Source organism: Acidovorax sp. sif0632 (genome assembly GCF_019218805.1).
In the GTDB taxonomy this organism is placed as follows: Bacteria; Pseudomonadota; Gammaproteobacteria; order Burkholderiales; family Burkholderiaceae_C; genus Acidovorax; species Acidovorax facilis.
The window spans coordinates 1-56,538 of the sequence record NZ_JAHUWW010000003.1; the positions used below are offsets into that span (position 1 = coordinate 1).

Sequence of the window (56,538 nt, forward strand, 5' to 3'; positions counted from 1 at the left end):
TTGTACAACCACCAGCTACCGCTGTCAGCGCTCAAGAGCAGTACGCCGATGCAGGCGATGAAAGAGTGGTACCAGACCCACCCGCACCTGTTTCTCAAGCGACCATATGATCGTCCGGGATGCGACACGTAGCTTGTATAAATTTCTTGTAATTGCCGCATTGAAATCTTCCGCCTCTTTGCTGCTCTTTGTTAGCCCTTTTCTTAGGTATCTCGCAGCCATTAACGCACTCGGCTCATCTACAGCGCTTAGCCTGCCAACTAGTTGTGAAATGGCTTCGTCTGAAGCGGATTTATCATCGTTGAACTCCTTCGTGAGATAGGTGACGAAAAGAGAATTCAGTAGCGTATTCCAGTCTGGCATTCCAGCGCTGCTGGATACTCCCGCACCCAGAAATAGGGTGAATTGACCTTTTTGGTAACAATCTTTCAACTGACTCTTAATGCGGTCGCGTTCTTCTCGCCAATCAATTGCCGTTTTCTCTGCTGCCGATGCGAGCCTTAGGGAAAATAGATTTTTACTTATCTCGTTGGCTTTGGCTTTGTGTTTGTTTGCGATTTTATTTAGATCATCGACTCCCCATATAAATACATTAAAGGGAAAGTTTTCGACTGCCGCTTCCGCAAGCAGCAGCTTTTTTACCTCAGTTGGTATCGCTCTACCGCAAACAACCACCAAATTCTTTATTGCGGCTGGATTTGGTGTTGTCGCCAAATATCGATGAGTTCTTTCTAGAATAGATCGCCACGATTGGCGGGAAATTGACAGCTTTACTTCTATGGCTGTTATCCCGATAAAATCATCAAATCCCTCCCTTGCGAGTCCGTCCGCCAGCGCAAATCTCTCATCCGAGGTAGCCTCAAATGTTTTACCTTGAAGCTCAATGTGGTGCTTCAACAGATTGAGTACAAATGCCTCAAAGGCGTAATAGCTGGATGGGCCATTTGCGCGTGCGTCGTCAATAATTTGGTTAATCATTTATTGGCTCTAATATTAAGCTGAATCGTGCGGGATATTTTTGGCACTAATTCCACCTCAAGCGGTTTTTTACTTGCTTTTACGGTCGTGGAACTAAATAAAAATTCAGATAAAATTCCCCTGAAATCCGGCAACTCCAACCGAACTAACTATAGCTTGCGAAAGTGCGGAGCCGAAGCGTCGACGCCCCTTTGCGCCAGCAGCGCACCAAACCACCGCCCGCACTTGAGTATGATTCGCATCCCCTCATGCTGCGCCGCACCATCCCCGCTCTGCCTTTCCACATCGTGCTTCTGCTGGTGGCGTTGTTCAACGCGCTGGCGGGTGCGCCCTTGCATGAGGCGCGGCACATTCAGGAGCTGGTGCGCAGCGCCACAGCCTCGGCAACCGCAGGCGATGTGGATGCATTGGCAACCAGCTCCACAGCCAGCGACGAACACAGCGAAGAGACACACACCACCTGCGCCTGGTGCCTGACCCACGCGCTGGAGGCGGGGCTGGCGCATGCACCGGCGCGCCCACCGCAAGTCCCCGCAGAACCCAGCGCCGTCGCGCCGCACAGCGCAGACCCCCTCACGGCCCAGCAAGTGCGCTGGCCGTTTGCTGCACGCGATCCTCCGCCAGCCCAGCGGGCCTGACACGCTTCGGCCCCAGCCAGCCTGCGCTCCCCAGCGCATCCCCTTTTCGTTTTTGCCCTTGCATTCACCCCCGTGGGGTGAGTGCGGGCACGCGGCTATGTGCGCTTCCTCTCCAGGCGCGCCGGGCCCCGTTTTTGCGTTCATCTGCTTTTTTGGACTGGTTTGCCATGCGTTCTTCGTCTTCTCCTGATTCTTCTTCACGCCGTGCGCCCCTGCCGCGCCCCACTTTGACGGCCATGGCGGCTGCCGCCCTGCTGGCTTCTCTCCACCCCGCCTGGGCCGCAGACGGCGATGTGGTCACCCCACCCACCTTGTCTGCCGTGGACGTGGTGGGCCGCAGTGCCTCGGGCACCTATTACGCCGACGAGGCCGAGGGCGCCAAGACCAGCCTGCCGCTGCGCGAGCTGCCGCAATCCGTGCGCGTGATGTCGCGCCAGACGCTGGACGACCTGGGCGCCACGCGGCTGGATGATGTGCTGGACTATGTGGGCGGGGTCTCGCGCCAGAACAACTTTGGCGGGCTGTGGGACAACATCGCCATCCGGGGCCTGCCGGGCAACGAGAACACGGGCATGGCGACGCTGCTCAACGGGTTTTCGTCCAACCGGGGCTTCAATGCGCCGCGCGACCTGGCGGGGGTGGAGCGGGTGGAATTTCTCAAAGGCCCGGCCGCCGCGCTGTATGGCAGCAGCGAGCCCGGAGGCACGCTCAACATCGTGAGCAAGAAGCCGCTGTGGAAGGCCGCCCATTCGGTGGAGGCCTACGCGGGCAGCTACGGCCTGGGCCGGGCGGCGCTGGACACCACGGGCCCCATCAACGACCGGCTGGCCTACCGCCTGAATGTGGCGGTGGAGGACAAGGGCAGTTTTCGCGACCATGTGCGCGCGCAGCGGCAGGTGGTGGCCCCGGCGTTGACCTGGAAGCTCTCGCCCGACACGGTGCTGGAGTACACGGCCGAATTTCTGCGCCACGCCACACCGCTGGACCGGGGCGTGGTGGCGGTCAACAACCGACTGGGCGCGGTGCCCGCCAGCCGCTTTCTGGGCGAGCCCGCCGATGGCGATGTGACGGTGACCAACCAGACGCACCAACTGGTGCTGTCGCACGAGTGGAATCCCGACTGGCGCAGCCGCGTGGGGCTGTCGTACCGCGAGACGGGGATGGAGGGCTTCTCGACCGAGGCCACGGCGCTGCAGGCCAATGGCCGCACGCTAACGCGCCAGCGGCGGTATCGCGACTTTCAGTCGGACGATGTGGCCGTGCAGGCCGAGCTGCAGGGCAACCTGCGCACGGGCGGGCTGGAGCATGAGCTGCTGGTGGGGGTGGAAAGCTACCGGTTCAGCATGGATTCGGTGATGCTGCGGGTGAACCCCAGCACTGCCGCGCCGTATGCCATTGACATCTTCAACCCCGTGTACGGCCAGGCCCAGCCCACGCCGGGGCGCAACACCGATACGCTGGAGAAGCAGCGCAACACCGCGCTCTATGTGCAAGACACCCTCAAGCTGGGCGAGCAGTGGCGCGTGATGGCCGGGCTGCGGGCCGATAACTACGACCAGAGCCTGCAAAACCGCATCACCAACCGCACCACGGCGCAAAGCCCTTCGGCCGTGTCGCCACGCCTGGGCGTGAGCTGGCTGCCCACGCCGGGGTGGACGGTGTATGCCAATGCGGGCAGTTCCTTCCGCCCCAACACAGGCAGCAATGTGGCGGGCAATGGCTTTGACCCCGAAAAATCCCGCGCGCTGGAGCTGGGCGCCAAGTGGGAGAGCGCCGACCAGCGCCTGGGCGCCACGGCTGCGCTGTTCGACATCACCAAGCGCAATGTGCTGACCAGCGATCCGCTGAACGCGGGCTTCTCCGCCGCTGCAGGCGAAGTGCGCAGCCGGGGCCTGGAACTGGACCTGGCCGGCCGCCTGAGCCCCCACTGGCGCGTGAATGCAAGTCTGGTCTTCAACGACGTGGAGGTGACCCGCGACAACACGCTGGAGGTGGGCGGCCGCCTGCTGAACGTGCCGCGCGTGAACGGCAGCGTGCTGGCGGTGTACGAAAACCAGTTGGCCAACGGCCAGCGCTACGGCGTGGGTGGCGGCGTGACCCACATGGGCAAGCGCCTGGGCCAGGCCCGCACGCAGGCCGAGGCCAATGCGGGCACGCCTGCGTTTGAGCTGCCCAGCTACACCACGGCCAAGCTGATGGCGTATTGGCGCCTGAGCCCCACGCTGAACCTGTCGCTGGACGTGGACAACGTGTTTGACAAGGTGCACTACACCAGCTCGTACAGCCGCGTGTGGGTGGCGCCGGGGGCGGCGCGCACCGTTACGGTGGGCCTGCAAGCCAAGTTCTGAGTGGTGCCGGTGACCTGCATGACAACACTTTCAACCGTCCCAAAACCCTTGACGCGACGCCGCGCCTTGCAGGCCCCCGTGGCCGCGCTGGCGGCAGGCGCCCTGCCCGCTGCCTGGGCGCAGGGCACACCACCTACCTCCGCCCCCGCGCCGCTGCAAATCGTCGGCCCGTGGGAGATCAGCGGCCTGGCGCCCGCCAGCAGCGGCTATGTGTTCACACGCCTGCAGGTCACCGAAACCCTGCTGGACGCTGCAGACGATGGCCAGCCACGGCCCGCGCTGGCGCGGCTCTGGCGCCGATCGGCGGATGGGCTGGTGTGGCACTTTGAGCTGCGGCCCGGGGCGCGTTTTCATGACGGCACACCGGTCACGGCCGCCGCCGTGGTGCGCAGCCTGCAGGCCGCGCAGGTGGCGCCCGCGCTGCTGAGCCAGGCGCCCATCGAGTCCATCACCGCGCCCGACGAGGGCACGGTGCTCATCCGCCTGCAACGCCCCCACACTGCCCTGCCCGCGCTGCTGGCGCATTCCAGCACCATGGTGCTGGCGCCAGCCAGCTATGGGGCAGACGGCAAGGTGCGCAGCATCATTGGCAGCGGCCCCTACCGCATTGCGCTGCTGGTGCCGCCGCAGCAGGTCGAGACCGTGGTGTTTGACGCCTACGACGGCCCGCGCCCCGCCATTGCCGCCGTGCGCTACCTGGCCGCCAGCCGTGCCGAAACCCGCGCGCTGATGGCCGAGAGCGGACAGGCCGATCTGGCCTATGGGCTGGACCCGGCCAGCCTGCGACGGCTGCAGCGCCACGCGCAAAACCCCACACTGGCGCGCCGCACCGCAGTGCGGATTGCCTCGGTCACGCTGCCGCGCACCGTCATCGTCAAGCTCAATGCGGGCATGCCTGCGCTGCGCGATATGCGCGTGCGCCAGGCGCTGAGCCTGGCCATCGACCGTGCGGGCATTGCCCTGGCGCTGATGGGCGACGAGGCGCTGGCCGCCACGCAGCTGCTGCCGCCCACGCTGGGTGCGTGGCACAACCCGCACCTGCCCCCGCTGCAGCATGACCCCGAAGCTGCCGCACGCCTGCTGCGCGCCGCAGGCTGGCAGCGCCACGGCGACGGCCTGCGCGATGCCGGGGGCCAGCCGCTGCACCTGGTGATCCGCACCTTTGTGGACCGGCCCGAGCTGCCGCTGATTGCCACCGCCTTGCAGGAGCAGTGGCGGCTGGCGGGTATGGCGGTGAAGGTGAGCATTGGCAACTCGGGCGACGTGCCCCGGGGCCACCGCGACGGCAGCCTGCAACTGGCGCTGGCGGCACGCAACTACGCCAATGTGCCCGACCCCACAGGCACGCTGGCGGGCGACTTTGCCGCCCAGGGCGGCGACTGGGGCGCCATGGGCTGGCACAGCGATACCGTGGTGCAGGCCCTGCACGAGCTGACGCGCACCCAGACGCCGCCCGAGCGCACGCGCGCGCTGCGGCAATCCATCACGCACACCCTGCAAACGGAGCTGCCCGTGATCCCCGTGGCTTGGTACCGCCAGCATGTGGCCGTGGCCCCCCGGCTGGCGGGCGTCACGCTGGACCCGCTGGAGCGTTCTTACCGCCTGACCGGCATGGAGTGGACCAACCCATGAACCCCTTGATGTCAAAACCCTGGGCCGCCCTGCTCGGCCGCAGGCTGGTGCAGGTGCTCGCCGTGTCCCTGCTGATCGGCACGCTGTGCTTTTTGATGGTGCGCGCCCTGCCGGGCGACCTGGCCATGCGCGTGGCGGCGGGCCGCTATGGCTATGACCTGGTGAGCAACGCTGCCGCCGACGCGGTGCGCGCAGAGCTGGGGCTGGACCGCCCCGGCTGGCTGGCGCTGCTGCACTGGTGGCGCGACATGGCCACGTTCAACCTGGGGCAGTCGCTGGTGTCGCAGCGATCGGTGTGGCACGAGGTCACGCACCACCTGGGCGCCACGCTGCGCCTGTCTGCCGCCGCGCTGGCCATTGCCTTTGCAGTGGGTGTGCCGCTGGGCGTGTGGGCTGGGCTGCGCCCCCAGGGCTGGGTGGACAAAGCCAGCTGGCTGATGGCCGTGGTGCTGCGCGCGCTGCCGCCGTTTTTGCTGTCGGTGCTGCTCATCCTGCTGGTGGCGGTGCAGTGGGGCTTTTTGCCTGCGGGCGGTGACGAGAGCCAGGCCAGCCTGGTGCTGCCTGCGCTCACGCTGGGGCTGGGCCTGGCCGCCGGGCTGGCGCGTGTGACCCGCGCTGCAATGCTGGAGGTGGTGGTGTCGCCCTTCTTTGAATTTGCGCGCACCAAGGGCCTGAGCGACTGGCAGGCGCTGGTGCGCCATGGCCTGCGCAATGCCGCCGTTCCGGTGACGGCCTACCTGGGCGTGCAGGCGCTGTTTCTGGTGGAGGGCGCGCTGGTGGTGGAGACGCTGTTTGCCTGGCCCGGCATTGGCCACGCGCTGGTGCACGCCGTGTTTGGGCGCGACATCCCTGTGGTGCAAGGCACGGCGTTGTGCATGGGCGTGCTGTTTGTGGTCTTCAACCTGCTGGTGGATGCGGCGTGCCTCGCGCTGGACCCTCGGCATACCCAGAAGGTAGCTGCATGAGTGCTGTGCCTTCCACTCTTTCCTCACCAGTTGGCGGCTTGGTGGCCCAGCCTCGCTGGCCGCTGCGCACCATGCTGGGCCTGACCATGCTCGGCCTGCTTGCGCTGTTTGCCCTGCTCGGCCCCTGGCTAGTGGGTGCCAGCCCGGTGGTGCAGGACCTGCGCAACACCCTGGCGCCGCCCAGCGCCCAGCACTGGCTGGGCACGGATGTGCTGGGCCGCTCCGCCCTGGCGCGGCTGGCGCATGCGGCGCAGCTGTCGCTGGGCATGGCGCTGCTGGCGGCAGTGAGCGCCGCCGTGCCCGGCACCTTGCTGGGCATTGCCGCCGCGTGGCGTGGAGGGCGCACAGAGCGAGCGCTGCTCATGCTGTCGGACTCGGTGCTCGCCATCCCCGGCCTGCTGCTGGTGCTGCTGATTGCGGCCCTGGCGCCCGGCGCGCTGTGGGCGCTGTATGCGGGCCTGTCGGCGGCGCTGTGGGTGGAATACTTCCGCGTGAGCCGTGCGGTGGCCCGGCCCGTGCTGGCGGGCGACGCGGTGCAGGCATCGCGCCTGCTGGGTTTTGGGCGCGGCTATGTGCTGCGCCGCCACCTGCTGCCCGCGCTGGCACCCACGCTGGGCACGCTGCTGGCCTTCACCACATCGCAAGCCGTGCTGGCGCTGGCCGCACTGGGTTTTGTGGGCGTGGGCATGCAGCCGCCCACGCCCGAGCTGGGCCTGATGATGACCGAGGCCATGCCCTACTACGAAGAAGCCCCGTGGCTCATTGCCGCCCCCACCGCCCTGCTGGTGTGGCTGGTGGCCGCGATGATGCTGCTCAACCCCGACCGGGAGACCGCATGACCACGCCTTTGAAATCCGACGCCCTTCTGGTCGTGGAGGGCCTGGGCATCCAGGTCGGCGGCAAGCGGCTGCTGCGCGACATCGGCTTCAGCCTGCGGCCGGGCGAGGCGCTCACGCTGGTGGGTGAAAGCGGCGCCGGCAAGTCGCTGCTGGCCCAGGCCATCATGGGCAACCTGCCGCCTGGCCTGCAGGCCACGGGCCGCATCACGCTGGACGGCACCACCACCCGCGCCGAAGACACCGCGGCGCGCCGCGCCCTGTGGGGCCGCAAGCTGGCCCTGCTGCCGCAGGAGCCTACGCTGGCGCTCAACCCGCTGGCGCGGGTGGCGCCGCAGCTGGCCGAGGTCCACCGCCTCTTGCACCGGCGCACGGCCAGCGCCGCCGCCGCGCAGGCCCACCAGGAGCTCGGCGACGCGGGCCTGGGCGGCGCAGCCCACCACTACCCCTGGCAGCTCTCGGGCGGCATGGCCCAGCGCGCCGTGGCCGCCATCACCCTGGCCGGGGGCGCGCCGGTGCTGATGGTGGACGAGCCCACCAAGGGTCTGGACGCACATTGGCGCGGCCGCATGGTGGAGTTGTTCCAGGGCGTGCTGCAGGCAGGCGGCTGCCTGCTCACCATCACCCACGACATGCAGGTGGCGCAGGCGCTGGGCGGCCAGGTCATCGTGCTGCGCCACGGGCAGGCGGTGGAGCAAGGCGACATCCACGCCGTGGCCGCCGCGCCGCAGCACGCCTTTACCCGCCAGTTGCTGCAGGCCGACCCGGCCCGCTGGCTGCCGTTTGCCGAGTCTTCGCTGGGGGAACCCGTCGTACAGGCGCATGGCATCTCCAAAGCCTATGGTGCGCAGAAGCTGTTTGCGCCGCTGGACCTGGAACTGCACAGCGGTGAACGCATCGCCGTGCAAGGCCCGAGCGGTACCGGCAAAAGCACACTGGGCAATGTGCTGCTGGGCCTGGTGGCGCCCGACACGGGCCGTGTGGAGCGCAGCGCCCGGCTGCGCCCGCATGCTTTCCAAAAGCTGTACCAGGACCCGGTCAGTTCGTTTGCTCCGCACATCAGCCTGGCCCAGTCGCTGCGCGATGCCGCCCGCCTGCACCGCTGCGACTGGAAGGCGGTGCAGCAGCGCCTGGCGCAGCTGCGTGTGCCCGAGGACCTGCTGGCGCGCAAACCCGACCAGGTGTCGGGCGGCGAGTTGCAGCGCCTTGCGCTGGCGCGCGTGCTGATGGCGCAACCGGCGCTGCTGTTTGCGGATGAGCCCACCTCGCGCCTGGACCCGATCACGCAGCAGGAGGCCATCCAGGTGCTGCTGCACGCGGTGCAAGACACCGGCGCCGCGCTGATGCTGGTGACCCACGACCCGCACCTGGCCGCCGCCGTGGGCACGCGCACGCTGGACTTTGCAAGCAGCGATCAGCCCACCGCCGCTATGCTCGCCGCATGACAGCGACACCCTCCCGCACCCTCTGGATCATCAAGACCGGCGACACCCTGCCCGCCCAACGGGCCCGGCATGGCGACTTTGAAGACTGGATTGCGGGCGGCCTGAACCAAGCCCCCGCCAGCACGCAGCTGGCGCTGCAGACACTGGACGCCCGCACCGCCATCGCATGGCCACAGCCCGGCCAGATAGCGGGCGTGGTGGTGACCGGCTCCCCCGCCATGGTGACCGACCGCGAACCCTGGAGCGAGCGCACCGCCGCATGGCTGGCCAGCGTGGTGGCGGCCCGGGTGCCCGTGCTGGGCATCTGCTACGGCCATCAGCTGCTGGCCCACGCGCTGGGCGGCGAGGTGGCGCGCCACCCCGCCGGGCTGGAGATAGGCACCGTGGCCGTACAGCGCCTGGCCGGTGCCGAGGGCGACGCCCTGCTGGGCCACCTGCCTGCCCGCTTTGGCGCCCAGGTGGTGCACGAGCAAACGGTGCGGCGCCTGCCCCCTGGTGCCGTGGCGCTGGCCGCCAACGCCCACGAGCCGCACCACGCGTTCCGCGTCGGCCCCTGTGCCTGGGGCGTGCAGTTTCACCCCGAGTTCAGCGATGCGGTGATGCGCGACTACGTGGCGTGTTTTGCGCCTGCTCTGCAACGCACGGGCATGGATGTGGCAGCGCTGGAGCAAGGTGTGCAGGCCACGCCAGAATCGGCCAGCCTGCTGGCGCGTTTTGCGCAGCTGGCGGCAGCGGCCACCGCTTGAAATCTCAATGAAATTGGCTCTAGCGCTTATCTATCAAGCGCTAACAGCTATCAATACAATAGCTCCGTCTCCGCTGCGATTGCTCTGTATTGGGCGTAGCGCCTCACCAGCGCATCACCCGCCGCTGCCCCGGCGCACCGCCAATTTCTCGGACTCAGTGGACTAGGAAGCTAGGAAGCGGGCTTCAAACACCTCGGCGGCCACCGGCCTGCTGAGCAGGTAGCCCTGGATTTCGTCACAGCCCAGCAGCGCGAGCCGGCCGCATTGTTCGTCCGTTTCTACACCTTCGGCAACCACCTTGAGCCCCAGCGAGTGCCCCATGTTGATGATCGCGGAGACCAGCGCCTGCCCTTGTGGTCCGGTGTCCATCCCCATGATGAAAGAGCGGTCGATCTTGAGGGTGTCAGCGGGCAGCGTGGCCAGGTAGCTCAGTGATGAGAACCCGGTGCCGAAGTCATCAATGGCAATCGTGATGCCCATCTCGCGCAGGGCGTGCAGGCTGCTACGGCTGTGCTCCACATCCTCCATGACCATGCTCTCGGTGATCTCCAGCTCCAGCCCGGCCCCTGCGGCCGGGTCAAAGGCCAGCGCCTCGCGCACTTCGGCCACAAAGCTGCGGTGGCGCAGCTGCAGGAACGACACGTTGACCGCCACCCGCAGCGGCGCATGGCCGGCCTGCCGCCAGCGCTGGTTGTCTGCCAGTGCCTGCCCAAGCGCCCAGCGCCCCACGTCGTAGATAAGGCCGGTTTCCTCCAGGATGGGGATGAAAAGCCCCGGTGGCACCAAGCCACGCTCAGGGTCGTTCCAGCGGATGAGGGCCTCTGCGCCTGCCAGGGCGCCAGTGGACAGGCACCGCTTGGGCTGGTAGTGCAGAACAAACTGCCCGCGCTCCAGGGCATCGCGCAGGCGGCCTTCCATGCCCAGTGCCTCGGCCACGCGGGTATTCATCTCCGACATGTAGAACAGCAGGCTGTCTGCCGATGCTTTGGCCTTGTTGACGGCGGCCTCCGCATTGCGCAGCAGCGTTTCGGCATCAGCGCCATCCATGGGGTACAAGGCCACGCCAGCCTTGGCGGCCATGCGCAGCTCGGTGCCGCCCAGCGCAAAGGGTGTATCAAAACAGGCGCGCAGGAGGTAGTCCACCGCCATGGCCACCGCGCCCGCATCGCGTGCGTCGGTCACGGCGATGCCGAAACTGTTGATGCCGATGCGTGCCACGTCGTACACATCGCGGCTGGCGTGCTGCAACCGCTGCGCGACCTGCTTGAGGAGTTCGTCGCCCATCTGCCGCCCCAGCGTGTCATTGACAAAGCGAAAGCGGCTGATGTCCATCAGCGCAATACCCATCAGAGGCCGTGTGCCCTCACGCGGGCGCAGGTGCTGGCCGGTGCGCTCCAGAAAAAGGGTGCGGTTGGGCAGCCCGGTGATTTCGTCGTAATAGGCGAGGTAACTCAGCCGGTCTTCCTTGTCGAGGTGGTCCAGGGCAAAACCGATGTCGCCGGACAGCTCTGTCAGCAGCTTCATCTCGGCCTCGTCGAAGAAACCCACCTCGTCTGCCAGCAGGGCCAGTGTGGCGGCTACCTCCTGGCCCACCAGGATGGGCAGTACCGCAATGCTGGCCACACCCCGCTGGCGCAGTTGATCGCGCAGCATCACACGCGGGTCGCCGCTGATGTCGTCGCACAGCACGGCCTTGCGAGTGCGAACCACTGCGGCGGCAAGGCTTTCACCCGGTGTGGGAACGTCAAACAAACCCAGTCGGTCGCGGATGTTGTGCACAAAATCGGCCTCAACGCCCGACAGCCCCACCGGCACCACCTGCTGCGCCGCGCGGTCCACGCGGCCGATCCAGGCGATGCGGAAATGGCCGTGCTCCACCGCAATGCGGCAGGCCTCGCGGAACAGTTCCTCGCGGTCGCGCACCCGCACGATCAGGGTGTTGATGCCGCTGAGCATCGCGTACACGCGGTTCAGGCGCTTGATCTTGCGCTCGGCCTCACGGCGCTCGGTAATGTCTTCACCGAGCGCGGCCACGCCCGTCACCTGTCCGCCCACAGAGCGCAGCACGGTGTTGTTCCAGTGCACCAGGCGCCGCTCGCCCGAGCGGGTGAGGATCTCGTTGTCGTAGTGCCAGGCCGAAGGCCGGTCCGCCAGCACATCGGCAAACACGCTGCGCACATTGCCCATCTCAGGGGGCACAAACATGTCAAACCAGTTGCGGCCAGCGATCTCTTCACGCTCCCAGCCTGTCAGGCGCAGCAGGTAGTCGTTGCAATAGGTGATGCGCCCTTCGCAGTCGAGCATCAGCGAGATCATCTCGACCTTGTCGAGCATGTCATTGAAACGGCGGTCGCTTTCGTGCAGCTCTTCCTCGGCGCGTTTCTCCCGGGTGACATCCTGGATGGTGTTGAACCAGCGGCCCTGCTCGCCCCGGCCCGCCTCATCCTCCAAGGGCTCCATCACCTGGCGCAAATGCAGCAGTTCGCCATCTGCGCGCAACAGGCGGTAGGTGAAATCCAGGCGGGCGCCTTGCTGTGCGGCCTGCAGCGCATGCTGGCGGAACATGTCGCGGTCTTGCGGGTGTACCAGCGCCAGCCACTCGCGCGCGGACTTGGGCATGGCATCGGCCCCCAGCCCCAGCATATCGGGCAGCGTGTCGAGCCAGCTCTCGAAAGCACCATCAGCACCGCTGATCACATGGGTGATTTTTGCCAGTGCCTGCGCCCTTCGCAGGCTGGCTTTGCTGGCGCGCAGCGCGTCCATGGCCCGCTGGCGTTCGAACACTTCCACCTGCAGTTGCTCGGCATGCTTCTGGATCTCGATATAAAGGCTGCCGTTTTCGTAGATACGACCCACCTGCGCGCCCAGGACGGCCAGGACTTTTTCATCGTCGGCCGTGAACGCATCTTCCCCCTGCTTGTTGGCCAGGCAGATCCAGCCATAGGAGAACGAGAGCGAAGTGATCGGCGCAATCAAGCCGGTGTGCAGTGGCGGGTAGCCTGCAGGCAGGCCGATATCGCTGGGTGCACCGCTTTCATTGACCAGCCGCTCAGAGCGGCGCGCAGCACGCAACTGCCCCAATAGGCCGTGCGATACCACGGGCAGGTCCAGCAGCCCGGTCAGCGCCGGCTCAATGCCGCTGGTGCACACGATGGAGGCATCGCTTTGCTTGCGCACCACACACAGCACCGCATACTGCGCCCCCACCAGCTCGCGTGCGCCACGGCATACATTGGCCAGCAGCACCTGCGGGTCGCGCTCGGAGGCCAGTTGCAGGTTCAGGTCGGTCAGGGCCGCCAGACGCCGGTTCATGGCCTCCAGCTCGGCGACGTTGCCCGTGAGCTTGTCCGTCATGAGCTGCAGGTGCCGGGTCTGAAAACTGTGCTCCATCGGGTGGAAGGGCTGCGGCGGCACCTGCGACAAGGCCTGCTCAATGGCCGAGGTGATGTCCTGTGGCTCGCAGGGCTTCACCAGCACCTGCGTCACCCCACAGGCCAGGGCCAGGTTGCGGGCCTCTTGCTCGCGGTAGTGCGCGCTGTAGAAGATCACCTGGGTTGCGGCGAGCTGGTGGTCTGTGCGCAGCTGGCGCACAAACTCGTACCCGTCCATGGTCGGCATCAGGATGTCGGAGATCACCAGATCGGGACGCTCGGCACGCACCAGGGCGAGGGCCTCGGCACCGTCTGCGGCCTCCAGGGCCTGGTGGCCACTGTGCCCGATGAGCGTGACCACCAGCGCACGGTTGGCCGGCAGGTCATCGACAACAAGGATCTTGGCCATGCTACCCGGGGTCCAACGTCAGGCTGCGCCCGGCGGCGCGTGGAATGAAGAACCCAGAAACGCCTCGACCTGGCTCACGAAGGTTTCGGGCGTGATGGGCTTGGACAGGTGCTCGTCAAAACCCACCTCAAGGGCCTTTTCGCGGTCACCTGGCATCGAAAAAGCGGTCACAGCCACCAGCGGCACCACACGCCACCCATGGTGCGAGCGCAGGCTTTGTGCCACCTCATAGCCATTCATCACCGGCATTTGCAGGTCGCACAGGATCAGGTCGGGCCCCTCGGCCAGCGCCAGCCCCAGGCCCAGGGCGCCGTTTTCGGCGGCCAGCACACGGTGGCCCGCGGCTTCCAGCAGGTAGGTGACGAGTTGCCGGCTGGCATCATCGTCTTCGATGACCAGGATGGTGGCTTTCATGCGCTGGTCTCCTGAAACTCCACAATGAACGTGCTGCCCTGCCCTTCGGCGCTCTCCAGCCCCACACTGCCCCCCAGCGCTTCGGCAAGCTTGCGGCTCAGGTGCAGGCCCAGGCCGGTGCCTTCGTGGTGGCGCCGGTCGGCGCTTTCGACCCGGGAGAAGGCCTCGAAAAGCCGCGACTGCTCCTGCAGCGGAATGCCAGGCCCGGTGTCGCGCACCTGAACCTGCACAGTGCGCCCCTGGGCCGACGAGGTCTCCTCCAGCACCACATCCACACGCCCCTGCGGCGTAAACTTGATGGCATTGCCCACCAGATTGATCAGAATCTGGCTGAAGGCCCGGCGGTCAGTGTGCAACTGCACGGCCTGGGCGGGGGCATACACATTAAACACCAGGCCTTTGCGCACGGCTTCGGGCTCCAGCGTGGCGGCGACCTCCGCAACAATGCTGCGGCAGTCGAGCGGCTCCTTGTGGAGCGACACCTTGTTAGCGCTGAGCTTGGCCACATCGAGCAGGTCGTTGATGAGCGAAAGCAGGTGCCGCGCCCCAGTCTGCACGATGCGCAACTGCTTGTCCTGCTCCGGGTTGAGCGGCCCCGGCAGCTGCATGAGCAAGGTGCCCGTGAAACCGATGATGGCGTTCAGCGGGGTTCGCAGTTCGTGGGACATGCTGGCCAGAAAGCGGTCTTTGACCAAGGCGGCATTTTCAAGCTCCAGGTTCTTGTCGCGCAAGGCCCGCTCGATCCGCTTGCGCTCCGTCACATCGCGGATCGCGCTGGAGACAAACAGGCCTTCTTCCGTCTCCAGCGGGCTCAGGCTGATCTCGACTGGAAACTCGGAACCATCCTTGCGCAAACCATACAGATCAAGGCCAGCCCCCATGGAGCGGGAGCGTGGTTCGGCAAAAAAGCCGCGGCGGTGCTCAGGGTGCCGACCACTGAAGCGTTCTGGCACCAGCAGCTCGATCTTCTGACCCAGAAGTTCGCTGCGGCTCCAGCCAAACAGTTTCACGGCCTGCGAGTTGACGAGCACGATGCGGCCGTCGCGGTCAACGATGACCATCGCGTCCGGCGCGGCTTCGAGCAGGTCCTTGAACTTCTGGTCGGCCCGCTTGCGGTCGGTGATGTCTCGGATCGCGCTCATCACCATCGCGCCTTCTTCGGTGTCGATCGGGCTCAGGCTGATCTCCACTGGAAACTCGCCGCCATCCTTGCGCAAGCCATGCAGCTCCAGCCCCGCCCCCATGGTGCGCGTGCGCGGCGCCCCAAAGAACCCGCTGCGGTGCCCCAGGTGCGCGCCCCGATAGCGGTGTGGTAACAGCACCTCCACGGCCTGCCCTAGCAATTCGGTCCTTTCATAGCCAAACACGCGCTCGGCCTGGGAGTTGACCAGGACGATGCGGCCTGTCACGTTGACCATCACGATCGCGTCGGGTGTGGATTCGAGCAGGTCACGGAACCGCGCCTCCAGAAGCTTGGCCTCGCGCTGGACCTTGAGCTGGGTGACATCCTTCTTGCTCGACAGAAAGTACAGCAGTTGGCCAGCTTCGTCGCGCACGGCCTTGGTGGACACGTTGACATGCACCAGCGATCCATCCTTGCGGCGGCGCACCGACTCGTGCACGGTGCTGCTCAGGCCCCGCAGGGCCTCGGCCCGGATCTCGTCTTCTTCGTGGGCCCGGTTCTCGGGAACGATGAGATCAATGAGGCGCCTGCCCTGAGCCTCTGCCGGTGCATAGCCAAAGATCGCTTCGGCAGCCGGGTTCCAGTTGAGCACCACCCCCTCAGGCGACAGCACCAGCAGCGCATCGGGGTTTTGCTCCCAATATGCGGCAGAAAAATCAGATGCCATGCAGAACTCCCTGTGGGGACCCATCCCTCTGCATCCCGTTGTTGTGTTTGTGTGCGACTGCGGATGCAAGCCCGTGCCATCGCCCGCGCGGGCCCATGGCTGGACCCATCTTAGGCGGGAAGCCTCCCGATTGCCAACTCTGAAATGCCACAGCCAGTTCCGCGCCGCCGACCATCGGGGCAGTTTGGCCCTGGGCGGAGCCCTGCAGCCGCCAGACGACAAAAAGCCCCTGCACCAACAAGGGAACAGGGGCTTGCGAAACGGCGCAAAAGCCGCGCTGGCTTACATGTGGTCGATCATGACCTGGCCAAAACCCGAGCAGCTCACCTGGGTGGCTCCGTCCATCAGGCGGGCAAAGTCGTAAGTCACTTTCTTGGAGGCTATCGACTTCTCCAGCGAACTGATGATCAGGTTTGCGGCCTCGATCCAACCCATGTGGCGCAGCATCATCTCGGCCGACAGGATTTCGGAGCCGGGGTTCACATAGTCCTTGCCTGCATATTTGGGGGCCGTGCCGTGGGTGGCTTCAAAACAGGCCACCGAGTCGGACATGTTGGCGCCAGGCGCAATGCCGATCCCGCCCACCTGGGCTGCGAGCGCATCGGAGATGTAATCGCCATTGAGGTTGAGCGTGGCCACCACCGAATACTCGGCCGGGCGCAGCAGGATCTGCTGCAGGAAGGCATCAGCAATGCTGTCCTTGATGGTGATGTCCTTGCCCGTCTTCGGGTTCTTGAGCTTGCACCACGGGCCGCCGTCGATCAGCTCGGCACCGAACTCCTTTTGCGCCAGGGCGTACGCCCAGTCGCGGAAGCCACCTTCGGTGTACTTCATGATGTTGCCCTTGTGGACGATGGTCACGCTGGGCTTGTCGTTGTCGATGGCGTACTGGATGGCCTTGCGCACCAGGCGTTCGGTGCCCTCGATGGAGACGGGCTTGACGCCGATGCCCGAGGTGTTGGGAAAGCGGATTTTCTTCACGCCCATCTCGTCCTGCAGGAACTTGATGAGCTTCTTGGCCTTGTCCGACTCGGCTTCGAACTCGATACCGGCATAGATGTCCTCCGAGTTCTCGCGGAAGATCACCATGTTGGTCTTTTCGGGCTCTTTCAGCGGCGAAGGCACGCCCTTGAAATACTGCACGGGGCGCAGGCAGACATACAGATCCAGCTCCTGGCGCAGTGCCACGTTCAGCGAACGGATGCCGCCACCCACGGGCGTAGTCAGCGGGCCTTTGATCGACACCACGTACTCGCGCAACACCTGCAGGGTTTCTTCGGGCAGCCACACATCAGGGCCGTAGACCTTGGTGGATTTCTCGCCCGCATACACCTCCATCCAGTGGATCTTCTTCTTGCCGCCATAGGCCTTGGCCACCGCAGCGTCCACCACCTTGATCATCACCGGCGTGATGTCGAGCCCCGTGCCATCGCCTTCAATGAAGGGAATGATGGGCTGGTCCGGCACATTCAGCGACATGTCGGCATTGACCGTGATTTTCTGGCCTTCGGCAGGCACCTTGATGTGCTGGTAGCTGGTCATGGAAGGGGTGTCTCCTGTGGAAGCTGAAGCAGATTCAGCAAATGGGGCAAAGCGCTCGGTAGCCAGTCAATTCTAATGACAATTTTTTGGGCAAAGTCCCTGCCAGCCTACGCGCCGCTGCTATCGTTGCGGGCGAAGCCGTGCAGGTTTGCGCGGCTTCAGATCCTCTCTTTCAACCCCTTCACTGGAAACGGCATATATGAAAAAACTCCTCGCTGTCCTGGTGGCTGGTCTGTTGGGTGCAAGTGCTTTTGCACAGGCGCCTGCAGCCGCTCCGGCCCCCGCCCCTGCAGCCCCAGCGCCCATGGCTGCACCCGCTGCACCTGTAGCTGCTGCCCCGGCACCCGTCGCCAAAACCAAGGCAAAGGCCAAGGCCACCAAAACGGCCAAAAAGAAAACCACCAAGAAGGTCGCCAAGAAAAAGACCACCCACAAGGCAGCCTGACGCTGGCATGCAGCACCCTTCGCGGGGTCATGCACATTGCTTCAAAATCGCCCGCTACTGCGGGCGTTTTCTTTTTCCGTTCTTTTCCCCTTCTTTTGCCCGCCGGTTCGGCGCCCCTTGTGCGGACGCTGCCCCCTTGTCCAGAAAGCCTTGCCCATGACCGCTTTTGCACTTGCCTTGCCTTTTTCCGCTGCCACACGGCGCACCGTGGCCGCCGCGCTGTTGACCGCTGCTGCGGGACTGCCGTTCACCACGGCACAGGCCCAGGACGGTCCCCAGCTGAATTTGCAGCGTGTGGAACTGACCGCAGGCATGCACCGCATTGACGCCCAGGTGGCCGCCACGCCCCAGGAGCGCCAGACCGGCCTGATGCATCGCAAGGAGATGCCCCAGCACGAGGGCATGCTGTTTGTGTTTGAACAACCCGCGCAGCAGTGCTTCTGGATGAAGAACACGCTGCTGCCGCTCACAGCAGCGTTTGTGGATGACGACGGCACCATCGTGAACCTGGCCGACATGAAGCCCCAGACGCTGGATTCGCACTGTTCGGCAAAACCGGTGCGCTACGTGCTGGAGATGAACCAGGGATGGTTTGCCAAGAAAAACATCAAGGCCGGCGCCAAGCTGGGTGGAGCGCTTTTCAGCCGCAAGTGACGCAGGACCACCCAGGGAATTGCGCAGATCGGTAGGCCACAGCCCCATAGGCTTTGGCCCCTGGGCCCTGCCGCTTGCCCGAGCGCTGTCTTGCCGACATCGCACTCCCAGGATCCGGGAGTGCAACTTACTATCATTTATATAGCTACCAGCGCTTATCCAGCAAGCGCCAGATGCCAAAAAAGCCTCAAAAGTCCCCAACAAAAAACGGCCCGAAGGCCGTTTTTTGTTGCCGCAGACCTCAGTCCGTCAGGACAGGTCACTCGCGGGGCGCGGATCGCGCATCAGGCGAAGTTGGCTTCGGCAAACTTCCAGTTCACCAGCTTGTCGAGGAAGGTCTCAACGAACTTGGGACGCATGTTGCGGTAGTCGATGTAGTACGCGTGTTCCCACACGTCCACGGTGAGCAGCGCCTTGTCGGCGGTGGTCAGCGGCGTGCCGGCGGCGCCGGTGTTGACGATGTCCACGCTGCCATCGGCCTTCTTCACCAGCCAGGTCCAGCCCGAACCGAAGTTGCCCACGGCAGACTTCACAAACGCTTCCTTGAAGGCTGCGTAGCTGCCCCACTTGGCGGTGATGGCTGCAGCCAGTGCACCAGAAGGCTCACCGCCGCCTTGGGGAGCCATGCAGTTCCAGAAGAAGGTGTGGTTCCAGATTTGCGCTGCATTGTTGTAGATGCCGCCGCTCGACTTCTTGACGATCTCTTCGAGCGTCATGGCTTCGAACTCGGTGCCCTTTTGCAGGTTGTTCAGGTTCACCACATAGGCGTTGTGGTGCTTGCCATGGTGGTACTCCAGGGTTTCCTGGCTGTAGTGCGGAGCCAGGGCATCGATGGCGTAGGGCAGCGGGGGAAGGGTATGTTCCATGGTGGTGTTTCCTTGTGGTTTGAAATTCCGGGATGCCATCTGCAACGCTTTTCTTTCCTGAGCAATGCAGTCGGACACAGCGCGAAGGGGGCATTGTAGGAACATCAGGTGACCTGTGCAGCGTGAGGCCACCCAGATCCGGTCTGCAGCACCACAAACCGCTGCTGTCCTACAGAGGCGCGCCTTCTACCGCGCCGCGACATCACCCCGTTACAGCAGTCGCGGCTGGGCCACCGTCACGTCCACCACGCCATCGGCCAGTGTGGCGCGCAGGGCATCGCCAGGCTGGGCCTGGCGCACGCTGGTCACGGCCCGGCCCTCGGTATCGGTGAGCAGCGCGTAGCCGCGATGCAGCACCAGGCGCGGGTCGAGCAGCTCCAGCCGCAAGGCCGCGCGGTCGAGCCGCTCGGCCTGCTGCACCAGGCGCCGTTGCATTTTTTGAGGGAAATCGGCCTCCAGCGCTTTCTGGCATTGCGCAAGCCGCTGCAATTTTAATAGCACTCCATGGCGCATGCGCTGGGCTAGGCGTGCCAGTTGCATCTGCTCACGCGCCACCAGGCCCGACGGGCGGCCCAGCCGCGCCGCCGCCTGGTCCAGCCGCTGGTGCCGGGTGTCGAGCTGGCGCTGCACGCCGTCGCTGATGCGCCCAGCCAGCAGTCCGAGCGCCCCCAGCCACACATCGCGCGGCTGGGCCACCAGCTCGGCGGCGGCGGTGGGCGTGGGGGCGCGCAGGTCGGCGCAGAAGTCGGCGATGGTGAAGTCGGTCTCGTGCCCCACCCCGCTGATGAGCGGCACCGGGCTTCGCACGATGGTCCGGGCCAGTTGTTCGTCGTTGAAGGCCAAGAGGTCTTCGATGGAACCGCCCCCGCGCACCAGCAAGATCACGTCAATGGGCGGATTTTTGGTCAAATCAGCCCCTGACGCCTGTCCCGCTTGCACAAGCAGATACAGTTTTGATAGCGCCGCAACCAACGAAGCAGGTGCTGCGGCGCCCTGCACCTGCGCAGGCACCAGCACCACCGGAATGTGCGGCACGCGACGGCGCAGCGCCGTGACCACGTCGTGAAGGGCCGCAGCCCCGGTGGACGTCACAAGGCCAATGCCACGCGGCTGCAAAGGCAGCGGGCGCTTGCGGGCGTTGTCGAACAAGCCTTCTGTTTCGAGCTGCGCCTTCAGGCGCAGGAACTGCTCGAACAACGCGCCCTGCCCGGCCCGCTGCATGCTTTCCACAATGAACTGCAGATCGCCCCGCGCCTCGTACACCGAAAGGCGCCCGCGCACTTCCACCAATTCGCCATCGCGCGGCGAAAAGTCAAGCAGGCTGGCGGCGCGGCGGAACATGGCGCAGCGCAACTGGCCGTTCGCGTCTTTGACCGAGAAGTAGCAATGTCCGCTGGATGCGCGCGAGAAGCCCGTGATCTCGCCGCGCACCGCGACAGGATTGAAGCGCGCCTCCAGAGCATCAGCAATGGCGCGGCATAGCGCGCCAACTTCCCAGACGCGCGGCGCCGCTGCGGGGCTGGGGCGCTCAAACATGAGAAACGGCGGGCGTTTGCGCCGCGCGCACCGCGCAAGTACTCCACAGAATCTGGCCAGCGGCGGTTACCACAGCCACATAACTAAAAACCGCCCGCAAAACACCAGGGCACGTACAAGTTATTGATTTATATAGCTTTTTCATTGCGCAATTTTTCATCAATCTGTTGCAAGCACGGCGTGGCGCCACTTTGCGTGGCCTGGAACAGTGGTTGCCCACAAAGTTATCCACAGATTTTGTGGGTGAGCAGATGGGGCGACGGCGCGCACAGCAACGTAACGGTTTGTGACGAGGTGGGCCCTGCAAGCTGGGCCATAATCGCCGATTGCTTTCATCTGCGCGGAGAGAGATTTGCTGTCCATCATACAAGCCGCAGGCTGGCCGATCTGGCCCCTGATTGCGTGTTCCGTCCTGGGAATGGCGCTGATTTTTGAACGTTTCGTGGCCCTCAAGACGGCCCGTGTCGCCCCCCCGAAATTGCTCGATGAAGCCATTACGGTCTCGTCCAAGGCCGTGCCCACCCCCGACGTGGTGAACCAGTTGGCGCAAAACTCCGCCCTGGGCGAGGTGCTGGCCAGCGGCCTGCGCACCCTCAACAGCAACCCCCAGTGCAGCGAGACCGACCTGCGTGCCGCCATGGAAGGCGCAGGGCGCGCTGTGGCGCACCGGCTGGAAAAATACCTGTCGGCACTGGCCACCATCGCCTCGGCCGCTCCCTTGCTGGGCCTGCTGGGCACGGTGATCGGCATGATCGAGATCTTTGGCTCGCAGGCCGGCAGCGGTGGCGTGGGCCAGGCCATGGGTGGCGGCAACCCGGCCCAGCTGGCGCATGGCATCTCGATCGCGCTCTACAACACGGCTTTTGGCCTCATCGTGGCCATCCCGGCGCTGATCTTCTGGCGCTACTTCCGCGCCCGGGTGGATGCCTATCTGCTCACCTTGGAGTTGGCTTCGGAACAATTTGTGCGCCACATCCTGCGTTTGCGGAAGAAATGACGCCCCCACGGTCCGCCCGCTGCGCGTGGCTCCCTGCCCCCCAAGGGGGCCGCGTTTTGCCTTGGGGCGGCCCGGCGGCAAAACCTCAGCCTGAAAGGCTTCGCCAATGAACTTCCGTCCCCGCGCCAAGGAAGAGCCGGAGATCAACCTGATCCCGTTCATCGACGTGCTGCTGGTGATCCTCATCTTTCTGATGCTGACCACCACCTACAGCAAGTTCACCGAGCTGCAGCTCACGCTGCCCGTGGCCGATGCCGAGCAGCAACGCGACCACCCCAAGGAAGTCATCGTGTCCGTGGCCGCCGACGGGCGCTACGCCGTCAACAAGACGGGCGTGGACGGCAAAAGCGTGGACGCGATCGCGCAGGCCTTGCGCAGTGCCGCCACAGCGGGCCAGGGCAGTGTGGTCATCATCAGCGCCGATGCGATGGCGCCGCACCAGTCGGTGGTTTCGGTGATGGAGGCCGCGCGCCGCGTGGGCCTCACGCAGATCACGTTTGCCACGCAGTCTTCGGCTGCGGCGCGCAGCCCCAGCCGCTGACACGCATGGCTGCCCCCGGGCTGCAGCCGCCCTCGCCCAGCGCCCCCGCATTGCGGGGCGCAGCCCTCCCCCCACCCGCCTCCGGGCTCCAGAAAATCTGGCAGACACGCGGCCCGCTCGCCTGGGTGCTGTGGCCGGTCTCGCGGGTCTACCGCACGCTGGTCGGTATGCGGCGCGGGCTTTACCGCATCGGCCTGCTGAAGGCGGAGCATCCTGGCCGCCCGGTCATCGTCGTGGGCAACGTGATTGCCGGAGGCGCAGGTAAAACCCCCGTGGTCATTGCCGTTGTCCAGCATCTGCAAGGTCTGGGCCTGCGCGCCGGCGTGGTCTCACGCGGCTACGGCCGCAGCACCACCGACTGCCGGGAGGTGACGCCCGACAGCCCCGCCCATGAGGTGGGCGATGAACCCGCCCTTATCGCGCGCAACTGCCGGGTGCCCGTGTTTGTGGCGCCTCGCCGCATCACCGCCGCCCGCGCCCTGCGGGCTGCTTACCCGGACACCGACGTGATCGTTTGCGACGATGGCCTGCAGCACCTGGCCTTGGCGCGCGATCTGGAGGTCTGCATCTTCAACGAACAGGGCGTGGGCAACGGTTTCCTGCTGCCAGCGGGGCCCCTGCGTGAGCCCTGGCCACGCGCGGTGGATTTTGTGCTGCATGCAGGGACTCTGCCGCCTGGAAGCGACCCCGCCCATGCCTATGGCCTGCAACGCCGACTGGCCCCCTATGCCTTGCGTGCGGACGGCACCCGGGTGCCGCTGTCGGACCTGCAAGGCCAGCCGCTGCATGCCGTGGCGGCCGTGGCACGCCCCGAAATGTTCTTTGCCATGCTGCAGGCTGAGGCGCTGCAGCTGGCACACACGGAAGCCTTACCAGATCACTATGATTTTGATAGCTGGAACCGCTCACCTGACAAGCGCCACCCGCTAATTTGCACCGAAAAAGACGCTGTCAAGCTCTGGCAACACCACCCGGACGCGCTGGCCGTGCCCCTGCAATTGCACATCGACCCGGCCTTTTTCGCTGCGCTGGATGTGCGCCTGCTGGCCTTGGGCGTCCACAGGCATTAACGATTCACCGCCCGGGCCGCCGCTATCATCCTTGCCTGCCCGAACGAACCTCCTGGAAAGCGCTGTCACCATGGATCCCAAACTGCTTGAACTGCTGGTCTGCCCCGTCACCAAAGGCCCGCTGACCTACGACCGCGATGCCCAGGAACTGGTCTCCCGCAGCGCTCGCCTGGCCTATCCGGTGCGGGACGGCATCCCGGTGCTGCTCGAAAATGAAGCCCGCACACTCACCGATGAGGAACTGGAGCAGTGAGCGCAGGAACGGATCTCGGCACGCCAAGCGCTCCAACCGCGAGCGGTCGCTTCACGGTGCTGATCCCAGCGCGCATGGCATCCAGCCGCTTGCCCGACAAACCCCTGGCCGATATCGCGGGCCTGCCCATGGTGGTGCGGGTGGCCCAGCGTGCCGCCCAAAGTGCAGCAGCCCGCGTGGTGGTGGCAGCCGATGACCCTCGCATCCTGCAGGCCTGCACCGCCCATGGCGTGCAAGCGATACTGACCCGCGCCGACCACCCCAGCGGCAGCGACCGCCTGGCCGAAGCCTGTACCCAGCTGGGCCTGGACGGGGACGACGTGGTCGTCAACGTGCAAGGCGATGAACCTTTGATAGACCCGGGCCTCATCGACGCTGTGGCAGCCCTCCTGCCCACCCGGCCGGAGGCCAGCATGGGCACCGCAGCCCACGCGATTGCGTCACTGGCCGACTACACCAACCCCAACGTGGTGAAAGTGGTGCTGGACGCGCGTGGCCTGGCCCACTACTTCAGCCGCGCGCCCATCCCTTTTGCGCGGGACCATATGGGATTGGCCTGGTGGCAAGGTGCCGCCGAGGCGGCGGCACCCGGTGTAGCAGCCCTGGCGGGGTTTGCGCCACTGCGGCATGTGGGCATCTACAGCTATCGCGCAGGCTTTCTGCGCCAATTTCCTGCCCTGGCACCCGCCCCCACCGAGGCGGTGGAAGCGCTGGAGCAACTGCGCGCGCTGTGGCACGGCCACCGCATTGCGGTTCACCTGGCCAACGCAGCCCCTGGCCCGGGCGTGGATACGCCCGCAGACCTGGAACGGGTTCGCCGCCTTTTCCGATGAGGAGCGGGCCGGTGGCGCGCGCCGCGCCGGTCCGCCGAATGCCTCGGCTATCCACCCTGCGACACCCCTGCCCAACCCGGTGCAGCATGTAAGTCAGCGCAAGGGAGTCGCATGCTATCCTCGACCGCAACGAGAGCACCGCATCCCGGGCGCACAGAACGGCTTCAGGCGCCCTTCGAACGTCCCCGCCAGCGGCGCCAACCGATTTCTAACCTTCGAGGACTTCCATGAGACTGATTTTGTTGGGCGCGCCTGGCGCCGGAAAGGGCACGCAAGCCACGTTCATCTGCCAGAAGTACGGCATCCCCCAGATCTCCACCGGTGACATGCTGCGCGCAGCCGTCAAGGCAGGCACCCCTCTGGGCCTGCAGGCCAAGGCGGTGATGGATTCGGGCGCCCTGGTCAGCGACGACATCATCATCGGTCTCGTCAAGGAGCGCATCACGCAAGCAGACTGCGCCAACGGTTTCCTGTTCGACGGCTTCCCCCGCACCATTCCCCAGGCCGATGCCATGAAGGCAGCGGGCGTCAAGCTCGACTACGTGCTCGAAATCGATGTGCCCTTTGACGCCATCATCGAACGCATGAGCGGCCGCCGCTCGCACCCCGCCAGCGGCCGCACCTACCATGTCAAGTTCAACCCGCCCAAGGTGGAAGGCAAGGACGACGTGACGGGCGAAGAGCTGATCCAGCGCGAAGACGACAAGGAAGAAACCGTCAAGAAGCGCCTGCAGGTCTACAGCGATCAGACGCGCCCGCTGGTGGACTACTACAGCAATTGGGCCCAGGCCGAACCCGAGCTGGCCCCCAAGTACCGCGCCATCAGCGGCACGGGCAGCGTGGACGAGATCACGGCACGCGCATTGCAGGCACTGGCCAGTTAAGGCTCGGGGCGATCGCCCCTTGCAACCAGCGACGCCATGGCAGCATGGGCGTCGCTTTTTTATGCGGCGCAGGGAACCCGCTTCCAGCCTTTCGCATGGCTATACCCGGGCTGTACCGGTGGGTCAGGCTGGGCTGGAGCGTAAGCCGTAGGCTTTGCCATCCACAAACAGGTATTCCGCCCGCAGCACCGCGTCGCCCTTCTCTTCGCGCAGGGTAAAGCCCACCACCGATACCGCAGTGCCGGGTTTGATCTCCTGCACCTGCCAGGCCTGCATGCGGGTCAGGGGCGCCAGCTCCACCTCCCAGCGTCGGTCTTTGCGGGTGGGCAAAACCGTCTTGGCTAGCAAGGCCTTGCCATCCACGGGGGACGCCTGCGCAGGCACCACACGCTGTGCCAGATCCGCAGGCAGCTTCAGCTCCGCAGGTGTCTCCAGCTCCAGCTCGGCGTGTGGATTTTGCCAGCGCACTTTGCGCACGGTGCCTTCCAGGTAGATGGGACGGTCGGGGTCAAAACTGCTCCACCCATGGTGGGCACGCGCGCCCCAGGGAATGGCCGTGGCGGCCAGGAGCACGTGGCGGCGTTGCAGGCTCATCGGTTCTCTCCTTGTCATGTCCGATCAGAGGTAAGCAATCCAGCGGCCACACACCACCACAGCCAGCCAGATCACGGTGGAACCCAGCATCTGTACCCGGGCCAGAGCATCCAGGCGAGCCAGGGAACCTCGCCCATGGAACCACGCGGCGTTGCAACCTGCAAGCATTAACAGCAGCATCTTCAAGGTGAATGCGCGGCTGGCGAGCAGTTCGGCAGGCTGTGTGGCAAACATCAAGAGGCCCGACGCCGCCGCCAAGCCAAAACCACACAATGCCAGCGACAGGCTGAGCCGCGCCAAATCCTTGACGGGCAGCGCCGCCCCACGGCCAAACACCCGCAACTCCAGCAAGACCAAGTTGCCCAGCAGCAAGGCAATGCCTACGATGTGCACCACCTCCAGCGCGGGGTAGGCCCACGCATGGGACTTAAGAGCTGCAAAAAACATCGGAGCGGCCTTGTTGCTCAGTGCAGCAGTTCGAGCATCAGCGAGATCCTGGCCTTCAAGGGGGATAGCCCTTTGGAGTCCGGTAATGCGTCCCCCGGCTTGGGCAGCACCTGCCCCTCGGAGCAACGTGTGGACCGCACCACGCGCACACCCGCCTCCTGGGCACGCAACAATGCGGCCTCCAGAGCATGGTGGATGGTGCCATTGCCCGTGCAGGCCACCACCAGCCCCTGGACCCCATCTCGCACCAGTGCGTCCACCATGGTTCCCGATGCGCCAGCGTGGCTGATGACCACTTCCACGCGGGGCCAGGCTGCGGCATTCACTACATTTTCAATAGCATTCAATGCTGGAACACCAAGCGCCAGGGGCCAATCCTGCACAAGGCGGACAGCCCCCTCCTCCACCCAACCCAAAGGCCCGGCCTCGCCCGAATTGAACGCATTCACCCGGTAGGGGTGCACCTTCTGAACCTGCCGTGCCCCATGAATTTCGCCAGCGGCGACCGCCAGCACACCCCGTGCGCCGGGCGTGACCGCCACAGCAACAGCATCCAGAAGATTCTGAGGCCCATCGGGCGTGAGCGCCGTGGCCGGGCGCATGGCACAGGTCAGCACCACGGGTTTCGCGCGGGTGTCCAGCACTTCGTGCAGAAACCAGGCCGTCTCTTCCAGCGTGTCGGTTCCGTGGGTAATGACTACACCACGCACTTCGGGATCTTCCAGGTGGCGCGCACAGCGCAGCGCCAGCGCCTGCCACACCTGGCCATCCATGTCCTTGCTGTCGATCTGGGCCACCTGCTCCGCCACCAGCACGCCCCGCGCGGCCTGCTGCAATCCGGGAACAGCTGCAAGCAGCTGCCCGACCCCTACCTGCGCAGCGGTGTAGCCGATGTTGTCGCCAGCCTGCGCGGAGGTGCCTGCAATGGTCCCTCCGGTGCCCAAAACCACAATTTTTTGCCCACTCACTTGCGTACTCCGAAAAACTGGTGAAAAATACAGTTACTGGATTAAAAAACAGTTATCCATCACTGTAGCCGCCTCCACCGGAAACCACCATGCTCGACAACCCGAAACTCACTGCCCGCCAGCAACAAATTCTGGATCTCATCCAGACGGCCATTGCACGCACCGGGGCGCCGCCCACCCGTGCAGAGATCGCTGCCGAACTGGGGTTCAAGTCGGCCAACGCGGCAGAAGAACATCTCCAGGCGCTGGCGCGCAAAGGCGTGATCGAGCTGGTCAGTGGCACATCCCGTGGCATCCGGTTGCGCGGTGACACCGTGCGCTCCATCAATGCAGCGCGCGGCAACCAGTTCAGCCTGCCGATTCCCGGACTCTCACAACTGTTGCTACCCCTGGTGGGACGTGTGGCGGCAGGGTCGCCCATTCTCGCGCAGGAACACGTTGACCAAACCTACAGTGTGGAAAACAGCCTGTTCCATCACAAGCCCGATTACCTGCTCAAAGTGCGCGGTATGTCGATGCGCGATGCCGGAATCATGGATGGCGATCTTCTGGCTGTGCAGTCCACCCGCGAAGCCCGCAACGGCCAGATCATCGTGGCCCGCCTGGGAGACGATGTGACGGTCAAGCGCCTGCGCCGTACTGCGACCGCCATCGAACTGCTGCCCGAGAACCCGGATTACCCGGTCATCGTGGTGCAGCCCGGCGAACCCTTTGAGATTGAAGGGCTCGCCGTCGGCCTCATCCGCAACACCATGCTGATGTAGCCACACCGCTCCATCGCATTCACTCATGAATTAGTTCGTTAGCTGCCGCACTGCAGGTGGCGGGCGTTTGGCGCACTGGTAAAACCGGTACGCCAGCCCTGCGGTGCCGGTTTATTTTGCAATCCTGCCTATGTCCAACCCCCGACCTTCGGAGTTTTCACATGGGAATTGCCTTGACCACCTTTTCTGCGCTCTCCGGGACTCTGCGTACCCTGACCCACTGGCTCCACACCTTCAAGGAGCCGTCTGCAGCAGACCTGCCTGCGCCCCGCCCCCATCCCGATGACACGGACCCGGGCCGCAGGAGCGGATCAGCAGGCACTGACAAGCCCCGCCGTCCATCCAACATCCCCAGCCAACGTCCACCGCGAGGCAACTGGCCCTTTACGGTCAGCCCGCAGACACCACCCACCTGTGCCACCACACGGTTTGTGGCCACCAATACCGATGCCCGGGCGTTCATACCGTCGCCAGCCGCTACCCGCGTTGCCTGTGGATCATCCAGATTGGCAGACGGCTCAGGCGGCAGGGCTGCCAAGGTCCTGCGCAGGGTCCCCACATCGGGCGGCTCAGGCCGACTGGTGATCGCTGGCCGCATGGCCGATGTGTGCGCCGAGCTAGACCGCCTGGCTGCATCCGAGGCGGCGCTGCAAGCCTGTTGAGCCCAAGGCATGCACCACCCAGCGATCCATTGACTGCTTTGCATATGGAGGGTGCTGCCTGATCGCTGTGGACTGCGCTTGTCGAGGTCGCCAACACTCCGTCACCAAAAGCCCCATCCTTTCCTGTGCCAGGGGGCGGTCCGGTATGAAACGACCGGCGTGGCCAAGGCACAATGTCGGGATGAACATTGTGATTCTCGACGACTACCAGGACGCAGTCCGCAAGCTCCACTGCGCATCCCGGCTCGACGCGTACACCGCCAAGGTCTACACCAACACCGTCAAGGGGCTGGGCCAGCTGTCCGTCCGCCTCAAAGACGCTGACATCATCGTGCTCGTGCGAGAGCGCACCCAGATCACCCGTCAACTGGTGGAGAAACTTCCCCGTCTCAAGCTCATCGCGCAAACCGGCAAGATCGGCAGTCACATTGATGTAGCTGCCTGTACGGAACGTGGGATTGCAGTGGCAGAAGGCATAGGCTCACCCGTGGCCCCCGCAGAGCTGACGTGGGCACTTGTCATGGCCGCAATGCGCCGACTGCCGCAGTACATCTCCAACCTCAAGCATGGCGCCTGGCAACAATCAGGGCTGAAGACGGCATCCATGCCTCCCAATTTTGGCCTTGGCAGCGTGCTGCGGGGCAAAACGCTGGGTATCTGGGGTTATGGCCGCATTGGCCAATTGGTGGCGGGCTACGGGCGTGCTTTTGGAATGAACGTCCGCATTTGGGGGCGTGAGGCATCACGCGCCCAGGCCTTGACGGATGGGTATCAGGCTGCCACCACGCGCGAGGAGTTTTTCTCGCAATGCGATGTGATCTCGCTCCACCTTCGGCTCAACGACGAAACGCGCGGCATCGTCTCACTCGAAGATCTGTCTTGCATGAAGCCCACCTCCCTGCTGGTCAACACTTCGCGTGCCGAGCTGATTGAGACCGATGCCCTGATTGCAGCTCTGAACCGGGGCCGCCCCGGCATGGCCGCAGTCGATGTATTCGAGAGCGAACCCATCCTTCAGGGCCATGCCCTGCTGCGGCTGGAGAACTGCATTTGCACGCCCCACATTGGCTATGTCGAGCAAGACAGCTATGAGCTTTATTTTGGTGCAGCGTTCGACAATGTGGTGAATTTCATCAAAGGCACTCCCACCAACATCGTGAATCCAGGCGCACTGCAGGTGCGGCGTTAATTTGGCGCAAAAATCGGGTACATCCATCCTCGCTATTGCGGGAAGCAACAAAACTGGAAGCTCCTGACCTCAGTACGATTGCACCTTCTGCTTCGCCTAGCGTCGGTTTTGGTCATCGCCCGAGTCTTCAACAAACTCCAGCTCCTGGGCATTGAGCAGCCAAGCAGAACAACCTGCTCACCCCAACTAGCTGCATTTGAACCACAAAAAAAGGGCTTCCCAAAGGAAGCCCTTTTATTTGGCGCTCTCCAAAGCCAAAAAGACCTTGAAGAGCCAGACCACTCCGATTACAGAGGGGTCTTCTTGCCGTCCTTGTAGACGTACAGAGTGATGGCGGGGTTCTTCATTTCGCCATTGGGTTCAAAAGCGATGGTGGAGGTCACACCCTTGAAGTTGGACTTGGCCAGTTCGTTCACATACACCTTGGGGTCCACGGAGTTGGCGCGCTTCATAGCGTCCACCAGCAGGAACGTGGCGTCGTAGGTGTAGGGGCTGTAGACCTGGAACTGGTTGGGGTACTTGGCATCGTACTTGGCCTTCCAGGCCGTGCCGCCGGGCATCTTGGCCAGCGAAGAGCCGCCTTCAGCACAGATCACGTTGCCCAGGGTCTTGGCACCCGCTGCGAGCTTGGCGATTTCAGACGTGCAGACGCCGTCACCACCGAAGTACTTGACGTTGCCCATGCCCAGTTGTTCCATCTGGCGCAGCATGGGGCCGGCTTGAGGGTCCATACCGCCGTAGAACACGGCATCAGGGTTCTTGGACTTGATGGCCGTCAGGATGGCCATGAAGTCGGTAGCCTTGTCGGTCGTGAACTGCTCGTCCACCACTTTCATGCCCTTGGCAGTGGCAGTCTTCTTGAACACGTCTGCCACACCTTGGCCGTAAGCGGTACGGTCGTCGATGATGGCAACGGTCTTCAGCTTGAGCGTATCCACAGCGTAGAACGCCAGGCCAGCGCCCAGGGCGTTGTCATTGGCGATGATACGGAAGGTGGTCTTGTAGCCAGGCTTGGTCAGGTTGGGGTTGGTCGCAGCGCCCGTCACCATCGGGATGCCGCAGTCGTTGTAGACTTTGGAAGCAGGAATGGTGGTACCGGAGTTGAGGTGGCCGACAACGCCTGCAACTTTGGAGTCGCACAGCTTTTGTGCAGCGGCCGTGCCCTGCTTTGGATCGGCAGCGTCATCTTCAGCTTGAAGTTCGAACTTGATCTTCTTGCCGCCGATGGTGATGCCTTGAGCGTTCAGCTCTTCAATGGCCATGCGGGCGCCATTTTCGTTGTCCTTGCCGTAGTGGGCTTGGGCGCCGGAAACCGGAGCCACATGGCCGATCTTGACCACCTGCTCTTGTGCAGAGGCCACACCAGCAACAGCCGCGATAGCAGCAACCACGGTCAGTTTCAACTTCAATTGCATATCAAATCTCCAGTAAAGATAAACGCTGAGAATCTTCTTGTGTCTCAACGCAGGCGAACATATCGCAATTTACGGGCCAGATCATTAGGGAACACGATTAAACGCGAGAGAAACCACAGGGGAATACCCTGTCATCCCTTTGGCACCGAGGCCGCGCCACTGGCCAGCTCGTCCGCCACCGCCTCGTACACGGCATGCCGGACCACGGATTCAATCTCTTCACGCAGTCGCGGCAGCACCGATCGTGTCTGCTCCTGCACCACGGTGGCGATGGCTTCGCGCAAACGTTGATCCAGCACAACGTCCACACGCTGCATGACCCTGTGCACCATGTACTCCTCCATGCCTTCAGGCAGTGGCCGGGTGAGCTGCGGTCTGGGCGTCTTTGAAGGCCCGAGGGTCGACGCGAGCGATGCAGGCGAAGACGAAGAGGCGGGAGCCGCCACCGCCGCAACGGGAGCATGGTGAACCAACGGAGCGGGCGCACTCTGCACGGGCGCTGGTGCAGCCGGGCGTGGCGCCATCACAGCAGGCGGGCGGGCACTGGGCAGAGGTGGGCTCAGCGGTCGTGTCGCAGGCTGCGCTGCTGTCGGGCTGGGTCTTGCAGCGGGCAACGCGGACGGAGACATGACCGTGGTGCGCAATGGTGCAGAGGACGCCGGCGGCAGAGGCGCGGGGTCCGGCACCTGCACCACTTCGGTGAGGGTGGGAACAAAGCGCGGGGGCGTTTTGGGAGGAGGCAGCGCCATCAGCCAGCTTTCAGCACCAAGTCGTGGCGAGTAATGGCATAGCCGCGCGATGCATAGTGGCGCCAGCGCGCCCGGGCCTCGCCACGATCCAACTCATCCTGTGCACTCACCACTTCCACCAACCGATCAAACCGGCCAAATCCCTCGGGCACCTCCGCGTGCAGGTTCAGTAGCACTTCATGGTGCGGGGCAGACCGGGCATCGGCAGTCAGCAACACGGGAGACGCATGGACCAGGTCTTCATCAGCATCGCCGAGGCAATGGGCCACAAAGTCCTGCGGAGCAAGGGCCCAGAGCATGCGGTCCAGCGTCGCCAAGGTGTCGGGCGGCGCCGCAATCACCAGGCGGGCCCCGCTGCGCTGCACCTTGCGCGCAAAGCGGCATGCGTAGGCCAGTTTGTCCGGCGCATTGAAATGAAACGCAACCTCGGTCATGGCACGCTCAGGCCGTCTTGGTGCGCACGGAGCGTTTTGTCGCCGCAGGCTTGGAAACCGGCTTGGCGGCAATGGCCTGGCCCATCAGATAGTGCACCAGAAGTCCCACCGGCCGCCCTGTGGCACCTTTTGCGGCGCCCCCCTTCCAGGCCGTGCCAGCAATATCCAGGTGCGCCCATGGCACGTCGCCCACGTACTTTTGCAGGAACTTCGCGGCGGTGATGGAGCCCCCCGCACGGCCGGCTACATTGCCCATGTCGGCGAAATTGCTCTTGAGACCATCGGCATAGTCGTCGTCCAGCGGCATGCGCCAGCAAGGGTCCTGGGCAGACTCGCCAGCCTGCTGCAATGCGGATGCCAGGGGATCGTTGTTGGCGAACAGACCACTGCGCACACCACCGAGCGCAATCACGCAGGCGCCGGTCAGGGTGGCGATGTCCACCACGGCGGCAGGCTTGAAGCGGGCGGCGTAGGTGAGCGCATCGCACAGCACCAGACGGCCTTCGGCGTCGGTGTTCAGGATTTCGATGGTCTGACCGCTCATGCTCGTGACCACGTCACCCGGCTTGACGGCACGGCCATCGGGCATGTTCTCGCAGGCGGGTATCAGCCCCACCACATTGATCGAGGGCTGCAACTCCCCCAGAGCGCGAAAGGTGCCCAGCACGCTGGCAGCGCCGCACATGTCGAACTTCATCTCGTCCATCTCCGGGGCAGGCTTGATGGAGATGCCCCCGGTATCGAACGTAATGCCCTTGCCCACCAGCACGACGGGAGCCTGGTCCTTGGCCGCGCCGTTGTAGCGCAATTCGATGAATCTCAGGGGTTCCTCGGAACCCCTTGCCACAGCGAGGAAGGCGCCCATGCCCAACCGGGCCACTTCGGCCGGGCCGTGGACCTTGCACTGGATGCGGGGCAGCTTGCTCAGGGTCTTGGCGGCGTCGGCGAGCAGGGTGGGGGTGGCATGGTTGGCGGGGCGGTTGCCCCATTCCCGCGCAAACTCCACCCCAGCCACCAGCGCCACACCGGCGTCGAAGTCCTCGCGCACATCCGGGGCGGTGGGTACACCCACCACGCAGCGGCTCAGGCTGCGCGCCTCCACCTTGGTCTTGGTGGTGGTGTAGACATAGCTCACTTCGGCCACGGCCTGCACAGCGGCGCTGACAGAAGCGGCCTGCACGGCTCCGGCAAAACACAACACCACCCGTTTGGTCTGCGGCGCCTTGACGCCCCCCCCCACCGCCTGCAGCGCCTGGCGGGTGGCACGGGCAGATCCGTCACCCTGCCCCACCAACACTACGCGACGGGCGGCAACGGCAGGCACCTGGTACAGCTGCAGGTGCTTGCCCGCCTTCGTGGCCAGATCCCCGTTCTTGAGCGCCAGGGCCGCCAGGGCAGACAGCGCATCCTTGCCGGGCTTGAAGCCCTCAGGGAGCAGCACAACCAGCAGGTCGCATTTCTCTGAAGCTGCCGCAGCAAGGTCAAGGGTCTTGAGATCAAAGTTCATAATCGGTGTTTTCCTTTTGAGCGTGCTATGCACTTTGATATGCACGCAAAAGTGCATAGCGCGCTCCTAGCCAATGTTATTCGATTCATCCATCCGCAAGGAGCTGGCGCGCAGCTTTGGCGCGACGCTCGTGGTGCTGGTGACCGTGGTCATGACCATGATGCTCATCCGCACCCTGGGACAGGCATCCAAGGGCAGCGTGAGCCCTTCCGATGTGATGCTGGTCATGGGCTTCACGGTGCTGGGGCAGTTGCCCACCATCTTGAGCCTGAGCCTCTTCATCGCTGTGGTCGGCACACTTTCGCGCATGTACCGTGACAGCGAAATGGTCATCTGGTTTGCCAGCGGCCGTGGCCTCATCAGCCTGCTGCGGCCCTTGCTGCGTTTTGCGTGGCCGGTCATGGTGGTCATTGCTGTGCTGTCGCTGCTGGTGTGGCCCTGGGCCAACTCCCAGATTCAGGAACTCAAGACGCGCTACGAACAACGCAGCGACATCGACCGCATCGCGCCCGGCGAATTCCAGGAATCCTCCAACGGAAGCCGGGTGTTCTTCATCGACAAGGACAGCCCCGACACGCAGGCTGGCAACAACATCTTCATCGCCGCCACCGACGGCGCCCGCGAATCCGTGACCTCTGCGCGCAGCGCGCGGCTGGAGACACGGGGCGGCGAGCGCATGGCGGTGCTGAGCGAAGGCCAGCGCCTGGAGACCTCGCGCGACAAGCCCGGCGTCAAGATCAGCGAGTTCTCTGAATACGGCACCCGCATTGGGTCGGCACCTGCAGGCTCGGCGGAAGAACTGTCTGTGAAGACCCGCGCCACACACGAGCTGCTGATGCAACCCTTGCCCGCCTACCGCGCCGAGCTGGGCTGGCGCCTGGGGCTGGCGCTGGCCGCCATCAACTTCGTCGTGCTGGGCCTGGCCGTGGCCAGCGTCAACCCGCGCGCTGCGCGCAGCACCAGCCTGGTGTTCGCGCTTTTTGCTTTCATCGTGTACTACAACCTCATGACGCTGGGGCAAAGCTGGGTGGGTGCGGGCCGTTTGGGCCTGGTGAGCTTCATGGTGCTGCTGCATGGCGGCATGCTGACGATGTCGCTGCTGATCCTGGCTGCGCGCCACAACCACTGGACCGTGCGGCGGCTCTGGCAGCCCCGTCCGACCAGGAGCCCCGCATGAAAACCATTCGCCGCCTGATCCACCGCGAAGCCCTGTTCGCCGTGGCCTTTGTCACCGCCGGATTTCTGGCGCTGTTTTTCTTTTTTGACCTGGTGGACGAACTGCGCTGGGTGGGCCGCACCGGCGCCGAAGGCTACCAGCTCTCGCACGCATTCCTGTTCGTGGTGCTGAGCATTCCCAGCCACCTGTACGAATTGCTGCCCATTACCGTGCTCATCGGAACCATCTTCGTGATGGCGCGGCTCGCCCAAAGCTCCGAGTTCACCATCATGCGCACCAGCGGCATGGGCCCGTGGCGCGCCTTGCGCACCCTCGTGGCGCTGGGGGGCTTCTTTGTACTGTTGACCTTTGCGGTAGGCGACTACATTGCGCCGCTGACCGACCGCGCCGCTCAACTCGTCAAGGTGCGATACCTGGGGCGCCTGACCACTGGCGCCACGGGCGCCTGGCTCAAAGAGCGCCAGGACGACCACTCCTATGCCGTGAACGTGCGCGCCCTCACACCCAATGGCGGCATGCTGGACGTGCGTATCTTTGAATTCGATGCCAAGGGCCGGCTCGCCTCGCAGACGCGGGCCGCATCCGGCCAGTTTGGGCCGGACGGTGCGTGGAACCTGGAGCAAGTGCAGCGCAGCCGCTTCGAACAGCGCGGCAACGACGAGGCGCGTGTGGAGCACCTGGATGCACCCACCTTGCAGTGGCCCACCCGCATCAGCGCCGACATGGTGGCCGCCTCGCTGCTCAAACCCGACCGCATGGCCACCATCGACCTCTTCCAGTACATCCGCCACCTCGACGCCAACGGCCAGTCTGCCCAGCGGTACGAAATCGAGTTCTGGCGCAAGGTTTTCTACCCGCTCAGTTGCCTGGTGATGGTGGTGCTGGCCCTGCCTTTTGCCTACCTGCATTTCCGCTCGGGCGGCATTGCGGGCTATGTGTTTGGCGGCGTCATGGCGGGCATCAGCTTCTTCTTGCTGAACAACGTGTTCGGCTATGCAGGCAACCTGCAGAACTGGTCGCCCTGGCTCACCGCCGCCGCGCCTGGGCTCATCTATTCCGTGCTGTCGCTGGCCGCCTTCGGCTGGCTGGTGCTTCGCCGGTAAAATTTTTTTAAGCCTTTTGGGCCTCTACCGCTTATGCAGCAAGCGCAAGCCGCTATCATTTTATTCGCACACGGATCGCGGGACCCACTCTGGCGCGTGCCGCTGGAAGCCGTTGTGGCGCATATCGCCGCGCAGCAGCCTGGCAGGCCGGTCCTTTGCGCTTACCTGGAACTGTGCACACCATCACTGGCAGATGCCGCCCAGCAACTCGCCGCACAGGGCGCCACGCAGGTCACCGTGGTGCCCATGTTCCTGGGCACCGGCAAGCATGCGCGTGAAGACCTGCCCGTGCTGGTGCAGGACCTGCGTGCCGCTCACCCCGGCGTTCATTTCCACGTGCAGACCGCCATCGGCGAAGACCCGCGCATGACCGCATTGATGGCAGAAATCGCGTGCGAGGCGCCCCAAAGCTGAGGTTCTTCCAATATCTCTTAGATGCTTGCAGCATAATGATGCAACCCTTTAGGCGATATCAGATATGAACCTGCACCAATTCCGCTTCGTTCAAGAGGCAGCACGCCGCAACCTCAACCTGACTGAAGCCGCCAAGGCCCTGCACACCTCCCAGCCCGGGGTTTCCAAGGCCATCATCGAGCTGGAAGAAGAACTGGGCGTGGACATCTTTGCCCGCCACGGCAAGCGCCTCAAACGTATCACCGAGCCCGGCCAGCACGTGCTCAAAAGCATCGAAGTCATCATGCGCGAGGTGGGTAACTTGAAGCGCATTGGCGAGCAGTTCAGCGCACAAGACAGCGGCACCTTGAGCATCGCCACCACCCACACCCAGGCCCGCTACGTGCTGCCCGTGCCCGTGGCCCGGCTGCGCGAGGCCTACCCCAAAGTCAACATCAGCCTGCACCAGGCCACGCCGCACGAGGTGGCGCGCATGGTGATCGATGAAGTGGCCGAAATCGGCATGGCCACCGAATCCCTGGCCGATTACCCCGAACTCGTCACCCTGCCCTGCTACGAATGGCAGCACGTGCTGGTCGTGCCCAACGACCACCCGCTCGCGCAGAAGGAACGCATCGGCCTGGACGACCTGGCGCACGAGGCGTTGATTACCTACCACCCCTCGTTCACCGGCCGGGGCAAGATCGACCAGGCCTTTGCCGCCCGCAAGCTTCAGCCGCGCATCGTGCTCGAAGCCATCGACTCGGACGTGATCAAGACCTACGTGCGCCTGGGCCTGGGCATCGGCATCGTTGCTGAGATGGCCATGCGCGACGACCCGGTGGGCGACTTGGCCGTGCGCCCTGTGGGCCACCTTTTCGGGCAGAGCGTGGCACGCGTTGCCTTCAAGCGCAGCGCCTACCTGCGCAACTTTGTCTATAAATTTGCCGAACTGCTCAGCGACCGGCTGAGCCGTGACCTTATCGCACGTGCGATGACGGGGCACGTCAACGACTATGAGCTGTGACTTCGCCGTAGTTCGCCTGTCTTCAAAACACCTTTGATTTTTACGTTGTTGCGCCATGACCCAAGCTAACGCTGCCGCCCGCACCCCAGCCTTCCCCAGCAAGCTGCCCCACGTCGGCACCACCATCTTCACGGTGATGTCGGCCCTGGCCACCGAACACAAGGCCGTCAACCTGGGCCAGGGCTTTCCAGACTTTGAATGCGCCCCCGAGCTGGTGAACGCCGTCACCGCTGCCATGCAGGCCGGGCACAACCAGTACCCGCCCATGCCCGGCATCCCCGCGCTGCGCGAGGCCGTGGCTCGCAAGATCGAGGCGCTGCACGGCCGCGCCTACAACCCCAACACCGAAATCACCATCACGGCGGGCGCCACGCAGGCCATCATCACCGCCATACTCGCCATCGTGCACCCGGGTGATGAGGTGATCGTGCTCGACCCCTGCTACGACAGCTATGTACCCAACATCGAGCTGGCTGGCGGCAAGGCCGTGCGCGTGCCGCTCACGCCAGGCACCTTCCGCCCCGACTTCGCCAAGATCAGCGCCGCCATCACGCCGCGCACCCGCGCCATCCTCATCAACAGCCCGCACAACCCCAGCGCCACCATCTGGACGGCGCAGGAGATGCGCCAGCTCGAAGACCTGCTCGCCCCCACCGACATCCTGCTCATCAGCGACGAGGTGTACGAACATATGGTGTTCGATGGTGCCGAGCACCAGAGCGCAGCGCGCTTTGCGGGCCTGGCCGCACGCGCCTTCATCGTGTCGAGCTTTGGCAAAACCTTCCACGTCACGGGCTGGAAGGTCGGCACCGTGGCCGCCCCCGCAGCGCTGACGGCCGAGTTCCGCAAGGTGCACCAGTTCAACGTGTTCACTGTGAACACGCCCATGCAGCATGGCCTGGCCGCCTATTTGCAGGACCCCACGCCCTACCTGCAGTTGCCCGCGTTCTACCAGGCCAAGCGCGACCTGTTCCGCCAGGGCCTTGAGGGCTCGCGCTTCAAGCTGCTGCCCAGTACCGGGAGCTACTTCCAGTGCGTGGACATCTCGGCGATCAGCGACTTGAACGAGGCCGATTTCTGCCAGTGGCTCACCCGCGAGGTGGGCGTGGCGGCGATTCCGCTGTCGGCGTTCTATGGCGACGGGTTTGACCAGCGCGTGGTGCGGTTCTGCTTTGCCAAGAAGGACGAAACGCTGCGCGCCGCGCTGGAGCGGCTTCGCAAGCTGTGATCTGCAGGGCCTATTGAGGCCCTACCTCGTCTGCCGCGCCAGCCACACCCCCACCACTGCCAACGCCATCCCCACCAGCGCCCAACCGCTGAGCGTCTCGCCAAACATGGCCCAGGCAATCAGCGCGGTGGTGGGCGGGGTCAGGTAGAACAGGCTGGCCACGTTCACCGCGCCGCCCCGGCGAATGAGCAGGTTCAGCAGGCTCACCGCCCCCAGCGAGAGCACCAGCACCAGCCAGCCCAGCGCAAACACAAACTCTCCCGTCCACGATATGGCCATGGATTCGGTGGCGTAGGCAACGGCGGCCATGGCCACGGCACAGGGCAGGTACTGAATCACCGAGCCCGTGCGCAAGTCGAACGAGGGGCAGAACCGCTTTTGGTACAGCGTGCCGGCCGTGATGCCCAGCAGCGCGACCACAGCGGGCAGCAGCATGCCCATCAGTGCATTGGCTGGCACGGTGGCCACCTTGCCGGCCACCACCAGCGCCACGCCGGTAAAGCCCAGGGCCAGGCCCGCCCACTGGGCCGGCCGCACCTTCTCGCCCAGCAAAGCCCCGGCCACCAGGGCTGTCAGCAGTGGCTGCAACCCCACCACCAGCGCCGTGATGCCTGACGGCAGCCCGTGCCCGATGGCCATGAACACCCCGCCCAGGTACACGCCGTGCACCAGCAGGCCCGACACCGCGATGTGCCCCCAGGCCCTGCCCGCCGGGGGCCAGGGCGCACGCACCAGCGCCACCACGGCCAGCATGAGCACGGTGACGATGGCAAAACGCAGCCCCAGGAAGGTCAGCGGCTCGATGTACGGCAGGCCCAGCTTGGCACCGATGAAGCCCGTGCTCCAGAGCGCGACAAACAGCAAGGGGACGAGTGAATCCAGCGGATTCGAGATGCGGGACGGGTGGGGCGTTGCCTGGGTCATGGGGTGTGAAGATGAAGCGTCTGCCTGCGGCGGTCACGCCAGACTTAGGGGAATGCCAAGGCAGCGAGAGTACGGCAGAGGGCCAGCCAATCATCGCACCGTCTGCCCGGCCACTGGGGCTCCGCCCGCGTGCCCTGGCCGTAGACCCATTCGCCACACAGGCACACAAAACTGCCATGCCAGCCGTGATGAGCCAGCCCGAAGCCCACGCTAGGCCAGCATCTGCACAGGCTGTACGGCAAAAAAAGTCGCAGGCGTGGAGCCTCTTGGGGAGCGCGGCGCAGGTACAAGCCAAAAATACAAGAAAAAATGCTGCCTTCCGCTCACCCACAATGCGTTATTAGCTATTTATTTGATAGCAAAATCATAAGTTTCTTTCCCACAGCAGAAAGAGCGGGTGTGAGCAGCCCCACCATCTGCCCACACCCTCCCTCTGCAAGCTTGCAACCGCCCACTGGCGGCATACACGCGGAAAGAACAAGGGCCTACACCGCAGCCACTGCCAGGCTCAAGGTAGTCTGGCGTTCCATGCGGGGGCCCGCCTTGTGGGCACTGAACCGCTGCTCTACCTGCTTGAGGAAGTGCATGAGCAGCACGCGGTACAACCCATCGCCCAGGGCTGCGTCCTCCACCCCCACATCCAGGTTCGGGTTGTCGTTGATCTCGATCACGTACACCCCGGACGCCGTGGCTTTGAGGTCCACGCCATAAAAACCATTGCCCACCAGTCGGGCAGAGCTGACTGCCGCCGCCAGCACCTGCGGGGGCACCTGATCGAGCGGCACGGCCTGGACCCGGCCTTCGGTGTACTTGCCATTGGCGGTGTGCTGCAGGATCTGCCAGTGCCCGTCGCACATGAAGTATTTCGCCGCGAACAGGGCCTGCCCGGCCAGCACGCCGATGCGCCAGTCGAAGTCGGTGTACATGAACTCCTGCACGAGGATGATTTCCGATTCCTTGAGCATGTTTTTGGCAATGGCCTGCAGTTGCTCAAAGCTCTCTGCCTTCTTCACACTGCGGCTGAACGCTCCGTCTGGCACCTTCACCACCACGGGGTAAGTCAGCCGGTGCTGCATGTCGGCCAGCGTGCGGCGACTGACCATGTGCGTGAGCGGGGTGGCAATGGCGTGTTCACGCAGCAGCTCCGCCAGAAAGGCTTTGTTGGTGCAACGCAGGATGGACGCAGGGTCGTCGATGACCGGCATGCCTTCCGCCATGGCTTTCCTCGCAAACTGGAAGGTGTGGTGCGTCACGGCCGTGGTCTCCCGGATGAACAGCGCATCGAACTGGGTCAGGCGCGACAGGTCCTTCTTCTCGATCAGTTCCACGGCAATGCCCATCTGCTGCCCCACGTCCACCAGCTTGCGCAGTGTCTTGAGGTTGGACGGCGGCAGGCTGTCGTGGGGGTCGTGCAGCACGGCCAGATCCATGCGCGGCTGGGGCATCGCGATCAGGGGGCGCCAGCTGCGCCGTGTGTACTGGAGCAGCGCCTGCACGAAGACCTCGTCGCGCGCAGCATCCACATCGCGCAGGTCCAGCGCCTGTATGCCGCCGATCTGCCAGTGGGCGGACTGCTCCTGCCGCTCCAGCGTGACCTCCATGAGCGGGCAGCGGAACAGCTCGAAACTCTTGCGCGCCAAGGCCGCCAGCGCCGGGTCGTCCATGATCCCGAAGAAAATGTGCAGCGTCAGCGTGTTCACAGAGCGTGGTATTTCCTTCAGCGGGCCAATCAGCCGGTTCAGCTGCGCCAGCGCCGATGGCTCGATACGTTTGCGCTGCAGGCTCAGGATGGTGTCCACGCTGGGCGTTACACGGTCGCCGCGCGCTTCGGCCAGCAACGAGCAGTAGTAGCCCATGCTGAGGTAGCCATAGTTCCTGCACAGGTTGGTGACCTTGCGCAGGCGTCCACGGTCGTCCGGCTGCTCCGCAACGAATTGCTCTGCCGTGATGACCTTGAGGTCCGGCTCACTCCACCGGAAGTCGGCCACCTTCTCCACCACGATGACATGTTCTGAGGACAATTTATTTCTTTCCAGAAAGGATGACCGCTGCGGTGCGCCCACGGCGCCCATACCTCGCGATCTTCTTGAATTCACCCCAACTGATGGACACACCGCCATCGGGATCACCGGAACGCGCCATGGGGTCCAGCAGGCGAAACACTGCACCATCAAAGCCTGTGATGACCACCCAGTGCGGCGTCTTCTCCCGGTGCAGGCGCCACAGACTAATGAGCACAATGGGCAAGCGCCCCGCCCGCAGTTGCTCGATCACGCTGTCGGGCGACACAGCCCGCGCGTGGATCGGCACATGCCGCGCCTCCAGAGCTGCCTTGAAGTCGTTCTCCACCAACTGGATCACGTCCTTCTTGCGGGGATCGCGCACGCTGTCCATGAACAGCGAGGCACCGGCAGCCGCATACACCGACACCTCAAAGCCATGGGCCAGCGCGGCATGCGCGAGCCCAAACGGCCCACATCCTCCATGGCCTGCGGCCATGAACACCGTGGTGGCCTCGCGCCACAGGCGGATCTCGGCCGCCTGGTTCACCGGCATGGCCAGGTCCATGGCGGACATCGCCATCAGCAAGGCACAGGGGCCGCAGGTGAAGTCCAGCGTCTGCGCATAGTGGCGCACCTGGTGCGCCGCACCCACCTGCGCCAGCGCCCCGTCAAACAGGTCCTTCTGAAAGCACAGCGCCTCTTCGCCATCTTCGTAATAGGCGGGCTTGCGCCCGGTGTGTACAAAGCCTTGGCGCTCGAACAAACGGTGCGCGGCCACGTTACCGCCCCGGCTCTCCAGCCGCAGCACCGCGCAGCCCACATCACGCGCATCGTGGATCGCCGCCTCCAGCAGCCTGGCGGCCACGCCAGCGCGCCGCTTGGACGGCACCACCGCGATGGAATAAAGGCGTGCCACGGAGGATCCCTCGCGGCGCAATACCACGCAGGCGCCATCCAGCGCATGGCCAGAGCGGCACACCAGAACACGGGCCGAGCGACTCACCAGCAGACGCCCCCAGCTTCTGCGCGAGATCCTGTCGCTGGAGAACGCGGCGTTCTCCAGATGATCCAGCGCAGGCAGATCTGCCGGCCCGGCCAGCGCGACGCCCCTGGCATCCGCCGATAGTTGTCGCTTCATGGGCAGTCCCCATGGGGCCGCTGGGCCTTGCGATCAGACAGCTTCAATGCCACCCAACCCACCCCGATCGGAACCACGAGCACCAGCACGGCCAGCAGCAATGCGATCCAATCAGCCATGGCGCAGCAGCTCCAGGCCCAAGCCACGCAGGGCGCAGCGCACAGAGCCAGCCTCAATGGCCTGGCACCTTTGCGCGCTGCAATGGCTCAACGGCATGAAAGCGCCCCCGCGCAAGAAGCACTGGCCGCACAACCAAGTTCGAGCTGGGGCAGGCCAGACGCCAGGCAACGCTTGGCGCCCTCCAGGTCGCGCCGGTGGATGTACAAAGTGCCCTTGGCCGTGTGGCGGGGCACGTCGAACGCCAGGCGGTACCCGCGCAGTTGCCGCCCCAGCACGGCCTGCAGCGTTGCACGCAGGCTTTGCCCACTGGAATACGGCGTGATGAACGGAACCAGCACCAACGCGGTGGGGTCACCATCGCCCTCGCACAGAGGCAACAGGGATACCCGGTGCAAGCCCATACTGGGGCAACTCTTCATCAGCATGTTTTCACCACGTTGAGCCCCTGGCAGGAGCGCTTGTGGCCGGTGTTGAACATGCTTTCAGTCTAGGAAATCTGGCGTAAATCGTTCGTAAAAACTGCGGGCACAAACATCAAATCGCCGTCAATACACCGGGGCTCGATTCGCACCTGCGCGGGTGCGCCGGGCTGCCGCATTCCCTATGCCGCCAAGCGGTATCCCACCCCGGACTCGGTGAGCAGGTGGCGGGGCTGGGCGGGGTCGGCCTCCAGCTTCTGCCGCAGGTGCCCCATGTAGATGCGCAGGTAGTGGCTCTGGTCCGAGCGCATCGGGCCCCACACCTCGCGCAGCAACTGCTTTTGGGTGATGACCCGCCCCGCATTGGCCACCAGCACCATCAGCATGCGGTACTCGGTGGGCGTCAGGTGCACCTCCACCCCGGCCCTGCGCACCAGGCGCGCGCTGCGGTCCACCTCGACGTCGCCGAAATGGAACAGGGGCTCCACGGCCTCCATCGTTAGCCCGTTGCCAGTGGCGGCGCGGGGCCTGCGCAGGTTGGCCCGCACCCGTGCCAGCAGCTCGCCGGTGCCGAAGGGTTTGGTGAGGTAGTCGTCCGCCCCCGCGTCGAGTGCGGCAATTTTCTCTGCCTCATCGGTGCGCGCAGACAGCACGATGATGGGCACGGCAGACCAGCCCCGCACATCGCGGATCAGCTCCACCCCGTCGCCATCGGGCAGTCCCAGGTCCAGCACCAGCAGGTCGGGCTGGCGGGTGCCCGCAGCAGACAGGCCTTCACGCAGGGTGCCAGCCTCGTGCACCTGCCAGCCCTCGGCCTCCAGCGCACTGCGCACAAAGCGCCTGATTTGTGCTTCGTCCTCGACCACCAAAACGGTTCGTATCTGCATGGTTTTCTTCAGGGGGCAGAAACGCCCCGCTCCACATCATCAAAACCGGGAACCGGCGGAGGCTCGCGCCGCGCAAGGGTGACCGTGAACTCGGCGCCGCCCCCTTCCGCGCTGGTGGCAGAAATTGTGCCTCCATGCGCTTGCACGACGGCCTTGCAGATCGCCAGACCCAGGCCCACACCCGGGGTTGCGGACTCCGCCTGGCCCCGGGTGAATTTTTCAAACAAGGTGTGCTCTTTGCCACGCACCGAAGCGGGCAGGCCCGGGCCATGGTCCCGCACCTTCAGCACCAGCATGTTGTCGGTGGTGGATGCTTTCACCACCACCGGCGCCGCGCCATATTTGGCCGCATTTTCCAGAAGATTCACCAGCACGCGCTCGATGAGCACAGGGTCAAACTCCACCAGCGGCAGGTCGGCGGGCAACTCCGTGCGTACGGGCATGTCGCCCAGCGCTGGCCTGGCGGCCCGAATGGCCGAGCCGACCACTTCTTCCACCGACTGCCAGTCCCGCCGCAGGTGGACGCTCTGCCCCGACACATCGCTCTCCAGCCGCGCCATGTCCAACAGGTTGCTGACCAGCGCATTGAGCTGATGCGCCTGGCGCACGATGGATTGGGCCACGGCGCCCGTCTCTTGTGGCGGCGCACTCTGTAGCGACTCGGCCAGCGTGATCAAGGCCGTGAGGGGCGTGCGCACATCGTGCGACACCGCGCCCAACAGAGCATTGCGCAGCCGCTCCGACTCCATGTCCACCACGGCCTGCTGCGCAATGTTCACGTAGTGCACACGCTCCAGGGCAATCGCGATCTGCCGCGCCAGGGTGTCAAGCTGCTGCGCCTGTTCCGGGATCAGCAGCCAGCGGGGCTGGGCGGGTTCCAGCGCCAGCACACCACGCACGCGCATGGGGGCCTTCAGCGGCACGTAGCGCCAGGTTTGTGCAGCCAGGGTGCTGGTCGCCAGCCCGGCGCTCTGGCCCTGGCGCAAGGTCCAGTCCGCCACGCTTTTGTCAAAGCCCGGCGGCAGGTCATCGGGGTACTGAAGGCGGTCCGACGCGTCCAGCGCCACCACCACGGCGCGCCCCCCAAAATGCCCCTGCACGGCCGCCGCGCCAATCTCGATGACCTGGCTGGTCTCCAGCGCTGCAGACAGCTCGCGGGTCAGTTCAAACAGTGACTGGGCCCGCCGCTCCCGGCTGATCGACACCCCGGCCGCAAACCGCAACCCGGCCGTGAGTTGCCCCACCAGCAGCCCCACGCCCAGCATCACGGCAAACGTGACGATGTACTGCACATCACTCACCGCAAACGACAGGCGCGGCGACACGAAGAAAAAATCGAACGCCAGCACATTCAGCAGCGCCGCCATGGCTGCGGGCACCCGGCCAAAGCGCATGGCCACCGCGACAACTCCCACCAGGTAGAGCATCACGATGTTGGTCAGCTCCAGCAAACCATGCAGCGGCGTTGCCAGCACCGTGACGGTAATGCTGGCGCCCAGTGCCCACAAAAAACCTTGCCAGCGATGGCGCCCTCCGCCGGGTTCGCCCACATCTCCGTCATCGTCCAGGCCCACATGGCGGTCCCACAGCGCCTGGGGCAGGCGCCGTGAGCTGCCCGCATGCGCTGCCTCGACGATGTCGAGCGAAGGTGCCCGTTCGGCAAGGTCGCGCGCAACGCCCTTGGCTGCCAGCAGCTTGCGCCACCCAGCCCGCACGGCGGGGCGCCCCAGCACCAGCGTGGCGCAGTTCAAATGCAGCGCCTGGGTCGCAAGGGCTGGCGCCACGCGGTCGCCGGTCAGCACGGCCGTCTCGGCCCCCAGCTCCTGCGCCAGTTGCAGCACGGCCAGAATCTTGTCGCGCTGGGCGGCCTCCAGGCGCTGCAGCCGGGGTGTCTCCACATAGGCGGCATGCCACTTCACATTGAGCTGCCCCGCCAGGCGGGCGGCTGTGCGCACTGTCTGTGCCGCGTCTTCGTGGGGCCCGACACAGGCCAGGATGCTGCCCGAGGTGTTCCAGGCACTGGCCACGCGGCTGCCAGAAGCACCCGACTGCTCCACCCGCCAGCCCAGCACATCGTCTTCCACATGCTCCGCCGTGCGCCGCAGGGCGATCTCGCGCAGGGCGATCAGGTTGCCTTTGCGGAAGAAGCTCTGCGCCGCACGTTCGGCCTGCTGGGGCACGTAGACCTTGCCAGCGCCGAGGCGGGCAATCAGCTCGTCGGGCGTGGCATCGACCAGCACCACTTCATCGGCGTTGTCCAGAACGGTGTCGGGCACGGTTTCGTGCACGCGCACACCGGTGATGGCCCCCACCGTGCCGTTCAGGCTCTCCAGATGCTGAACATTGAGCGCGGTCCACACATCGATGCCAGCAGCCAGCAACTCCTGCACGTCCTGCCAGCGCTTAGCGTGGCGGGAGCCCTGCACGTTGGAGTGCGCGAGCTCATCTACCAGCAAGATGGCGGGCTTGCGGGCCAGGGCTGCGTCGAGGTCAAACTCGGAAAGGCTCCGTCCCCGGTAATCCACCTGCTTCAGGGGCAGGGATTCCAGCCCGTCCAGCAGCGCAGCGGTCTCCGCACGGCCATGGGTTTCCACCACGCCGATCAGAATATCGCGCCCCGCGCGCCGTTCGCGCTGGGCCGCACTCAGCATGGCCCAGGTCTTGCCAACCCCGGCATTGGCGCCGAAGTAGATGCGCAGCTTGCCCCGCTGGGTCTGCGCTTCCTGGGCACGCAGTTGCGCAATCAAGGCGTCGGGGTCGGGGCGCGGGATGTTAGTCATGCATCAACGAGTATCGGTGCCAAGTCAATGTCAGCCCAAGTCAGAGCACATTAGCGCAGGCCATCCAGCGCCAGGTTCAGCGCCAGCACGTTCACCCGTGGTTCACCCAGCAGCCCCCACAAGGGTTGCTCCGCGTGCTGGCCAATCACGGCGTTCACGCTGGCCACCGGCAGGTTGCGGGCGCGCGCCACGCGCCCTGCCTGGTACTGCGCCGCAGCCAGGCTGATGTGCGGGTCCAGGCCACTGGCAGAGGCGGTGACCAGGTCCACCGGCACGGGGGCCGTGTTGCCGGGGTCGGCCGCGCGCAGGGCTTCCACACGCGCTTTCACGGCATCAGTCAGCGCCGGATTGAGCGGCCCCTGGTTGGAGCCGCCAGACGCAGCCGCGTTGTACGGCATGGGCGCCGTTGCGGATGGACGACCCCAAAAATGCTGGGGGTCGGTAAAGCTCTGGCCGATCAGCGTCGAACCGACCACCTGGCCATTGCGCTGCACCAGGCTGCCAGCTGCCTCCTTGGGGAACACGGCCTGGGCAGCGCCCGTCACGGCCAACGGGTAGAGCAAGCCGGTCAACACGCTCAACAAGGCAAACAGCACCAGCGCGGGGCGAAGAATGTTTTTCATCAGAATCTCCTCAGATCAGCCCGACGGCCACAAGTATCCAGTCAATCAGCTTGATGCCCACAAACGGCACCAAGAGCCCGCCCAGCCCATAGATGGCCAGGTTGCGCCGCAGCAGCGCAGCCGCGCCCACCGGGCGGTAGCGCACGCCGCGCAGTGCCAGGGGAATCAGGAACACGATCACCAGCGCATTGAAGATCACGGCCGACAGGATGGCGGACGACGGGCTGGCCAGCTGCATGACGTTGAGCGCGGACAGCTGCGGGTAGGTGGACACGAAGATGGCCGGCACGATGGCGAAGTATTTCGCTACATCGTTCGCGATGGAGAACGTGGTCAGCGAGCCGCGTGTCATCAAGAGCGCCTTGCCGGTCTCCACCACCTCCAGCAACTTGGTGGGGTTGGAGTCCAGATCCACCATGTTGCCCGCCTCCTTGGCGGCCTGCGTGCCACTGCCCATGGCCACGGCCACGTCGGCCTGAGCCAGCGCGGGGGCATCGTTGGTGCCGTCGCCGGTCATGGCCACCAGGCGGCCTTCGGCTTGGTATTTGCGGATCAACTCCAGCTTGTCTTCGGGTGTAGCTTCGGCCAGGAAGTCGTCCACCCCCGCCTCGGCCGCGATGGCCGCTGCCGTGAGCTTGTTGTCGCCGGTGATCATCACGGTTTTGATGCCCATGCGGCGCAGCTCGATGAAGCGCTCCTTGATGCCCGCCTTGACGATGTCCTTAAGTTCCACAATGCCCAGCACATGGCTGCCATCGGCCACCGCCAGGGGCGTGCTGCCGCGCAGGGCCACCTGGTCGGCAGCGCTCATGACATCCTGGGGCATCTTGCCGCCCAAGGCTTCCACATGCTTGGCCAGTGCCAGCACGGCGCCCTTGCGCAGCATGGTGCCCGCAAATTCCGGCTGCCCCTCGCCTGCGGGCAGGTCCACGCCGCTCATGCGGGTCTGGGCCGTGAAGGGCACCAGCTTGACGCCCTGCGGGTTCTGGCCATCCACGCCAGCGCGGCGGGCCAACTCCACAATGCTGCGGCCTTCAGGCGTTTCATCTGCCAGCGACGCCAGCAAGGCGGCGCGCGCAAGGCGCTCCTTGGACACACCCGGCGCAGGCAAAAATGCGCTGGCCTGGCGGTTGCCGTGAGTGATGGTGCCGGTCTTGTCCAGCAGCAGCACGTCCACGTCGCCTGCGGCCTCCACAGCCCGGCCCGAGGTGGCGATCACATTGGCCTGCATCATGCGGCTCATGCCAGCCACCCCCACAGCAGACAGCAGGCCGCCAATGGTGGTGGGGATCAGGCACACCAGCAGGGCCACCAGCGCGGTCAGCGAGACCACCGTGCCCGCGCCCGACGCCTGCACGCTGAAGATCGAAAACGGCAGCAGGGTCACGGTAACGACCAGGAACACGATGGTCAGCGCCACCAGCAAAATGGTCAGCGCGATCTCGTTGGGCGTTTTCTGGCGCTTGGCAGCTTCCACCATGCCAATCATCCGGTCGAGGAACGACTCGCCCGGGTTGACTGCCACGCGCACCACCAGCCAGTCGGACAACACACGGGTGCCGCCGGTCACGGCAGAAAAATCGCCACCGGATTCGCGCACCACGGGGGCCGATTCGCCGGTGATGGCGCTCTCGTCCACCGAGGCCACGCCCTCGATCACCTCGCCATCCAGCGGGATCACGTCACCCGCCTCCACCAGCACCACGTCGCCCCGGCGCAGGTTGGTGGCCAGCTCGGGCAAAAATGCTGCGCCGTGAACCGGCTCCTTGAGCTTCTTGGCCCAGGTCTCCTTGCGCAGCCCGCGCAGCGAGGCTGCCTGCGCCTTGCTGCGCCCTTCTGCCAGCGCCTCGGCAAAGTTGGCAAACAGCACGGTAAACCACAGCCAGACCGTGATGGCCAGCACAAACGCCGGGCGCATGCTGGCATCCTCTGGCGCATTGAGTGCATGCAGCCACAGCAGCGTGGTGAAGATGCTGCCGATGTACACGATGAACATCACCGGATTGCGCCACTGCACAAACGGGCTCAACTTGGCCAGCGCTCCCCAGAGCGCAGTCTTGATGAGTGCTGCATCCAGCAGCGAAACGGAAGAAGTTTTTTTCTTGGTCATTGCCATACCTCACTGAACCCGGAGCATCAGGTGCTCCACCATCGGACCCAGGGCCAGGGAGGGCACGTAGTTGAGAAGACCCACCAGAAGCACGGTGCCGATCAGCAGCGTGACAAACAACGGCCCGTGCGTGGGCATGGTGCCCGCCGTGACAGGCAAGCGCTTCTTGGCCGCCAGCGAACCCGCAATGGCCAGCACCGGCACGATCACGCCGAAACGGCCCAGCCACATCGCCAGCCCCAGCAACAAGTTGTAGAACGGCGTGTTGGCCGACAGGCCCGCAAAGGCGCTGCCGTTGTTGTTGGCGGCAGACGTCAGCGCATACAGAATTTCCGAGAACCCGTGCGCGCCCGGGTTGGCGATGCCCGCCCTGCCCGCGTCCGTGGCCACGGCAATCGCCGTGCCCACCAGCACCAGAATGGGCGTGACCAGGATGGCCGCCGAGGTGAGCTTCATCTCACGCACCTCGATCTTCTTGCCCAGGTACTCCGGTGTGCGGCCAATCATGAGGCCCGCCATGAAGACGGCGAGGATGGCAAACACCAGCATGCCGTAGAGGCCCGTGCCAACGCCACCAAACACCACTTCGCCCAGTTGCATCAGCACCAGCGGCACCATGCCGCCCAAAGGCGTATAGGAGTCGTGCATGGAGTTCACAGCACCACAAGAGGCGGCAGTGGTCACGGCAGCGAACAGTGCCGACGCATTGATGCCGAACCGCACCTCCTTGCCTTCCATGTTGCCCCCCGCTTGCAAGGCACTGGCGGTTTGCTCCACGCCCAGGCCCACCCATTGCGGATTGCCGACTTTCTCAGCGGAAACCACAGCGATCACGGCCACCACAAACATCACCGTCATGGCCGCCAGGATCGCAAAGCCCTGGCGTTGGTCGCCCACAACGCGGCCGAACGCAAAACACAGTGCAGCGGGAATCAGAAAAATCGCCAGCATCTGCACGAAGTTGGTCAGGGCCGTCGGGTTCTCATAGGGATGGGCGGAGTTGGCATTGAAAAAGCCGCCTCCGTTGGTGCCCAGCATCTTGATGGCTTCCTGCGATGCCACCGGGCCCATGGCCAGGGTCTGGGTGTTGCTTGTCTTGGCTTCCATCACCGGCGCGCCATCGCTGCCCACCACCGGCTGGCCCGATGGGTCGAGCTTGGGCACTTCATAGGCCGTTGTCTCCAGCGTCGCCACATCCTTGTAGGCGTCAAAGTTCTGGATCACGCCCTGCCCGACCAGCACGATGGAAATCACAAACGCGATGGGCATCAGCACCCATGCCGTGATGCGCGTGACATCGGCCCAGAAGTTGCCGACAAAGCCCTGGCCGTCGGTACTGCGCGCTGCAAAGCCGCGCGCCAGCGCAAACGCCACGGCGATGCCGGTGGCCGCCGAGAAGAAGTTCTGCACCGACAGGCCCAGCATCTGCGTGAGGTAGCTCATGGTGGACTCGCCCCCATAGCCCTGCCAGTTGGTGTTGGAGACAAAGCTGATGGCAGTGTTGAAAGAAGAATCACCCGACACTGCGGCCATGCCCTGCGGATTGAGCGGCAGCAGGTGCTGCAAACGCTGCAGGCCATACACCGCAAAAGCGCCGATGGCATTGAACGCCAGCAGCGCCAGCGCATAGCTGCGCCAGTGCATCATCTGATCCGGCGCGACCCCAGCCAGCTTGTACAACGGTTTTTCGATGGCATGCATCCACCGTGGCAGGCGGCCTTCACACACTGCGGCCAGCCATTTGCCAAGCGGCCACGCCAGCACGCCCAGCACGATCAAAAAGAGCCCCAGCAGGCTCCAGGCAGAGGTATCCATCTCAGAACTCCTCCGCGCAGATCAGCGCAAACACCAGATAGGCCAGCAAGACCAAGGCCACGATGGCGCCAAAGCCGTAGAGCATTTCCATGCCGATCATGAACGCTCCCCCTTGGCCGGGCCGAACTTGCCCAGCAAAACCACGGCCTCAGCCATGACCACCCACAACGCCGCCAGTGCGGCAATCCATAACACGTCCATCGACAACTCCTGCATCAGAACAGGTGTTTGATTCTGAGAAGGTGGCCGTAAAAAGTGTGCACAGACTGAAGGGAGAGCCGTAAAAACGGCGTAAAAATCCAGAGCAAGACGCCGGATCGCAGAAGCGCCTACAACCAGCCCGCCCTGCGAAAACGGTAGTACAGATAACCGCAGGTGCCGGCGATGAGTGTCAGCGCCGCCGCATAGCCATAGCGCCATTTCAGCTCGGGCATGCTATCGAAGTTCATGCCCCAGATGCCCGCGAATGCCGTGCACACGGCGAACAGGCTGGCCCATGCGGCCAGGCGCTTGACGACCTCCCCATCCTCGATCGTGACCATGGACAGGTTGACGTGGATGGCCGTGCCAATGGTGTCGCGGATGGAGTCAATCGAGGTGTTGATTCGGCTCAGGTGGTCCACCACATCACGAAAATATTCCTGCGAACCCATGCAGATCTGCGGAACACGCCCTCCGTGCAACTTAGCTGCCCCCTCCAGCAGTGGAGCCACCGCATGCTTGAGCAACGTGAGGCGCTGCTTGAGTTCATACAGCCGCCGGATGCTGGCCCGCGCGGCACCTTGCGTAAATATCTGCTGCTCGATGGTTTCCAACTCGACTTCCAGCGCATCGATGACGGGGAAGTAGCGGTCCACCACTGCATCCATGAGTGCATACAGCACAAAGCCGGGCCCGTTGCGTAGCAATTCAGGCTCTTGTTCACAGCGCGTACGCACATCCACAAAGCCACGTTGGCTGCGGTTGCGCACCGAAACCACGTAGTTCTTGCCAACAAAGATATTGAGTTCACCCAGCCGTGACATCGTATCGGCAGCGCCACTGGATTCGAGCAAGTGCAACGCCACGAAGAGCGAGGATGCGTACTCCTCGACCTTGGGCCGCTGGTGACCATGCCGGGCGTCTTCCACCGCCAGCGGGTGCAGGCCGAACTCCGCTTGCAGTTCATCCAGCTCTTCAGCATTGGCATCCTGCAAGGCCACCCACACGAAACACCCGGGTAGAGAGATGTGTTCGCTGATCTCGCTGACGGGAATATCGGCCAGCTTGGTGCCGTCCTCATACACAACACAGTTGATCAACACCGCAGCACCTCTTGCAAACAGAAAGGAAGATGCAGGTGATCTTGCCATTGGTGCCCACCTCAACATCCACGGGCTTGCGCAACATTTACGACGTGGGCTGCAATTTTTGCGAACTTTATACGCAGGCTTTCCTACGCTTGTGATCTTGTCTTTTTCTCAAAATTTGCTGCCATGAATCCCGCTTCTTCCAAAGTACTCGCCTTCGCACTGCTGACTGCGATTCCCATGCTGGCCAGTGCCCAGCTCACCGGCAAGGTCAGCCTGACCACCAACTACAAGTTCCGTGGCCAGGACCAGGACGTTTCCAAGTCCAAAGCGGTCAAGCCTGCACTGCAAGGCGGTTTTGACTATGCCTTCGGCGACACCGGCTGGTACGTGGGCAACTGGAACTCCAGCGTGGACTGGCTGGCCAACAACTCGCTCGAATCCGACCTGTACGGCGGCTACAAGTTCAAGGCTGGCGGCGCCGACCTGGATGTGGGCGCCCTGACCTACATCTACCCCGGCAACAGCAACGGAAACACCACCGAGCTGTATGGCGCGGCCACCATGGGCCCCTTCACAACCAAGTATTCGCACACCATCTCCAAGGACTACTTCGGCTTTGCCGGCGCCAAGGCTGGCTCGGGCCTGAAGGGCCGCAACACCGGCTACCTGAACTTCGCGTTTGCGCAGGAAGTTGCCCCCAGCGTGACGGTGAAGGCCTCGGTCGGCTTCACGCGCTTTGCCAGCGACATCAAGGACCTGGGCGTGCCCAACTACATGGACTACAGCGTGGGCGGTGCCTACGACTTCGGCGGTGGCCTGTCGCTGGGCGCGGCCGTGGTCGGCGCCAACAAGAAGGCCTTCTTCGGCCATGTCAACAAGTCGCGCGTGATCGTCACGCTGACCAAAACCCTGTAACCCCGTTCGCTGCAGGCCAGCGGCACGCCTTCACATCGCGCACCGCAGCGCCCGCATCCCAGCCACCCGCAGCCGCTCTTTCAGCGCGGCGGGTGCCAGCACTTCGAACTCCACATCGAGCGCCATCAGCCAGTACACCAGCGAATCGTTGGCGCCGCATTCCAGCTGGCACCGCTGCCCCTCATCGAGCGCCGACACCCCACCTGCCGACTGCGGAATGCGTCTGGCCATTTCTTGATACGGTGCATGCAACACAATGCGCGCCTGTTCGGCATGGGGCGCCACAGCAATCGAACGTGAAACGTATGCCTTCAGATCCCCGCCATCGGGCGACACCCGGGGCGCGAAATGGGCACCCACCGTGGGAGCCCCCACGATGCGGTCGATACGGAAGGTGCGCCAGTCCTCCCGCACCCGGTCCCACGCCACCAGGTACCAGCGGTGGCCGGTATGGGCCAGGCCCTGGGGCTCCACGCTGCGTTCGGCGCTGCGGCCCTTGCTGTCGCCGTAGGTGAACGCCAGGCGCAACTGGTCACGGCAGGCCGACGCCAGTGTGGCCAGCAGCGAGGCATCCACCACCGGCCCGACACGGTCCATGGGCAGGATGGTGGAGCGCAGTGCATCCACCTGCTGCCGCAGGCGGGCGGGCATGGCCTGCTCCAGCTTGACCAGGGCCCGAAGTGCGGGCTCTTCAATGCCGCCGACCGCGCCGGCCGTGGCAGTGCGCAGGGCAATCGACACGGCCAGCGCTTCGTCGTCGTCCAGCAGCAAGGGCGGCAGCGCCTGACCGGCCCGGAAGGCATAGCCACCCGCCACGCCGCTACTGGCATGCACGGGGTAGCCCAGCTGGCGCAGGCGATCGATGTCGCGCCGCAAGGTGCGCGGGTGCACTTGCAGGCGCTCGGCCAGTTCCGGCCCCATCCAGTGGTTGCGCGTCTGCAGCAAGGAGAGCAGACGCAGCAGGCGGGTTGATGAAGTGAGCATGGCGCGACTTTACTTTCTATTGCGGACTGAAATTGTCCGCAATGGCTTTTACAGTGGCACCACCTTTTCTTCCACAACCACCCAAGGAGCTTTCCATGTCCATCGTTCTCTATTGGCATCCCATGTCCAGCGCCACCCCCATCGCCTGCGCCCTGACCGAGCTGGCCGTGCCCCACGAACGCGTGAAGATCGACATCCGCACCGGCGAGCAGCGCCGCCCGGAATACCTGGCCATGAACCCCAACGGCAAGGTGCCAACCTTGACTGTGGACGGCGCCCCCATGTTCGAGGCCCTGGCCATCCACCTCTGGCTGGGCCATCGCTTTGGCATTGAGCGCGGGCTGTGGCCCGCTGCGGGCACGCCCGAGGCGCTGCAGGCCCTGTCGTGGTGCACTTGGGCGTATGTGACCTATGGTGCGCTCGTGGGACGCCTGCATGTGGCAACCGAAGGAGAAGAGGTTTGGCGCAACGCCGCCCAAGCAGAAGCCCTCCTGCGTCAACTGAGCGAGTTGCTGGCAGTGCTGGACGCGCGGCTGGCCCTGCAATCCTGGATGCTGGGTGCCGACTATTCGCTGGTGGATTTAGTAGTGGGCTCGGTGCTGGGCTACAGCATGTACCTGGGCGCCCCCGTCAACGCGCACCCGCATGTGCAGGCCTGGCTGGCACGGGTGCAGGCACGCCCGGCGATGCAGATCGACGCTTGAAGACGGCGCGCAGAACGATGGGCGCTACAGCAGCACGATGTCGTACTGCTCCTGCCCCATCGCGCTCTCGGATTGCAGCGAGATCGGCTTCTTGATGAAGTCCGAGAGACCAGCCAGGTGCTGGCTTTCCTCGTCCAGGAACAGCTCCACCACGCGGGGCGACGCCACCACGCGGAATTCGCGCGGGTTGAACTGGCGGGCTTCGCGCAGGATCTCGCGCAGGATGTCGTAGCACACGCTGCGCGCGGTCTTCACGCTGCCCTTGCCCTGGCAGGCCTCGCAGGGCTCGCACAGCATATGGGCGAGGGATTCGCGCGTGCGCTTGCGCGTCATCTCCACCAAACCCAGCTGCGAGAAGCCACCCGCCATGGTCTTCACGCGGTCGCGGGCGAGCTGTTTTTTGAACTCCGCCAGCACGGCCTGCTGGTGGTCGTCGCGCACCATGTCGATGAAGTCCACGATGATGATGCCGCCCAGGTTGCGCAGGCGCAGCTGGCGGGCAATGGCCTGGGCGGCCTCCAGGTTGGTCTTGAAGATGGTGTCGTCGAAGTTGCGTGCCCCCACGTAGCCACCGGTGTTCACATCGATGGTGGTGAGCGCCTCGGTCTGGTCCACGATGAGATAGCCGCCAGACTTCAAATCGACGCGGCGCCCCAGGGCTTTGGCCACCTCTTCGTCGATGGAGTACAGGTCAAAAATCGGGCGTTCGCCCTTGTAGTGCTGTAGCTTGCCGGCAGCCGCTGGCATGAACTCCTGCCCAAACGCCCGCAGGCGCTGGAACTGCTCCATCGAGTCGAGCCGGATGGTCTGCGTATGGTCACCCACCAGATCGCGCAGCACGCGCTGCAGCAGGTCCAAATCCTGATGGAGCAGCGACATGGCAGGCAGCTTGAGCGATGCCTCCTTGATGCGCG

At 64.5% G+C, this 56,538-nt stretch carries 53 protein-coding genes and 1 pseudogene (1 of these 54 only partly in view); 27 read left to right on the plus strand and 27 right to left on the minus strand.

Going from position 1 to position 56,538, the window contains the following annotated elements; genetic code table 11:
- The 8 genes and pseudogenes from KW832_RS09975 to KW832_RS10010 all read left to right on the plus strand — a co-directional run.
- Positions 1-132 (plus strand): annotated as a pseudogene (locus KW832_RS09975) (IS481 family transposase); the annotation flags it as partial.
- 1,094 nt (positions 133-1,226) lie between these two features.
- On the plus strand, positions 1,227-1,616 hold the full coding sequence (locus KW832_RS09980) for a DUF2946 family protein (RefSeq protein ID WP_218299795.1): 390 nt from the start codon (positions 1,227-1,229) through the stop codon (positions 1,614-1,616).
- Positions 1,617-1,852: 236 nt separating this feature from the next.
- The gene (locus KW832_RS09985) at positions 1,853-3,964 is read left to right on the plus strand and encodes a TonB-dependent siderophore receptor (protein WP_218300369.1); all 2,112 of its coding nucleotides are present in this window, start codon (positions 1,853-1,855) and stop codon (positions 3,962-3,964) included.
- Between the two features lie 18 nt (positions 3,965-3,982).
- Entirely contained in the window at positions 3,983-5,596 is a 1,614-nt protein-coding gene (locus KW832_RS09990) for an ABC transporter substrate-binding protein (RefSeq protein ID WP_255577651.1), read from the plus strand.
- The gene (locus tag KW832_RS09995) at positions 5,593-6,561 is read left to right on the plus strand and encodes an ABC transporter permease (RefSeq protein WP_218299796.1); all 969 of its coding nucleotides are present in this window, start codon (positions 5,593-5,595) and stop codon (positions 6,559-6,561) included. The genes KW832_RS09990 and KW832_RS09995 overlap by 4 nt, the downstream gene beginning before the upstream one ends.
- Positions 6,558-7,400 (plus strand): ABC transporter permease, encoded by an 843-nt coding sequence (locus KW832_RS10000; RefSeq protein ID WP_218299797.1) that lies wholly within the window; start codon positions 6,558-6,560, stop codon positions 7,398-7,400. Before KW832_RS09995 ends, KW832_RS10000 begins: the two co-directional genes overlap by 4 nt.
- Positions 7,397-8,842, plus strand: a complete 1,446-nt coding sequence (locus KW832_RS10005; protein WP_218299798.1) for an ABC transporter ATP-binding protein — start codon at positions 7,397-7,399, stop codon at positions 8,840-8,842. Before KW832_RS10000 ends, KW832_RS10005 begins: the two co-directional genes overlap by 4 nt.
- Complete coding sequence (locus tag KW832_RS10010) at positions 8,839-9,588, plus strand: glutamine amidotransferase (protein WP_218299799.1); 750 nt, start codon at positions 8,839-8,841, stop codon at positions 9,586-9,588. The genes KW832_RS10005 and KW832_RS10010 overlap by 4 nt, the downstream gene beginning before the upstream one ends.
- A gap of 162 nt (positions 9,589-9,750) precedes the next feature.
- On the opposite strand, the gene KW832_RS10015 is transcribed toward KW832_RS10010, so the two are convergent.
- The 4 genes from KW832_RS10015 to icd all read right to left on the minus strand — a co-directional run bounded on the left by KW832_RS10015 (position 9,751) and on the right by icd (position 17,174).
- The gene (locus KW832_RS10015) at positions 9,751-13,368 is read right to left on the minus strand and encodes an EAL domain-containing protein (RefSeq protein WP_218299800.1); all 3,618 of its coding nucleotides are present in this window, start codon (positions 13,366-13,368) and stop codon (positions 9,751-9,753) included.
- Positions 13,369-13,386: 18 nt separating this feature from the next.
- Entirely contained in the window at positions 13,387-13,782 is a 396-nt protein-coding gene (locus KW832_RS10020) for a response regulator (protein WP_055396057.1), read from the minus strand.
- On the minus strand, positions 13,779-15,632 hold the full coding sequence (locus tag KW832_RS10025; RefSeq protein ID WP_218299801.1) for a PAS domain S-box protein: 1,854 nt from the start codon (positions 15,630-15,632) through the stop codon (positions 13,779-13,781). Before KW832_RS10025 ends, KW832_RS10020 begins: the two co-directional genes overlap by 4 nt.
- A gap of 282 nt (positions 15,633-15,914) precedes the next feature.
- Positions 15,915-17,174, minus strand: coding sequence for an NADP-dependent isocitrate dehydrogenase (gene icd, locus KW832_RS10030; protein ID WP_055396054.1), 1,260 nt, complete (start codon positions 17,172-17,174; stop codon positions 15,915-15,917).
- A 199-nt stretch (positions 17,175-17,373) separates the two neighbouring features.
- Here icd and KW832_RS10035 point away from each other — a divergent pair, with 199 nt between their 5' ends.
- Together KW832_RS10035 and KW832_RS10040 are read left to right on the plus strand one after the other, a co-directional pair.
- Positions 17,374-17,619, plus strand: coding sequence for a hypothetical protein (locus KW832_RS10035; protein WP_055396052.1), 246 nt, complete (start codon positions 17,374-17,376; stop codon positions 17,617-17,619).
- A 156-nt stretch (positions 17,620-17,775) separates the two neighbouring features.
- Entirely contained in the window at positions 17,776-18,273 is a 498-nt protein-coding gene (locus tag KW832_RS10040; RefSeq protein ID WP_055396050.1) for a DUF192 domain-containing protein, read from the plus strand.
- A gap of 284 nt (positions 18,274-18,557) precedes the next feature.
- Here KW832_RS10040 and KW832_RS10045 read toward each other — a convergent pair whose 3' ends face one another.
- Both KW832_RS10045 and xseA read right to left on the minus strand, forming a co-directional pair.
- Positions 18,558-19,139 (minus strand): superoxide dismutase, encoded by a 582-nt coding sequence (locus KW832_RS10045; protein ID WP_121506237.1) that lies wholly within the window; start codon positions 19,137-19,139, stop codon positions 18,558-18,560.
- A 210-nt stretch (positions 19,140-19,349) separates the two neighbouring features.
- Positions 19,350-20,675: an exodeoxyribonuclease VII large subunit gene (xseA, locus tag KW832_RS10050; protein WP_218299802.1), complete on the minus strand. Its 1,326-nt coding sequence runs from the start codon at positions 20,673-20,675 to the stop codon at positions 19,350-19,352.
- A gap of 352 nt (positions 20,676-21,027) precedes the next feature.
- On the opposite strand from xseA, the gene KW832_RS10055 reads away from it, so the two are divergent.
- The 6 genes from KW832_RS10055 (at position 21,028) to adk (ending at position 25,253) form a co-directional block, all read left to right on the plus strand.
- Positions 21,028-21,672 carry a MotA/TolQ/ExbB proton channel family protein gene (locus tag KW832_RS10055; RefSeq protein WP_055396044.1) on the plus strand — a complete coding sequence of 215 codons (645 nt, stop codon included), beginning with the start codon at positions 21,028-21,030 and terminating at the stop codon, positions 21,670-21,672.
- A gap of 106 nt (positions 21,673-21,778) precedes the next feature.
- Positions 21,779-22,213 carry a biopolymer transporter ExbD gene (locus KW832_RS10060; protein WP_176886095.1) on the plus strand — a complete coding sequence of 145 codons (435 nt, stop codon included), beginning with the start codon at positions 21,779-21,781 and terminating at the stop codon, positions 22,211-22,213.
- A gap of 5 nt (positions 22,214-22,218) precedes the next feature.
- On the plus strand, positions 22,219-23,283 hold the full coding sequence (lpxK, locus tag KW832_RS10065; protein WP_218299803.1) for a tetraacyldisaccharide 4'-kinase: 1,065 nt from the start codon (positions 22,219-22,221) through the stop codon (positions 23,281-23,283).
- A gap of 70 nt (positions 23,284-23,353) precedes the next feature.
- Complete coding sequence (locus KW832_RS10070) at positions 23,354-23,536, plus strand: Trm112 family protein (protein WP_010458810.1); 183 nt, start codon at positions 23,354-23,356, stop codon at positions 23,534-23,536.
- On the plus strand, positions 23,533-24,369 hold the full coding sequence (gene kdsB / locus KW832_RS10075) for a 3-deoxy-manno-octulosonate cytidylyltransferase (protein WP_218299804.1): 837 nt from the start codon (positions 23,533-23,535) through the stop codon (positions 24,367-24,369). Before KW832_RS10070 ends, kdsB begins: the two co-directional genes overlap by 4 nt.
- 227 nt (positions 24,370-24,596) lie before the next feature.
- Positions 24,597-25,253, plus strand: coding sequence for an adenylate kinase (adk, locus tag KW832_RS10080; RefSeq protein ID WP_121420288.1), 657 nt, complete (start codon positions 24,597-24,599; stop codon positions 25,251-25,253).
- 123 nt (positions 25,254-25,376) lie between these two features.
- On the opposite strand, the gene KW832_RS10085 is transcribed toward adk, so the two are convergent.
- Genes KW832_RS10085 through KW832_RS10095 form a run of 3 tightly spaced genes read right to left on the minus strand, consistent with a single transcriptional unit; the run spans position 25,377 to position 27,262 of the window.
- On the minus strand, positions 25,377-25,847 hold the full coding sequence (locus KW832_RS10085) for a DUF6152 family protein (protein ID WP_055396036.1): 471 nt from the start codon (positions 25,845-25,847) through the stop codon (positions 25,377-25,379).
- 24 nt (positions 25,848-25,871) lie between these two features.
- Positions 25,872-26,294 (minus strand): hypothetical protein, encoded by a 423-nt coding sequence (locus KW832_RS10090; protein ID WP_055396033.1) that lies wholly within the window; start codon positions 26,292-26,294, stop codon positions 25,872-25,874.
- A gap of 17 nt (positions 26,295-26,311) precedes the next feature.
- Positions 26,312-27,262, minus strand: coding sequence for an asparaginase (locus tag KW832_RS10095; RefSeq protein WP_218299805.1), 951 nt, complete (start codon positions 27,260-27,262; stop codon positions 26,312-26,314).
- Between the two features lie 89 nt (positions 27,263-27,351).
- Here KW832_RS10095 and lexA point away from each other — a divergent pair, with 89 nt between their 5' ends.
- From lexA to KW832_RS10110, 3 genes are all read left to right on the plus strand, one after another.
- Positions 27,352-28,026: a transcriptional repressor LexA gene (lexA, locus tag KW832_RS10100; protein ID WP_121506230.1), complete on the plus strand. Its 675-nt coding sequence runs from the start codon at positions 27,352-27,354 to the stop codon at positions 28,024-28,026.
- A 173-nt stretch (positions 28,027-28,199) separates the two neighbouring features.
- Entirely contained in the window at positions 28,200-28,688 is a 489-nt protein-coding gene (locus tag KW832_RS10105) for a hypothetical protein (RefSeq protein WP_218300400.1), read from the plus strand.
- Positions 28,689-28,869: 181 nt separating this feature from the next.
- Positions 28,870-29,877, plus strand: a complete 1,008-nt coding sequence (locus KW832_RS10110; RefSeq protein ID WP_121420292.1) for a D-2-hydroxyacid dehydrogenase family protein — start codon at positions 28,870-28,872, stop codon at positions 29,875-29,877.
- A 287-nt stretch (positions 29,878-30,164) separates the two neighbouring features.
- Here KW832_RS10110 and KW832_RS10115 read toward each other — a convergent pair whose 3' ends face one another.
- Together KW832_RS10115 and KW832_RS25900 are read right to left on the minus strand one after the other, a co-directional pair.
- Positions 30,165-31,292, minus strand: a complete 1,128-nt coding sequence (locus KW832_RS10115) for a branched-chain amino acid ABC transporter substrate-binding protein (protein WP_121420293.1) — start codon at positions 31,290-31,292, stop codon at positions 30,165-30,167.
- A 131-nt stretch (positions 31,293-31,423) separates the two neighbouring features.
- On the minus strand, positions 31,424-31,624 hold the full coding sequence (locus tag KW832_RS25900; RefSeq protein WP_055396105.1) for a hypothetical protein: 201 nt from the start codon (positions 31,622-31,624) through the stop codon (positions 31,424-31,426).
- Between KW832_RS25900 and KW832_RS25905 the strand changes: the two genes are divergently transcribed.
- Complete coding sequence (locus KW832_RS25905) at positions 31,623-31,760, plus strand: hypothetical protein (RefSeq protein WP_370628673.1); 138 nt, start codon at positions 31,623-31,625, stop codon at positions 31,758-31,760. The genes KW832_RS25900 and KW832_RS25905 overlap by 2 nt on opposite strands.
- 280 nt (positions 31,761-32,040) lie before the next feature.
- Here KW832_RS25905 and KW832_RS10125 read toward each other — a convergent pair whose 3' ends face one another.
- Positions 32,041-32,475: a DNA polymerase III subunit chi gene (locus tag KW832_RS10125; protein ID WP_218299807.1), complete on the minus strand. Its 435-nt coding sequence runs from the start codon at positions 32,473-32,475 to the stop codon at positions 32,041-32,043.
- Positions 32,476-32,482: 7 nt separating this feature from the next.
- Positions 32,483-33,982, minus strand: coding sequence for a leucyl aminopeptidase (locus KW832_RS10130; RefSeq protein ID WP_218299808.1), 1,500 nt, complete (start codon positions 33,980-33,982; stop codon positions 32,483-32,485).
- A gap of 73 nt (positions 33,983-34,055) precedes the next feature.
- On the opposite strand from KW832_RS10130, the gene lptF reads away from it, so the two are divergent.
- The 5 genes from lptF to KW832_RS10155 all read left to right on the plus strand — a co-directional run bounded on the left by lptF (position 34,056) and on the right by KW832_RS10155 (position 38,910).
- Complete coding sequence (lptF, locus tag KW832_RS10135) at positions 34,056-35,159, plus strand: LPS export ABC transporter permease LptF (protein WP_121420296.1); 1,104 nt, start codon at positions 34,056-34,058, stop codon at positions 35,157-35,159.
- Positions 35,156-36,262 carry an LPS export ABC transporter permease LptG gene (lptG, locus tag KW832_RS10140; protein ID WP_055396018.1) on the plus strand — a complete coding sequence of 369 codons (1,107 nt, stop codon included), beginning with the start codon at positions 35,156-35,158 and terminating at the stop codon, positions 36,260-36,262. Before lptF ends, lptG begins: the two co-directional genes overlap by 4 nt.
- 33 nt (positions 36,263-36,295) lie before the next feature.
- Positions 36,296-36,676, plus strand: coding sequence for a sirohydrochlorin chelatase (locus tag KW832_RS10145; protein WP_218299809.1), 381 nt, complete (start codon positions 36,296-36,298; stop codon positions 36,674-36,676).
- Between the two features lie 64 nt (positions 36,677-36,740).
- Positions 36,741-37,682: a CysB family HTH-type transcriptional regulator gene (locus tag KW832_RS10150; RefSeq protein ID WP_010458783.1), complete on the plus strand. Its 942-nt coding sequence runs from the start codon at positions 36,741-36,743 to the stop codon at positions 37,680-37,682.
- Between the two features lie 55 nt (positions 37,683-37,737).
- Positions 37,738-38,910, plus strand: coding sequence for a pyridoxal phosphate-dependent aminotransferase (locus tag KW832_RS10155; RefSeq protein ID WP_218299810.1), 1,173 nt, complete (start codon positions 37,738-37,740; stop codon positions 38,908-38,910).
- A 21-nt stretch (positions 38,911-38,931) separates the two neighbouring features.
- Here the strand turns inward: KW832_RS10155 and KW832_RS10160 are convergent, their stop codons facing one another.
- From KW832_RS10160 to KW832_RS10210, 12 genes are all read right to left on the minus strand, one after another.
- Complete coding sequence (locus KW832_RS10160) at positions 38,932-39,834, minus strand: DMT family transporter (RefSeq protein WP_218299811.1); 903 nt, start codon at positions 39,832-39,834, stop codon at positions 38,932-38,934.
- A gap of 485 nt (positions 39,835-40,319) precedes the next feature.
- Positions 40,320-41,855, minus strand: coding sequence for a RimK family protein (locus KW832_RS10165; RefSeq protein WP_218299812.1), 1,536 nt, complete (start codon positions 41,853-41,855; stop codon positions 40,320-40,322).
- Between the two features lies 1 nt (position 41,856).
- The gene (locus KW832_RS10170) at positions 41,857-42,975 is read right to left on the minus strand and encodes a peptidase C39 family protein (RefSeq protein WP_218299813.1); all 1,119 of its coding nucleotides are present in this window, start codon (positions 42,973-42,975) and stop codon (positions 41,857-41,859) included.
- Positions 42,972-43,094 carry a hypothetical protein gene (locus KW832_RS25650; RefSeq protein ID WP_255577653.1) on the minus strand — a complete coding sequence of 41 codons (123 nt, stop codon included), beginning with the start codon at positions 43,092-43,094 and terminating at the stop codon, positions 42,972-42,974. The genes KW832_RS10170 and KW832_RS25650 overlap by 4 nt, the downstream gene beginning before the upstream one ends.
- A gap of 87 nt (positions 43,095-43,181) precedes the next feature.
- The gene (locus KW832_RS10175; RefSeq protein ID WP_218338451.1) at positions 43,182-43,496 is read right to left on the minus strand and encodes a hypothetical protein; all 315 of its coding nucleotides are present in this window, start codon (positions 43,494-43,496) and stop codon (positions 43,182-43,184) included.
- 200 nt (positions 43,497-43,696) lie between these two features.
- A complete protein-coding gene (gene kdpE, locus KW832_RS10180; protein ID WP_255577654.1) occupies positions 43,697-44,401 on the minus strand; it encodes a two-component system response regulator KdpE in 705 nt (234 codons plus the stop codon).
- Between the two features lie 8 nt (positions 44,402-44,409).
- Positions 44,410-47,181 carry a DUF4118 domain-containing protein gene (locus KW832_RS10185; protein ID WP_218299815.1) on the minus strand — a complete coding sequence of 924 codons (2,772 nt, stop codon included), beginning with the start codon at positions 47,179-47,181 and terminating at the stop codon, positions 44,410-44,412.
- 50 nt (positions 47,182-47,231) lie between these two features.
- Positions 47,232-47,804 carry a potassium-transporting ATPase subunit KdpC gene (gene kdpC, locus KW832_RS10190; RefSeq protein WP_218299816.1) on the minus strand — a complete coding sequence of 191 codons (573 nt, stop codon included), beginning with the start codon at positions 47,802-47,804 and terminating at the stop codon, positions 47,232-47,234.
- A gap of 10 nt (positions 47,805-47,814) precedes the next feature.
- Positions 47,815-49,914: a potassium-transporting ATPase subunit KdpB gene (gene kdpB, locus KW832_RS10195; RefSeq protein ID WP_218299817.1), complete on the minus strand. Its 2,100-nt coding sequence runs from the start codon at positions 49,912-49,914 to the stop codon at positions 47,815-47,817.
- Positions 49,915-49,923: 9 nt separating this feature from the next.
- Positions 49,924-51,729, minus strand: coding sequence for a potassium-transporting ATPase subunit KdpA (gene kdpA / locus KW832_RS10200; protein ID WP_218299818.1), 1,806 nt, complete (start codon positions 51,727-51,729; stop codon positions 49,924-49,926).
- Between the two features lies 1 nt (position 51,730).
- Complete coding sequence (locus KW832_RS10205) at positions 51,731-51,829, minus strand: potassium-transporting ATPase subunit F (RefSeq protein WP_056414695.1); 99 nt, start codon at positions 51,827-51,829, stop codon at positions 51,731-51,733.
- Positions 51,830-52,058: 229 nt separating this feature from the next.
- Positions 52,059-53,033 carry a magnesium and cobalt transport protein CorA gene (locus KW832_RS10210; protein WP_218299819.1) on the minus strand — a complete coding sequence of 325 codons (975 nt, stop codon included), beginning with the start codon at positions 53,031-53,033 and terminating at the stop codon, positions 52,059-52,061.
- A 171-nt stretch (positions 53,034-53,204) separates the two neighbouring features.
- On the opposite strand from KW832_RS10210, the gene KW832_RS10215 reads away from it, so the two are divergent.
- Positions 53,205-53,936: a TorF family putative porin gene (locus KW832_RS10215; RefSeq protein ID WP_218299820.1), complete on the plus strand. Its 732-nt coding sequence runs from the start codon at positions 53,205-53,207 to the stop codon at positions 53,934-53,936.
- 30 nt (positions 53,937-53,966) lie between these two features.
- Here KW832_RS10215 and KW832_RS10220 read toward each other — a convergent pair whose 3' ends face one another.
- The gene (locus KW832_RS10220) at positions 53,967-54,920 is read right to left on the minus strand and encodes a YafY family protein (protein ID WP_218299821.1); all 954 of its coding nucleotides are present in this window, start codon (positions 54,918-54,920) and stop codon (positions 53,967-53,969) included.
- A gap of 95 nt (positions 54,921-55,015) precedes the next feature.
- Here KW832_RS10220 and KW832_RS10225 point away from each other — a divergent pair, with 95 nt between their 5' ends.
- Positions 55,016-55,624, plus strand: a complete 609-nt coding sequence (locus KW832_RS10225; protein ID WP_218299822.1) for a glutathione S-transferase family protein — start codon at positions 55,016-55,018, stop codon at positions 55,622-55,624.
- A 24-nt stretch (positions 55,625-55,648) separates the two neighbouring features.
- Here the strand turns inward: KW832_RS10225 and rng are convergent, their stop codons facing one another.
- Positions 55,649-56,538, minus strand: partial view of a ribonuclease G gene (gene rng, locus KW832_RS10230; protein WP_121420308.1) — the 3' portion only. 598 nt of this gene lie beyond the right edge of the window; only the last 890 of its 1,488 coding nucleotides appear in the window; the start codon falls outside the window, past its right edge — the gene reads right to left on this strand; the stop codon is at positions 55,649-55,651.

Excerpts from the sequence above, each read along its gene's own strand:
- KW832_RS09980 (WP_218299795.1), top strand. The coding sequence starts at position 1,227 with ATGCTGCGCCGCACCATCCCCGCTCTGCCTTTCCACATCGTGCTTCTG.
- KW832_RS09985 (WP_218300369.1), top strand. The coding sequence starts at position 1,853 with ATGGCGGCTGCCGCCCTGCTGGCTTCTCTCCACCCCGCCTGGGCCGCA.
- KW832_RS09990 (WP_255577651.1), top strand. The coding sequence starts at position 3,983 with ATGACAACACTTTCAACCGTCCCAAAACCCTTGACGCGACGCCGCGCC.
- KW832_RS09995 (WP_218299796.1), top strand. The coding sequence starts at position 5,593 with ATGAACCCCTTGATGTCAAAACCCTGGGCCGCCCTGCTCGGCCGCAGG.
- KW832_RS10000 (WP_218299797.1), top strand. The coding sequence starts at position 6,558 with ATGAGTGCTGTGCCTTCCACTCTTTCCTCACCAGTTGGCGGCTTGGTG.
- KW832_RS10005 (WP_218299798.1), top strand. The coding sequence starts at position 7,397 with ATGACCACGCCTTTGAAATCCGACGCCCTTCTGGTCGTGGAGGGCCTG.
- KW832_RS10010 (WP_218299799.1), top strand. The coding sequence starts at position 8,839 with ATGACAGCGACACCCTCCCGCACCCTCTGGATCATCAAGACCGGCGAC.
- KW832_RS10015 (WP_218299800.1), bottom strand. The coding sequence starts at position 13,368 with ATGGCCAAGATCCTTGTTGTCGATGACCTGCCGGCCAACCGTGCGCTG.
- KW832_RS10020 (WP_055396057.1), bottom strand. The coding sequence starts at position 13,782 with ATGAAAGCCACCATCCTGGTCATCGAAGACGATGATGCCAGCCGGCAA.
- KW832_RS10025 (WP_218299801.1), bottom strand. The coding sequence starts at position 15,632 with ATGGCATCTGATTTTTCTGCCGCATATTGGGAGCAAAACCCCGATGCG.
- icd (WP_055396054.1), bottom strand. The coding sequence starts at position 17,174 with ATGACCAGCTACCAGCACATCAAGGTGCCTGCCGAAGGCCAGAAAATC.
- KW832_RS10035 (WP_055396052.1), top strand. The coding sequence starts at position 17,374 with ATGAAAAAACTCCTCGCTGTCCTGGTGGCTGGTCTGTTGGGTGCAAGT.
- KW832_RS10040 (WP_055396050.1), top strand. The coding sequence starts at position 17,776 with ATGACCGCTTTTGCACTTGCCTTGCCTTTTTCCGCTGCCACACGGCGC.
- KW832_RS10045 (WP_121506237.1), bottom strand. The coding sequence starts at position 19,139 with ATGGAACATACCCTTCCCCCGCTGCCCTACGCCATCGATGCCCTGGCT.
- xseA (WP_218299802.1), bottom strand. The coding sequence starts at position 20,675 with ATGTTTGAGCGCCCCAGCCCCGCAGCGGCGCCGCGCGTCTGGGAAGTT.
- KW832_RS10060 (WP_176886095.1), top strand. The coding sequence starts at position 21,779 with ATGAACTTCCGTCCCCGCGCCAAGGAAGAGCCGGAGATCAACCTGATC.
- lpxK (WP_218299803.1), top strand. The coding sequence starts at position 22,219 with ATGGCTGCCCCCGGGCTGCAGCCGCCCTCGCCCAGCGCCCCCGCATTG.
- KW832_RS10070 (WP_010458810.1), top strand. The coding sequence starts at position 23,354 with ATGGATCCCAAACTGCTTGAACTGCTGGTCTGCCCCGTCACCAAAGGC.
- adk (WP_121420288.1), top strand. The coding sequence starts at position 24,597 with ATGAGACTGATTTTGTTGGGCGCGCCTGGCGCCGGAAAGGGCACGCAA.
- KW832_RS10085 (WP_055396036.1), bottom strand. The coding sequence starts at position 25,847 with ATGAGCCTGCAACGCCGCCACGTGCTCCTGGCCGCCACGGCCATTCCC.
- KW832_RS10090 (WP_055396033.1), bottom strand. The coding sequence starts at position 26,294 with ATGTTTTTTGCAGCTCTTAAGTCCCATGCGTGGGCCTACCCCGCGCTG.
- lexA (WP_121506230.1), top strand. The coding sequence starts at position 27,352 with ATGCTCGACAACCCGAAACTCACTGCCCGCCAGCAACAAATTCTGGAT.
- KW832_RS10110 (WP_121420292.1), top strand. The coding sequence starts at position 28,870 with ATGAACATTGTGATTCTCGACGACTACCAGGACGCAGTCCGCAAGCTC.
- KW832_RS10115 (WP_121420293.1), bottom strand. The coding sequence starts at position 31,292 with ATGCAATTGAAGTTGAAACTGACCGTGGTTGCTGCTATCGCGGCTGTT.
- KW832_RS25905 (WP_370628673.1), top strand. The coding sequence starts at position 31,623 with ATGTACTCCTCCATGCCTTCAGGCAGTGGCCGGGTGAGCTGCGGTCTG.
- KW832_RS25900 (WP_055396105.1), bottom strand. The coding sequence starts at position 31,624 with ATGGTGCACAGGGTCATGCAGCGTGTGGACGTTGTGCTGGATCAACGT.
- KW832_RS10125 (WP_218299807.1), bottom strand. The coding sequence starts at position 32,475 with ATGACCGAGGTTGCGTTTCATTTCAATGCGCCGGACAAACTGGCCTAC.
- KW832_RS10130 (WP_218299808.1), bottom strand. The coding sequence starts at position 33,982 with ATGAACTTTGATCTCAAGACCCTTGACCTTGCTGCGGCAGCTTCAGAG.
- lptF (WP_121420296.1), top strand. The coding sequence starts at position 34,056 with ATGTTATTCGATTCATCCATCCGCAAGGAGCTGGCGCGCAGCTTTGGC.
- lptG (WP_055396018.1), top strand. The coding sequence starts at position 35,156 with ATGAAAACCATTCGCCGCCTGATCCACCGCGAAGCCCTGTTCGCCGTG.
- KW832_RS10145 (WP_218299809.1), top strand. The coding sequence starts at position 36,296 with ATGCAGCAAGCGCAAGCCGCTATCATTTTATTCGCACACGGATCGCGG.
- KW832_RS10150 (WP_010458783.1), top strand. The coding sequence starts at position 36,741 with ATGAACCTGCACCAATTCCGCTTCGTTCAAGAGGCAGCACGCCGCAAC.
- KW832_RS10155 (WP_218299810.1), top strand. The coding sequence starts at position 37,738 with ATGACCCAAGCTAACGCTGCCGCCCGCACCCCAGCCTTCCCCAGCAAG.
- KW832_RS10160 (WP_218299811.1), bottom strand. The coding sequence starts at position 39,834 with ATGACCCAGGCAACGCCCCACCCGTCCCGCATCTCGAATCCGCTGGAT.
- KW832_RS10170 (WP_218299813.1), bottom strand. The coding sequence starts at position 42,975 with ATGAAGCGACAACTATCGGCGGATGCCAGGGGCGTCGCGCTGGCCGGG.
- KW832_RS25650 (WP_255577653.1), bottom strand. The coding sequence starts at position 43,094 with ATGGCTGATTGGATCGCATTGCTGCTGGCCGTGCTGGTGCTCGTGGTT.
- KW832_RS10175 (WP_218338451.1), bottom strand. The coding sequence starts at position 43,496 with ATGGGCTTGCACCGGGTATCCCTGTTGCCTCTGTGCGAGGGCGATGGT.
- kdpE (WP_255577654.1), bottom strand. The coding sequence starts at position 44,401 with ATGCAGATACGAACCGTTTTGGTGGTCGAGGACGAAGCACAAATCAGG.
- KW832_RS10185 (WP_218299815.1), bottom strand. The coding sequence starts at position 47,181 with ATGACTAACATCCCGCGCCCCGACCCCGACGCCTTGATTGCGCAACTG.
- kdpC (WP_218299816.1), bottom strand. The coding sequence starts at position 47,804 with ATGAAAAACATTCTTCGCCCCGCGCTGGTGCTGTTTGCCTTGTTGAGC.
- kdpB (WP_218299817.1), bottom strand. The coding sequence starts at position 49,914 with ATGACCAAGAAAAAAACTTCTTCCGTTTCGCTGCTGGATGCAGCACTC.
- kdpA (WP_218299818.1), bottom strand. The coding sequence starts at position 51,729 with ATGGATACCTCTGCCTGGAGCCTGCTGGGGCTCTTTTTGATCGTGCTG.
- KW832_RS10205 (WP_056414695.1), bottom strand. The coding sequence starts at position 51,829 with ATGATCGGCATGGAAATGCTCTACGGCTTTGGCGCCATCGTGGCCTTG.
- KW832_RS10215 (WP_218299820.1), top strand. The coding sequence starts at position 53,205 with ATGAATCCCGCTTCTTCCAAAGTACTCGCCTTCGCACTGCTGACTGCG.
- KW832_RS10220 (WP_218299821.1), bottom strand. The coding sequence starts at position 54,920 with ATGCTCACTTCATCAACCCGCCTGCTGCGTCTGCTCTCCTTGCTGCAG.
- KW832_RS10225 (WP_218299822.1), top strand. The coding sequence starts at position 55,016 with ATGTCCATCGTTCTCTATTGGCATCCCATGTCCAGCGCCACCCCCATC.